Origin of the sequence: Nonomuraea jiangxiensis (assembly GCF_900099965.1) — a bacterium.
GTDB classification, from domain to species: domain Bacteria; phylum Actinomycetota; class Actinomycetes; order Streptosporangiales; family Streptosporangiaceae; genus Nonomuraea; species Nonomuraea jiangxiensis.
Map to the genome: position 1 here is coordinate 1 of NZ_FNDJ01000034.1, position 56,679 is coordinate 56,679.

Annotated in this window: 56 protein-coding genes and 1 pseudogene (1 of these 57 only partly in view); 36 read left to right on the forward strand and 21 right to left on the reverse strand. The window is 68.5% G+C overall.

Annotated features, from left to right (window positions below):
* Positions 1-251: ArsR/SmtB family transcription factor (locus BLS95_RS45705; protein ID WP_143044172.1), on the forward strand; the 251-nt coding region annotated here is incomplete at its 5' end.
* Entirely contained in the window at positions 248-637 is a 390-nt protein-coding gene (locus BLS95_RS45710) for a VOC family protein (protein WP_090945897.1), read from the forward strand. The genes BLS95_RS45705 and BLS95_RS45710, both read left to right, overlap by 4 nt.
* Before the next feature lie 257 nt (positions 638-894).
* On the opposite strand, the gene BLS95_RS45715 is transcribed toward BLS95_RS45710, so the two are convergent.
* Both BLS95_RS45715 and BLS95_RS45720 read right to left on the reverse strand, forming a co-directional pair.
* The gene (locus BLS95_RS45715; protein WP_218136301.1) at positions 895-2,382 is read right to left on the reverse strand and encodes an FAD-binding oxidoreductase; all 1,488 of its coding nucleotides are present in this window, start codon (positions 2,380-2,382) and stop codon (positions 895-897) included.
* Positions 2,383-2,834: 452 nt separating this feature from the next.
* Positions 2,835-3,449, reverse strand: coding sequence for a TetR/AcrR family transcriptional regulator (locus BLS95_RS45720; protein WP_218136302.1), 615 nt, complete (start codon positions 3,447-3,449; stop codon positions 2,835-2,837).
* 158 nt (positions 3,450-3,607) lie between these two features.
* Between BLS95_RS45720 and BLS95_RS45725 the strand changes: the two genes are divergently transcribed.
* Entirely contained in the window at positions 3,608-4,540 is a 933-nt protein-coding gene (locus tag BLS95_RS45725; RefSeq protein ID WP_090945899.1) for an NAD-dependent epimerase/dehydratase family protein, read from the forward strand.
* A 522-nt stretch (positions 4,541-5,062) separates the two neighbouring features.
* On the opposite strand, the gene BLS95_RS60050 is transcribed toward BLS95_RS45725, so the two are convergent.
* From BLS95_RS60050 to BLS95_RS45745, 3 genes are all read right to left on the reverse strand, one after another.
* Positions 5,063-5,245 (reverse strand): integrase core domain-containing protein, encoded by a 183-nt coding sequence (locus BLS95_RS60050; RefSeq protein ID WP_218136303.1) that lies wholly within the window; start codon positions 5,243-5,245, stop codon positions 5,063-5,065.
* A 62-nt stretch (positions 5,246-5,307) separates the two neighbouring features.
* Positions 5,308-6,435, reverse strand: coding sequence for an integrase core domain-containing protein (locus BLS95_RS45740; RefSeq protein WP_218136304.1), 1,128 nt, complete (start codon positions 6,433-6,435; stop codon positions 5,308-5,310).
* An 80-nt stretch (positions 6,436-6,515) separates the two neighbouring features.
* Positions 6,516-6,929, reverse strand: coding sequence for a hypothetical protein (locus BLS95_RS45745; RefSeq protein ID WP_176993739.1), 414 nt, complete (start codon positions 6,927-6,929; stop codon positions 6,516-6,518).
* Between the two features lie 966 nt (positions 6,930-7,895).
* Here BLS95_RS45745 and BLS95_RS45750 point away from each other — a divergent pair.
* The 11 genes from BLS95_RS45750 (at position 7,896) to alc (ending at position 21,415) form a co-directional block, all read left to right on the forward strand.
* Entirely contained in the window at positions 7,896-10,247 is a 2,352-nt protein-coding gene (locus BLS95_RS45750; protein ID WP_143044173.1) for an alpha/beta hydrolase, read from the forward strand.
* 273 nt (positions 10,248-10,520) lie between these two features.
* Positions 10,521-10,835 carry an FAD-dependent oxidoreductase gene (locus tag BLS95_RS58600; RefSeq protein ID WP_245765686.1) on the forward strand — a complete coding sequence of 105 codons (315 nt, stop codon included), beginning with the start codon at positions 10,521-10,523 and terminating at the stop codon, positions 10,833-10,835.
* A gap of 476 nt (positions 10,836-11,311) precedes the next feature.
* Positions 11,312-12,130 carry a GntR family transcriptional regulator gene (locus tag BLS95_RS45760; RefSeq protein WP_143044174.1) on the forward strand — a complete coding sequence of 273 codons (819 nt, stop codon included), beginning with the start codon at positions 11,312-11,314 and terminating at the stop codon, positions 12,128-12,130.
* A gap of 51 nt (positions 12,131-12,181) precedes the next feature.
* A complete protein-coding gene (locus BLS95_RS45765; RefSeq protein ID WP_090945902.1) occupies positions 12,182-13,867 on the forward strand; it encodes an APC family permease in 1,686 nt (561 codons plus the stop codon).
* Positions 13,868-13,896: 29 nt separating this feature from the next.
* Positions 13,897-15,921 (forward strand): PfkB family carbohydrate kinase, encoded by a 2,025-nt coding sequence (locus BLS95_RS45770; protein WP_090945903.1) that lies wholly within the window; start codon positions 13,897-13,899, stop codon positions 15,919-15,921.
* Complete coding sequence (locus tag BLS95_RS45775; protein WP_090945904.1) at positions 15,918-16,706, forward strand: nucleotidyltransferase family protein; 789 nt, start codon at positions 15,918-15,920, stop codon at positions 16,704-16,706. Before BLS95_RS45770 ends, BLS95_RS45775 begins: the two co-directional genes overlap by 4 nt.
* The gene (locus tag BLS95_RS45780) at positions 16,693-17,652 is read left to right on the forward strand and encodes a metallophosphoesterase family protein (protein ID WP_218136305.1); all 960 of its coding nucleotides are present in this window, start codon (positions 16,693-16,695) and stop codon (positions 17,650-17,652) included. The genes BLS95_RS45775 and BLS95_RS45780 overlap by 14 nt, the downstream gene beginning before the upstream one ends.
* A complete protein-coding gene (locus tag BLS95_RS45785; protein ID WP_090945906.1) occupies positions 17,627-18,196 on the forward strand; it encodes an LOG family protein in 570 nt (189 codons plus the stop codon). The genes BLS95_RS45780 and BLS95_RS45785 overlap by 26 nt, the downstream gene beginning before the upstream one ends.
* A 2-nt stretch (positions 18,197-18,198) precedes the next feature.
* A complete protein-coding gene (gene allB / locus BLS95_RS45790) occupies positions 18,199-19,539 on the forward strand; it encodes an allantoinase AllB (protein WP_090945907.1) in 1,341 nt (446 codons plus the stop codon).
* A complete protein-coding gene (locus BLS95_RS45795; protein WP_090945908.1) occupies positions 19,536-20,279 on the forward strand; it encodes an aspartate/glutamate racemase family protein in 744 nt (247 codons plus the stop codon). The genes allB and BLS95_RS45795 overlap by 4 nt, the downstream gene beginning before the upstream one ends.
* The gene (gene alc, locus BLS95_RS45800) at positions 20,276-21,415 is read left to right on the forward strand and encodes an allantoicase (RefSeq protein ID WP_090945909.1); all 1,140 of its coding nucleotides are present in this window, start codon (positions 20,276-20,278) and stop codon (positions 21,413-21,415) included. The genes BLS95_RS45795 and alc overlap by 4 nt, the downstream gene beginning before the upstream one ends.
* 18 nt (positions 21,416-21,433) lie before the next feature.
* On the opposite strand, the gene BLS95_RS57270 is transcribed toward alc, so the two are convergent.
* The 3 genes from BLS95_RS57270 to BLS95_RS45810 form a co-directional block, all read right to left on the reverse strand.
* Positions 21,434-21,616 carry a hypothetical protein gene (locus BLS95_RS57270; protein ID WP_218136306.1) on the reverse strand — a complete coding sequence of 61 codons (183 nt, stop codon included), beginning with the start codon at positions 21,614-21,616 and terminating at the stop codon, positions 21,434-21,436.
* A 96-nt stretch (positions 21,617-21,712) separates the two neighbouring features.
* The gene (locus tag BLS95_RS60055; RefSeq protein ID WP_218136307.1) at positions 21,713-22,063 is read right to left on the reverse strand and encodes an IS3 family transposase; all 351 of its coding nucleotides are present in this window, start codon (positions 22,061-22,063) and stop codon (positions 21,713-21,715) included.
* 76 nt (positions 22,064-22,139) lie between these two features.
* Positions 22,140-22,709, reverse strand: a complete 570-nt coding sequence (locus BLS95_RS45810) for an ArsR/SmtB family transcription factor (RefSeq protein WP_218136308.1) — start codon at positions 22,707-22,709, stop codon at positions 22,140-22,142.
* Positions 22,710-22,909: 200 nt separating this feature from the next.
* Here BLS95_RS45810 and BLS95_RS45815 point away from each other — a divergent pair, with 200 nt between their 5' ends.
* Entirely contained in the window at positions 22,910-25,141 is a 2,232-nt protein-coding gene (locus BLS95_RS45815; RefSeq protein ID WP_176993740.1) for a M20/M25/M40 family metallo-hydrolase, read from the forward strand.
* Between the two features lie 571 nt (positions 25,142-25,712).
* On the opposite strand, the gene BLS95_RS45825 is transcribed toward BLS95_RS45815, so the two are convergent.
* From BLS95_RS45825 to BLS95_RS45840, 4 genes and pseudogenes are all read right to left on the reverse strand, one after another.
* Complete coding sequence (locus BLS95_RS45825; protein ID WP_090945911.1) at positions 25,713-26,465, reverse strand: DUF429 domain-containing protein; 753 nt, start codon at positions 26,463-26,465, stop codon at positions 25,713-25,715.
* Between the two features lie 65 nt (positions 26,466-26,530).
* Entirely contained in the window at positions 26,531-28,162 is a 1,632-nt protein-coding gene (locus tag BLS95_RS45830) for an amidase (protein WP_090945912.1), read from the reverse strand.
* Complete coding sequence (locus BLS95_RS45835; protein ID WP_090945913.1) at positions 28,159-28,458, reverse strand: hypothetical protein; 300 nt, start codon at positions 28,456-28,458, stop codon at positions 28,159-28,161. The genes BLS95_RS45830 and BLS95_RS45835 overlap by 4 nt, the downstream gene beginning before the upstream one ends.
* 108 nt (positions 28,459-28,566) lie before the next feature.
* Positions 28,567-28,761: pseudogene (locus BLS95_RS45840) on the reverse strand (hypothetical protein); the annotation flags it as partial.
* Positions 28,762-29,918: 1,157 nt separating this feature from the next.
* Between BLS95_RS45840 and BLS95_RS45845 the strand changes: the two are divergent.
* Complete coding sequence (locus tag BLS95_RS45845; protein ID WP_090945914.1) at positions 29,919-30,260, forward strand: histone-like nucleoid-structuring protein Lsr2; 342 nt, start codon at positions 29,919-29,921, stop codon at positions 30,258-30,260.
* 170 nt (positions 30,261-30,430) lie between these two features.
* On the opposite strand, the gene BLS95_RS45850 is transcribed toward BLS95_RS45845, so the two are convergent.
* Positions 30,431-32,554: an alpha-L-fucosidase gene (locus tag BLS95_RS45850; RefSeq protein WP_090945915.1), complete on the reverse strand. Its 2,124-nt coding sequence runs from the start codon at positions 32,552-32,554 to the stop codon at positions 30,431-30,433.
* Between the two features lie 730 nt (positions 32,555-33,284).
* Between BLS95_RS45850 and BLS95_RS59380 the strand changes: the two genes are divergently transcribed.
* From BLS95_RS59380 to BLS95_RS45885, 7 genes are all read left to right on the forward strand, one after another.
* On the forward strand, positions 33,285-33,422 hold the full coding sequence (locus tag BLS95_RS59380) for a hypothetical protein (RefSeq protein WP_281250120.1): 138 nt from the start codon (positions 33,285-33,287) through the stop codon (positions 33,420-33,422).
* Entirely contained in the window at positions 33,398-33,958 is a 561-nt protein-coding gene (locus BLS95_RS45860) for a Tn3 family transposase (protein WP_143044175.1), read from the forward strand. The genes BLS95_RS59380 and BLS95_RS45860 overlap by 25 nt, the downstream gene beginning before the upstream one ends.
* 247 nt (positions 33,959-34,205) lie before the next feature.
* Positions 34,206-35,999: an acetolactate synthase large subunit gene (locus BLS95_RS45865; protein WP_090945918.1), complete on the forward strand. Its 1,794-nt coding sequence runs from the start codon at positions 34,206-34,208 to the stop codon at positions 35,997-35,999.
* Between the two features lie 358 nt (positions 36,000-36,357).
* The gene (locus BLS95_RS45870; protein WP_090945919.1) at positions 36,358-36,621 is read left to right on the forward strand and encodes a PAS domain S-box protein; all 264 of its coding nucleotides are present in this window, start codon (positions 36,358-36,360) and stop codon (positions 36,619-36,621) included.
* A gap of 298 nt (positions 36,622-36,919) precedes the next feature.
* A complete protein-coding gene (locus BLS95_RS45875) occupies positions 36,920-37,687 on the forward strand; it encodes a DUF899 domain-containing protein (protein ID WP_245765689.1) in 768 nt (255 codons plus the stop codon).
* Positions 37,688-37,779: 92 nt separating this feature from the next.
* Positions 37,780-37,956 carry a hypothetical protein gene (locus BLS95_RS56340; RefSeq protein WP_176993742.1) on the forward strand — a complete coding sequence of 59 codons (177 nt, stop codon included), beginning with the start codon at positions 37,780-37,782 and terminating at the stop codon, positions 37,954-37,956.
* A gap of 11 nt (positions 37,957-37,967) precedes the next feature.
* Entirely contained in the window at positions 37,968-38,984 is a 1,017-nt protein-coding gene (locus tag BLS95_RS45885) for a sigma-70 family RNA polymerase sigma factor (RefSeq protein ID WP_090945921.1), read from the forward strand.
* Positions 38,985-39,391: 407 nt separating this feature from the next.
* On the opposite strand, the gene BLS95_RS45890 is transcribed toward BLS95_RS45885, so the two are convergent.
* Positions 39,392-39,610 (reverse strand): putative antibiotic biosynthesis monooxygenase, encoded by a 219-nt coding sequence (locus tag BLS95_RS45890; RefSeq protein ID WP_090945922.1) that lies wholly within the window; start codon positions 39,608-39,610, stop codon positions 39,392-39,394.
* Between the two features lie 104 nt (positions 39,611-39,714).
* Here BLS95_RS45890 and BLS95_RS45895 point away from each other — a divergent pair, with 104 nt between their 5' ends.
* Positions 39,715-40,626, forward strand: a complete 912-nt coding sequence (locus BLS95_RS45895; protein ID WP_090945923.1) for a LysR family transcriptional regulator — start codon at positions 39,715-39,717, stop codon at positions 40,624-40,626.
* Between the two features lie 181 nt (positions 40,627-40,807).
* Here the strand turns inward: BLS95_RS45895 and BLS95_RS57280 are convergent, their stop codons facing one another.
* Both BLS95_RS57280 and BLS95_RS45905 read right to left on the reverse strand, forming a co-directional pair.
* Complete coding sequence (locus tag BLS95_RS57280) at positions 40,808-41,260, reverse strand: DDE-type integrase/transposase/recombinase (RefSeq protein WP_218136309.1); 453 nt, start codon at positions 41,258-41,260, stop codon at positions 40,808-40,810.
* 445 nt (positions 41,261-41,705) lie between these two features.
* Positions 41,706-43,127, reverse strand: a complete 1,422-nt coding sequence (locus BLS95_RS45905) for a phosphatidylinositol-specific phospholipase C domain-containing protein (RefSeq protein WP_090945924.1) — start codon at positions 43,125-43,127, stop codon at positions 41,706-41,708.
* Between the two features lie 188 nt (positions 43,128-43,315).
* On the opposite strand from BLS95_RS45905, the gene BLS95_RS45910 reads away from it, so the two are divergent.
* Positions 43,316-43,519: a hypothetical protein gene (locus tag BLS95_RS45910; RefSeq protein WP_090945925.1), complete on the forward strand. Its 204-nt coding sequence runs from the start codon at positions 43,316-43,318 to the stop codon at positions 43,517-43,519.
* A gap of 134 nt (positions 43,520-43,653) precedes the next feature.
* Here BLS95_RS45910 and BLS95_RS45915 read toward each other — a convergent pair whose 3' ends face one another.
* A complete protein-coding gene (locus tag BLS95_RS45915) occupies positions 43,654-44,112 on the reverse strand; it encodes an NAD(P)-binding protein (RefSeq protein WP_090945926.1) in 459 nt (152 codons plus the stop codon).
* The gene (locus BLS95_RS45920; RefSeq protein ID WP_218136310.1) at positions 44,064-44,378 is read right to left on the reverse strand and encodes a TetR/AcrR family transcriptional regulator; all 315 of its coding nucleotides are present in this window, start codon (positions 44,376-44,378) and stop codon (positions 44,064-44,066) included. Before BLS95_RS45920 ends, BLS95_RS45915 begins: the two co-directional genes overlap by 49 nt.
* A gap of 211 nt (positions 44,379-44,589) precedes the next feature.
* On the opposite strand from BLS95_RS45920, the gene BLS95_RS45925 reads away from it, so the two are divergent.
* The 6 genes from BLS95_RS45925 to BLS95_RS45950 all read left to right on the forward strand — a co-directional run bounded on the left by BLS95_RS45925 (position 44,590) and on the right by BLS95_RS45950 (position 48,083).
* Positions 44,590-45,414 carry an MBL fold metallo-hydrolase gene (locus BLS95_RS45925; RefSeq protein WP_245765690.1) on the forward strand — a complete coding sequence of 275 codons (825 nt, stop codon included), beginning with the start codon at positions 44,590-44,592 and terminating at the stop codon, positions 45,412-45,414.
* A gap of 127 nt (positions 45,415-45,541) precedes the next feature.
* Positions 45,542-45,769: a hypothetical protein gene (locus BLS95_RS45930; protein WP_090945928.1), complete on the forward strand. Its 228-nt coding sequence runs from the start codon at positions 45,542-45,544 to the stop codon at positions 45,767-45,769.
* Between the two features lie 245 nt (positions 45,770-46,014).
* A complete protein-coding gene (locus BLS95_RS45935) occupies positions 46,015-46,521 on the forward strand; it encodes a hypothetical protein (RefSeq protein WP_090945929.1) in 507 nt (168 codons plus the stop codon).
* Positions 46,518-46,910: a hypothetical protein gene (locus BLS95_RS45940; RefSeq protein WP_090945930.1), complete on the forward strand. Its 393-nt coding sequence runs from the start codon at positions 46,518-46,520 to the stop codon at positions 46,908-46,910. Before BLS95_RS45935 ends, BLS95_RS45940 begins: the two co-directional genes overlap by 4 nt.
* Before the next feature lie 408 nt (positions 46,911-47,318).
* The gene (locus BLS95_RS45945; RefSeq protein WP_143044176.1) at positions 47,319-47,540 is read left to right on the forward strand and encodes a hypothetical protein; all 222 of its coding nucleotides are present in this window, start codon (positions 47,319-47,321) and stop codon (positions 47,538-47,540) included.
* A gap of 24 nt (positions 47,541-47,564) precedes the next feature.
* On the forward strand, positions 47,565-48,083 hold the full coding sequence (locus BLS95_RS45950; protein ID WP_090945932.1) for a GNAT family N-acetyltransferase: 519 nt from the start codon (positions 47,565-47,567) through the stop codon (positions 48,081-48,083).
* Positions 48,084-48,339: 256 nt separating this feature from the next.
* On the opposite strand, the gene BLS95_RS45955 is transcribed toward BLS95_RS45950, so the two are convergent.
* The 3 genes from BLS95_RS45955 to BLS95_RS45965 form a co-directional block, all read right to left on the reverse strand.
* Positions 48,340-49,251 carry a hypothetical protein gene (locus BLS95_RS45955; RefSeq protein WP_143044177.1) on the reverse strand — a complete coding sequence of 304 codons (912 nt, stop codon included), beginning with the start codon at positions 49,249-49,251 and terminating at the stop codon, positions 48,340-48,342.
* Positions 49,252-49,421: 170 nt separating this feature from the next.
* Positions 49,422-49,715 (reverse strand): hypothetical protein, encoded by a 294-nt coding sequence (locus BLS95_RS57285; protein WP_218136311.1) that lies wholly within the window; start codon positions 49,713-49,715, stop codon positions 49,422-49,424.
* Positions 49,716-49,901: 186 nt separating this feature from the next.
* The gene (locus BLS95_RS45965) at positions 49,902-50,840 is read right to left on the reverse strand and encodes a quinone oxidoreductase family protein (RefSeq protein ID WP_090945934.1); all 939 of its coding nucleotides are present in this window, start codon (positions 50,838-50,840) and stop codon (positions 49,902-49,904) included.
* Between the two features lie 96 nt (positions 50,841-50,936).
* Between BLS95_RS45965 and BLS95_RS45970 the strand changes: the two genes are divergently transcribed.
* From BLS95_RS45970 to BLS95_RS45995, 5 genes are all read left to right on the forward strand, one after another.
* Complete coding sequence (locus BLS95_RS45970) at positions 50,937-51,827, forward strand: LysR family transcriptional regulator (protein WP_218136312.1); 891 nt, start codon at positions 50,937-50,939, stop codon at positions 51,825-51,827.
* 6 nt (positions 51,828-51,833) lie between these two features.
* On the forward strand, positions 51,834-52,010 hold the full coding sequence (locus BLS95_RS56345) for a hypothetical protein (RefSeq protein WP_176993743.1): 177 nt from the start codon (positions 51,834-51,836) through the stop codon (positions 52,008-52,010).
* 1,599 nt (positions 52,011-53,609) lie between these two features.
* Positions 53,610-54,452 (forward strand): ACT domain-containing protein, encoded by an 843-nt coding sequence (locus BLS95_RS45985; protein ID WP_143044178.1) that lies wholly within the window; start codon positions 53,610-53,612, stop codon positions 54,450-54,452.
* A 437-nt stretch (positions 54,453-54,889) separates the two neighbouring features.
* Positions 54,890-55,774, forward strand: a complete 885-nt coding sequence (locus BLS95_RS45990; RefSeq protein WP_090945939.1) for a Gfo/Idh/MocA family protein — start codon at positions 54,890-54,892, stop codon at positions 55,772-55,774.
* A gap of 109 nt (positions 55,775-55,883) precedes the next feature.
* Positions 55,884-56,679, forward strand: partial view of an NAD-dependent epimerase/dehydratase family protein gene (locus BLS95_RS45995; RefSeq protein ID WP_090945940.1) — the 5' portion only. Its footprint extends 212 nt past the window's final position; the window shows 796 of its 1,008 coding nt (coding positions 1-796); it begins with the start codon at positions 55,884-55,886; its stop codon lies beyond the right edge, outside the window.

Genomic DNA, 56,679 nt, shown 5'->3' on the forward strand with positions numbered 1-56,679 from the left:
CTGATCTGGCGCGACGGTTGCCCATCAGCCGCCAGGCGATCGCCAAGCACCTGGGCCAGCTCGCCGAAGCGGGCCTGATCAGCTCCGGCGAACCGGTCGGACGCCGCCATCCCTACCGGCTGGAACCAGCCGCCATTCGCCCAGCCCAGGTGTGGCTGGCCAGGCTCGCCAACAGGTGGGATGACCGGCTCGCCGCGCTGGAAGGTGCACTGGACGCCACCGACACGAACCAAGGAGTCACACAACAATGAGTAAGCCTGAATTCACGGCCGGCCTGAACATCGCCATGAAGATCCCCAAGGCACAGTACGAGGCCACCGTGGCCTTCTACCGCGACACTCTGGGCTTCGACGTCGAAGAAGACGACGTCTCCTACGCTCCGACCGTCTCGAGAACCCATTCGGTGCGGTTCGGACCCAATACGCTGTGGCTCGACTGTGTCGACAACTACAGCCAGCCCGACCTGTGGCTGCAACTCCACACCGACGACCTGGACGCGGCAGCGAGCAAACTGGCCGACATCGGTATCCACCCTTGTGACGAGGTCGAGCCCCTGGAGAACCTCGAATCCAGAACCCACTGGATCAAGAACCCAGCCGGTGTCATACATCTGCTCGCGGAGTCCGGCCGTTCCTGATCTCCCGGCGAGGTGATCAGCCATCCTCGGCGGTATCGCGGAACCGAACGCCCGGCCTCCCGAGTCGCTTCAAGCTTCGATGCCACGCGCTGCGACCAGGTCAAACTCGTACACCGCTCCCGTGGACGCTAACTGCCCGAGTCCGTTCAGTGCCCATCGGGATTGAACGGGTCATGACAGACAGCACACGGCGAGCACACCACATGTCGTCTGTGTGCTCGCCGCCATTGATATGAACGCTGTTGCGGAGCCTCAGTTCAGTCGGGCAGTCGTACCGACAGAGCGTGCCGGAAGTGGTTTTGTGGATCCCACTGCCGCTTCACCCGCTGGAGCCGTGCATAGTTCGCCCCGTAATAGAGGGCGTGCCAGGGCACAGACGAGGTGTTCTGCGCCGGGTCGGCCAGATCTGGGTCTGAATAGTTGATGTAGCAGCCGCCGTCGCGCGTGTCGTGGGACGGTACGCCGCCGGTCTCGGCATACACCTTCCGGTAGAGCTCGCGTACCCACCGCTGATGCGCAGCGTCGTCTTCGGCCGACGAACCGGACGCGGTGAAAACGGCCTTGAGCACGGAGTCGCGTTGCACCACGGCCGTGTCACCAGAACCGACGGCGTTGACCTGGCCACCGATGGAGACCAGCCACACCGCGCCCTGCGGACCGGCCTCGGGTTTGGCAGAAAGGGCCTGCCAGAGTGGGGCGATCTGCGCGTCGGTGAACCGGTCGCGCAGATAACCGGTCTTGACGAAGAACCGGGAGCCGAGGATCTCCTCGCTGTCGCCGGCCGACGTCTGGTTCTCAAGCCAGGGCCGGTACGTCTTCTCCAGATGATGTGGCGTGGTCATGCCTGCGGTGATGGCGGAAACGTAGCCGGCCAGCTTCCGCTCGGCCTCCGGACCAATCATCTGCCCCTTCACGATGACCGCGCCGAGCTTGGTACCGAACAGCAGCAGCGCGCTGTGCAGCGCGGTGCCGGGTGAACCCGGCGCGCTGTTCTCGGCATGCCATCGGCCATGCTGACGTACCAGCCGGGTGAGCGAATCGCGGTCGAGTGAGTCCCACCCCCACAACAGTTGAAAGTCCAGCACCTGCGCGGGCGGGCGTGGCAGTAGACGCCGTGGATCGTCACCGGTCGCGCCAGGAGTACGCAGCCAGTAGCGGGTCACCACGCCGAAGTTGCCGCCACCACCGCCCGTGTGCGCCCACCACAGGTCGCGGTTCGGATCGTCGGGTTCACAGGTGGCAACGGTGACCCGCACCGAGTCGGAGGCGTCGACGGTCACGACCTCCACGGCGTACAGGTGATCGACACCCAATCCGTGCAGCCGGGACATCGCGCCGTGTCCACCGCCCATGATGTGCCCGCCGGCGCCGACCTCCGGGCAACTGCCGAGCGGGACGGTCACCCCCCACCCCAGGAACAGCCGCCGGTACAGCTCCCCGAGCTGCAAGCCGGGCTCCACCGCGAACGCCCGGCGGGTGGAGTCGTACCAAAGACCGGTCATCCCGGCCAGGTCGATGATGACCTCAGTGTCCGGATTGTCGACGAAGTCGGCGAAACAGCCTCCGCCGCTGCGCACCGCGATGCGTTTTCCGGCTTTCACCGCGGCGGCCACCGCGGCGGCGACCTGGTCGGTGGACGAGGCCAGATGGACGTACTCCGGCGTACCGCGGAACCGTTGGTTGGCCCCCCTGGCGACCAGGTCCGGATATCGGGTGTCGCGGGGGCCGACCTTGGCCGCCGGCATCGGCGGCGGACAGATGGCGGGCGTCCCCGCGGCGGCCGGCCTGGCCCAGCCGCTGTCGCCGCTGGCCGTGGCCAGGCCGCCTACCGCGCCCATGGTCAGTCCGGCCAGTACAGCGCGACGATCCGGCGTGCTCACGAAGCTTCCTCCTGAACGTCCTCCGCAGAGGCCGGGGCACGCGCCACCCGAAGATCCTTCGCCACCGCCAGACCCAACTTCGGCCTCCCCGTTTTCACCCGGTCGGCAAGAAGCTCGGTCACGTAGACAGGGCTTCACAAGCGTGAAGCTACTTCAACTTAACGTGATCAGACTGGAGAAGGTAGAAAGTCCCAGGTCCGAGACCAACGGAGGCATTCGAAGCGGCCTGGGCGCCGACCAACCGGCCCGTCTGAGGCGATCGGTACGGCGGGACGGCAAGTGGGCTACGACCGACACAGGCGACGCCGCGTGGCTCGTCACCCCTCGTCCGACGGGCGGTTCAGAGCCTGCCGGGGGGCGCCGCCGGGATTGTAGGCGGACACGAAGCCCTCGAACGCCTGGCTCATCGCCTCCCTGTCACCGGTGGCGAGCAGGTCCATGAGCAGCCCGCGGGCGACCGCGATGGCGAGGCGCCCCTCCTGCGCGGCCCGCCCGGGGGACATCCCCATCTGCTCGAAGATGTCGGCCACAGGATCGATCCAGTCGCTCAGAAGGCCGTCGAGCATGGCGGTGGCGTGCGGGCGGCCCTGTACGGCCTGACCGTACAGCTCGAAGAACAGCCGCTGGTAGGGCGCGAAGGCAGGGTCGGTGAGGTGCTGCCACATCGTGCGCAGCCGTTCGACCGGCGTCCCCGTGCCTGCCGTGGCGACCTGCCGGAAGAACTCGCGCTGCCGGCGCTCGATGGCCCGCACGATCTCGACCAGGAGCGCCTCCTTTGAGCCGAAATGGAAGATCAGCATTCGGGGGCTGCTGCCGATGGCGGCGGCCAGGTCGCGCAGGCTCAGCTCGCCCATGCCGTGGGCCGCGACGTAGGCGACCGTGTCCGCCAGCAGCCGCTCACGGGCCCCGGTCTTCGGTCTGGCCATCGTCATCCTCCGTCTCCTCGCCCGCCACTGGTGCGGTTGTCCACCGGTATTCTCTCGTTACCGTAAGAGGTGTTACAGTAACCGCGTTGCCGCTTGTGAGCCGTTCCCGGCTCACAAGCGGTAACGGGCCGCACTGCCCCGTGCTTCACCGTTGAGGAGGAACGATGTCCCTGCACGTCGTCGTCGGAGCCGGGCCCGTCGGTAGCGCGACCGCACGCCTGCTGTCCGAGCGCGGAGACCGGGTCCGCGTCATCACCCGGCGCGGCGCCGGACCTCAGCACCCCGGGATCGAGCGCGTCGCCGTGGACGCCGCCGACACCGCCGCGTTCCGCCAGGCCGCCGCCGGCGCGACCGTGATCTACAACTGCGCCGCACCCCCTTACTGGCGCTGGACGACCGACTTCCCGCCGCTGTGGGCGTCGCTGCTGGACGCCGCCGAGGCCACCGGCGCCGTGCTCGCGAGCACCGGAAACCTGTACGGCTACGCCCCCGCAACCGACCCTCTCACCGAGGACCTGCCGCTCGAGCCGACCACGGTCAAGGGCAGGGTTCGCGCACGGATGTGGATGGAGGCGCTGAAACGCCACCGGGCCGGCCGGATCAGGGCGATCGAGGCGCGTGCGTCGGACTTCGTCGGCGCCGGCGCCCTGACCTGGCTGAGCGAGACCGTCATCAAACCGGTGGCCGCCGGTCGGCGGGCGAGCGTGCCCGCCGACCTCGACGCGCCGCACACCTGGACCTACGTCGGCGACGTGGCCCGCACCCTCGTCACTCTCGCCGAGGAACAGCGGGCCTGGGGCGCACCGTGGCACGTGCCCAGCGACGCCCCGGCGTCGGTGCGGGAGATCGCCGCACGGGTGAGCGCCCTGACCGGATCGCCCCCGCCCCGCCTGTCCGTGATGCCCGGCGCCGTGCTGCGGGCCGTCGGCCTCCTCGCCCCGATCGCGGGCCCCCCGGCGAAGCTGGTCCGCGAGCTCCGCGAGTTGACCCACCAGCGCGACCGCCCCTGGCTGGTCGACTCCTCCGCCGCCACCGCGGCCTTCGGCCTGAAGCCCACGCCGCTGGAAGAGGCTCTCCGCGAGACCGTCTCCGCCTGACGGAACCCTCCAGCCAGGCATTGTTCCTGGCCTCGCCCTCCTTCTCCTTGCGAAGGCCGACGCTGTTCGCGCTTCTTCGCAGGGATGGCCGAGCCCGGGTGGGAGTATCGTCCAGGAGAAGCCCTGGATGGCCAGACGTCGGTCTGCAAGCGCGGCGGCCGGTGCGCACCCGGCGACCTGCCGGCCGCGGCACCGCGGATGACCCTGACGGGCTGCGGAGATTCCGGACAGCGTCTATACGCCTGGTACGGACCTGGAAAGGCTGACTCTCGCGCAACTCATCGGCGCGCACGATACGAAACGCCGGGCGTGGGTCGAGCCCCGTTCACAGGCGGGTGAGAAAGTCCCGTACGGCCTCGGCGAAGCCTGCCGGATCATCGTCATGAACCCAGTGGCCGCAACCAGGGAGCTCCCGCAGCACGGTGTTCGGCCGTGACTCGGACATCCTGTAGGGCGTCAATACTCGCGTACGTGGTTGAGCTGGGCTTCTTCGACCGAGCTATGCGGCTCGGCGGTACTCGTTTATTGCTCCTCCGAGCACCTTTGGCGTTCGATCCGGCCTCCCATCGGCACCACCACATGCTCATCTTGATTGGGTGGCCGTTGTCCAGGAGCCTGATGCGGCCGATGGGCGTTGTAGTGATCGACATATTCGCTCAGGACCGAGCGCAGGTGACGCCATAGAGCAGCAGGCGATCGGTGCACTCGGCTCGCACCGTCCGGATCCTGTGCCGCTCGAATATTGAGTTACGTGGCTTGAGCTGCGGCTATGCGGCGTGGTGGTATTCGTTGATCATTCCTGTGACAACGGGTTTTCGGTGGATGGATCGTAGGTCGTCGAGGTCGGTCACGTCGCGGGAGGGCTGTGTGGCGATGTTCGGAGGCCGTTGGCGCCGGGACTGGTGCGGCCGGTGCGCGTTGTAGTGGATCAGGTACTCGCGGAGCACGTAGGTCAGGTGGCGTTCGTTGAGGATCAGGATCTGGTCCAGAAGCTCACGGCGCAGGGTGCCGATGACTCGCTCGCAGATGGCGTTCATCCTCGGTGTCCGCGGCAGCGTGGTGATGACCCGCAGTCCTTCAGCTGTGAAGACCGCGTTGAAGGCGGAGGTGAAGAGCGGGTCGCGATCGTGGATCAAGAACCGTAGCTCGGTTATGCGATCACCCAGGTTCATGACCAGGTTGCGGGCCTGCTGTACGGTCCATGCTCCGGTCGGGTGGGCGGTTACTCCGGCCAGGTGCAGCCGCCGGGTGCCGTGCTCGATGAAGACCAGCACATACAGCTGTTTGAGCAGGACCGTCTCGACCACCAGGAAGTCGCAGGCGATGATCGCGTGGGCCTGGGCGGTCGGGAACTGTCGCCAGGTCGGCCCGGCCCGGCGGGGTGCGGGATCGATACCGGCGGCGTGCAGGATCTCCCAGACCGTGGAGGCCGCTATCGAGTAGCCCAGGCGCGCCGGCTCACCCTGAATTCTCCGGTGTCCCCAGGTCGGGTTCTGCTGCGCCATCCGCACGATCAGTGCCTTGACCAGCCGGCGAGTGCAAGAGCGTCCCGGGCTTCTCTTGTCGGTGAAGGTCCACTTACGCGCTACCAGGTTGCGGTGCCACGCAGGATCACCGCTGCCGGTGACCGGGAACACCTCTGCCCACCGGCAGCGGCGGATCAGCCGGGACAACGCCGTAAGCCAGAGCCGGTCGACGTGACCCCAACGCGGCTGACCACCAAGCTGACGGCGGAGCACCTGGTTCTCCTGACGGAGTACCAGCAGTTCAACATCCTTGGACAGATCAGAGCGGATCAGAACGGTCAGCAGGCCGAACAAGCACCTCACCAACCGGTAGACAAGCGATGACAACACCTCGAGATGGTCGCAGTCGCCGTCCTGATAACGCAGCAAAACCCCAGCTCACAGCATGCAACCGTATTTCCGAACGGGACAGGATCGCCGCTGCCGGGTGTGGACTGCAGCGCGGTCGGTCAGAGGCCCTGGTCTGGGTCGCTCAGGCGTGTGGGGAGAGTGCTGGGCGTGCTGGTGTGGAGCATTCGGGCCTCGGCTCGGGCGTTGGCGATGACGGCCGAGACGGCCTCGGCGGAACGGCGGGCCGCCAGTTCCCGGATCTCTTGGGGCGGGTCGCGGTCATCGAGGAGGAACAGCGTTCCCTCATCGGTGGCGTGGGTGCGTACCTTCCAGCCGAGTTGGCGTCCCGCCGCCCGCGCGGCTCGTCGGATCTCGGCCACCTGGCCCAGTTCGGCGACCGGTTCGCGGGTGAGGACGAGGTGGCCGTAGAAGCCGCGGTACTCCGGCTTGAGGGCGGCGGTCATCATCGCCTTGATCTGGTCGACGAGCTTGGCGAAGCGGCGTTCAGCCAGCTCGTCCTTCTGGCTCGGCATGTGGATCGCCTCCCGCTCACACGTGTGGGTGTGTCCCCTTCCCCAGATTGGGTGGCGTCGTTCACTGACGGCCGGCTGTGGTGGAGCCGGTGACGAGCGTTGTCCGGAAAGTGTCCGAGACTGCTGTGACCTGCGAAAACAGGCTTCATGGTGTGTGGGAGGGAGGAGACGCGGGAGTGTGGATGCGGGCCCGATGGGGGTGGCGCGTCGGGTTGGCACACCCGTTTGTACGGGCCGGACCCCCCTCCAGGCATCCGACCCGCACGCCCCGCCATGATGAGCGTGGCCAGCTGGATACGGAGGGTGAATCGCGCAGGTGAGGCGCGGCCGTACGCGGTTCCAGGCGAGACGGCCGGCTTGTCCTTACCCCAAATCCGGGGCGTATGCCCTGATCGGGACTTATGTGATCTATCACTGCAGAGCGGATTGTGACTTTGGAGTCACAGCCTGTCGCCCTGCATGGCGGGGCCGCCCTTACGGGTGAAACGCAGCGTCCACTCGTCAGGGGTTTGGAGGGGCTTCGAGAGCCCGCGCCAGGCTGACAGTTTGTGCCGAACGCTCGCTTGTGCAGTGGGCCCTTTCACCCTCCCGCTGCGCCTCGAGGGCGGCGGGTGAGGCCTGTTCTGATCGGCCAGAAGTGCTCAGCGGCTGGCCATACATCTGCCCGAAGCCGTCCGGTACCTCCTCGACGGCGACCACGCCACACCCGGCGCTCTCACCGCCCGCACCCCTCACTGTCTCCGCCATGTATGCCTTCCTCGTGCCCCGGCCGACGGCGAGGTTCAAGGTCATTTACGAGCTTGCAAACCGGCCGTAACGCGCTCAGGCGGCCAACCGCGATCTTATTTCGGTCGTACGTTCACAAACCCCAATAATCGCCCCCACTCGGCGACATCTGGGGCATGTTCTAAGGGATACGACATGCGGTTACACGCGCGGCTTCTGACGCGGTCGATCATCGGTACCTTGACGGCCGCCCTACTCTCCACCCAGCTCCTCGCTGGGCCCGCGCACGCCGATCCCCCGGCCTCGGGCACCGGTGCGGACGGCGCCTGGTCGGTCGAGAGCGTGGAGGGCGGCTACCGGGTCATCCTCCGCCTCGACGCACCGCTGCCGGTCCGCGACGCCGTACCGGAGCTCGCCGTCAACGGCACGTCGCTCGGCCCGGCCGAGGAGTCGCCGGACGGCACCACGCTGACCGTCACCACCACCGACCCCGCTGCGGCGGCGGCCTCGTCCGTGGACGTGGCCTGGAACGGCGAGGTCCCCGCGCAGGCCGCGCAGCGGGCCACGCCGCAGCTCAGTCCCCCGCAGGTCACCAGGAAGAAGCCGGGCCACGACCTGCCGGTCGACCCGTCGGCCCGCGGGCGCTACACGGTGGTGCACGACGAGTACGACCTCGGCGACACCGCGATCACCCTGCAAGGGCTGGGCGGGCGGCCCGCGGAGATCCGGGCGAAGGTGTACCTGCCCAAGGAGGCCAGAGGCGAGCGCCCGCTCGTCGTCTTCCTGCACGGCCGCCACTCGGCCTGCTACAACCCCGTCACCAGGACGACGTCCAACTCGACCTGGCCGTGCCCGGCCGAGCAGCAGCCGATCGCCAGCTACACCGGGTACGACGGCCCTGCCGACGTGCTGGCCAGCCACGGGTACGCGGTCGTGTCGGTGAGCGCCAACGGCGTGAACGCCGCCGACAACCCCTTCAGCGAGGACCGGGGCGCGCTCGCCCGCGGCGAGGTCGTCATGCGCCACCTGGACCTGCTGGCCGCGGCCGAGAGGGGCCACGGCGACCCCGCGATGGTGCGGCTGTTCAAGGGCCGCCTGGACCTGGACGACATCGGGCTCATGGGCCACTCGCGCGGCGGCGAGGGCGTGGTCAAGGCGGCCCTGATGAACGCCGGGCGCCCCAAGCCCTACGGGATCAAGGCCGTCCTGCCGCTGGCGCCCACCGACTTCGCGCGGGCGACCCTGCCCGGCGTCCCGATGGCCGTGATCCTGCCCTACTGCGACGGGGACGTCTCCAACCAGCAGGGCCAGCACTTCTACGACGACTCTCTTTACGCCGTGGACGACGACCCGGCCTTCCGCTCCTCGCTGATGATGATGGGGGCCAACCACAACTTCTTCAACACCGAGTGGACCCCGGGCGTGGCCACCGCCCCGGCGTCCGACGACTGGCGAGCGCCCGATCCGGTGTGCGGGACGGGCGCGCCGGACCGGCTGAGCCCGGCCGAGCAGTACGCGGCCGGCACCGCGTACATCGCCGGCTTCTTCCGCCTCGTCCAGGGGGACGAGGAGCCACTGCTGTCGCTCTTCGACGGCAGCGGGGGCACCGCCGCCTCCGCCGGGCGGACCGTCGTGCACGCCGTCGCGCAGGCTCCGGCCAGGAACCGGCTCGACGTGGCGCCGTTCACCTCGGCGTCCGTGCCGTTCCGGGTGTCCGGATCGGCGACGGCCTCGGTCTGCGCGAGCATGCTGGACCGTTCGCCACAGAGCGGCCTGCCGGCCTGCGCGAGCAGGCTCACCACCTCGCAGGCGCCGTCCTGGACGCCGGCCACGTACGCGGGGAACGTCACCGCGACCCCCGTCCTGCGCTTTGCCTGGAGCGACACCACCGGCCAGGTGCGCGTCCCGGTGCCGAAACGCAAGCCGGCCGGCGACGACGTGCTGACCTTCCGGGCCGCGCTGGACGAGAACGCGACCGGCGCCGACCTCGCGGTCAGCCTGGTGGACGACCGCGGCAGGTCGGCCACGGTCAACGTCTCGGACGTGAGCGACGCGCTGACGCCCTTCCCCGGTACGGCCTCGCCGCTGCCGAAGACCTGGCTGCGTACCGTGCGCATCCCGTTGTCGTCGCTGCGCGGGATCGACCCGCGGGACGTACGCGAGATCAGGCTCAGGGGCGTGAGCCCGGCCGGTGGCGTCTACCTGAGCGACCTGGCGTTCTCCGACGTTGAGGTGGGCCGGTCCGAGCTGGACGAGCTGCCGCAGGTCGCGATCCATGGCGTCACCGTCCCCGAGGGCGACGGCCCCGGCACCGCCACGCTGCGGCTCACCCTGTCGGAGCGGACCACTGAGCCGGTGACGGTCCACATCCAGTCGATCAGCTCCGGCACGGCCCCGGTGGTCACGACGCTGGCGCAGCAGGTCGTCATCCCCGCCCGGAGCACCTCGGTCACCTTCACCGTGCCGGTGACGGGGAACACGACCCCGGCCGCCGCCGAGCAGTCCTACCAGGTCGTCGCGTCCGTGCCGGCGAACGCGGTGATCGGCAGCGGCTTCACCCGCCTGGTGGCCACCGACGACGACGCGCTCTGACCCGCGGGCCCACACCACGCGAGGGCGGCCGGCCGCGTTGCGCGGCCGGCCGCCGTGTCATCCTCACACGCCCCCAAAAATACGAAATTTCGCCCTTGTTGCGGCAAAGGGTGAACCATCGGAGAAGCTTGGCAAACGATCTACCGCAACAGATCGCGCTCACACTCACCTCCAGAGATCTTGGAGGTGCCATGGGCTACAGCAGGCGTAGTTTCTTGACAGCGGTGGGCACGACGGGCGGCGCAGGCACGCTCTTCGCCCAAGAAAGTGGTCGTGCTCGGCGCGGGCGTCGCGGGCCTCGCCACCGCCTACGAGCTGGGCAAGGCGGCTTACGACTGCACCATCCTGGAGGCGCTGGACCGGGTCGGCGGCCGTAACTGGACCATCAGGGGCGGCGACCGGCTCACCGAGCTCGACGGCTCCACCCAGACCGCCCGCTTCTTCGACGGGCCTATTTCAACGCCGGTACCGCCCGGCTCGCGCAGTGGATGGTCACCGTGGACTACGCCCGCGAGCTGGGCGTGCCCCTGGAGGTCTTCACCGACTCCAACGCGCAGGCCTACATCTACAACGCCTCCGCGGGGATGACCGCGCCGGTCCGCTGGCGTACCGCGAAGGCGGACGTCTTCGGGTACGTCTCCGAACTGCGGTTTGACACCCTGCTTTTCCCGGAAGTGGCTGTTGGCGGCTCGATGCACGTCACTCATATAGGCGGAGAAGACCCGGGCGGCGCTACCTCGGGTGTCGGGAAGAGAGGCCTGGACTTCTGGGTCCGCCCAGCAATGCACAGCCCAGGACGCGATCAGAGCCGACTTGTACCCGCGCGACGTCTCCGGTGGCCGGCCATGGTCACGGAACGTCATGGTCGCGGCCTCGATCGCCCGGCCAAGCTCCTCAGTGCCGCGGGGGCGCAAAGAACTCGCGAGGTTCTGGGCCAAAGGGGGCGTACTGGTACCGCACAGCCTCCACTCGCGGCTCGTTCCCCCAGGTCAGAACCGACATCACGACATAAATGCAACCTTGAAGTAATAAGTTAGAAACTTATAATCTTTACGGTGTTCGGCATGAGGCCGCCTGAGCAGAGTCCGTCGGAGCTCCCCGCGGGGATCGATCGGGGGTCGCCCGTGCCGTACCACGAGCAGATCTACCGGCTGTTGCTCGACATGATCCTGTCCGGGCGCCTCGCCCCGGGCCAGAAGCTCATGCAGGAGAAGGAGTACGCGCTGCGCCTCGGAGTGAGCCTCGCCCCCGTACGCCAGGCGATCCTGGCGCTCGTCAAGGACGGTTACCTGACCAGGACCCGCGGCCGGGGGACCTATGTCAAGGAGCCCAAGGTCGGCACTGAGATCCAGCTGCTGACCAGCTTCACCGACACGCTCAACGCGACCGGGCTGCCCACGGCGATGAGGGTGCTGGCCGTGGAGACGGTCCCGGCCGCCGAGCCGGTCAGCACCAAGCTCGGGGTGCCGGACGGCGCGGAGCTGTTGCGGCTGCGGCGGCTGGCGTACCTGGCCGGCGAGCCGGTGGTGCTGCTCACGGCGTGGTTACCCGCTTCGCCGTATCCCGGCCTGGCCGACACCGACCTGAGCGGCTCGCTCTACCACCTGCTGGAGGAGCGGTACGGCACGGTGATGACCTCCGCCCACAACATCATCGAGGTGGTCAGGGCGCTGCCCGAGCACGCCACCCACCTCCAGGTGCCCGTGGGCGAGGCGCTGCTGCGCGTGGAAGCCGTCACCCGTGACCAGCACGGGACTCCCGTGGAGTTCTCCCAGGTGCTCTACCAGGCCGACCGGTTCAGGTTCGAGATCGAAAGCCATCCGCAGCACGGGGCCGGCATCCAGCCGACCCCCCGGACATCCCCAGAGGGGACCATTCGATAGCTCGACGGCCGCACGAGTCATGCACGTCATGCGGCCAGACAGAGAGGGGCCATGACCATGGCCGTACCCAGCCAACTCCCCACCTCCTCCTCTGACCAGCAGGCCGGCGTCTTCGTCCGGAACGCCACCGGCCTCATTCGCGAGGTGTCGTTCTTCGACGCCTTCGTCATGAACACCTTCGGGATGAACGTCGCGGTCGGCGGCGTTTATCTCTTCCTCCAGGCGCAGACCGCCTTCTCCGGCGGCAACATGCTGCTGTCCGTGGTGATCGGCACCCTGCTGATGGCGTTCACGCTGCTCAGGGTGTACGCCGAGTTCGCCGCCGCGATGCCCCGCTCCGGGGGAGACTACGTCTTCGTCAGCCGCACACTCCATCCGATCCTCGGGTTCCTGCTCTCCTGGAGCCAGGGGCTGTGGATGATCTTCTTCTGGATCGGGTTCAACGCCTACTTCGCGCTCACCTTCGCGGTCCCGGCGGCACTGGCCACGCTGGGCACCGTCACCGGCCAGAAGGTGTGGCTGGACATGAGCAGTGGCCTGCTCGGCCAGCACACCCTGTTCGGCATCACCACCCAGTGGTGGGTGCTCGGCCTCGGCACGGTCATCACCGTCGGTTTCGGCGTGCTCCTCGCGCTGGGCGGCCAGCGTTACTGGCGGTGGCAGAAGTTGCTCTTCGCGATCGCCGGTCTCAGCCTGCTGATCTCCTTCGTCCTGCTCCTCTTCCAGGGCGGGAACATCACCGGCGGCTGGGACGACTTCGCGCACCGGAACGGCGGCCTGACCTTCGGCCAGATCATCCCGGCCGCGGAGCAGGCCGGCTACACCGGCGCCCACGCCTCGTTCAGCTTCCTCGACACGCTGCTGATGCTGCCGTGGGTGTTCTTCGTGGTCGGCTATGCGCAGGGCTCGGCCCAGATCGGCGGTGAGATCAAGCGTGCCTCGAAGACGCAGTACCGGGCGATGGTCGGCGGTGTGCTGGCCAGCGGCCTGGTGCTGGCCCTGCTCACGATCGTGGTCACGGCGCGCGTCAGCCCTCGGTGGCTGGGCAGCCTGGGCTACCTCGTGAACGCCGCTCCCGACAAGCTCGGCCTGCCCGCCGGGCTGCCGCCCGGCTTCAATTTCCTGGCCGCGCTGCTGACGCACAACGTCTTCCTGCTGCTCCTGATCGGCATCGGCTTCGTGATCTGGGCGGTGATGGGCACCCCGCTGTCGACCATGCAGGCCACCAGGTACATGCTCGCCTGGTCGCTGGACCGCACCGTGCCGCAGCAGTTGGGGGACGTGAGCGAGCGCTTCCACACACCCGTCAAGGCCATCGTGCTGTGCGTCGTCACCGGCGAGATCGCCCTGGTCGCGCTGGTCAACTGGGCCAACGCCAGTCTGCTCGGCGCTCTGCTGGCACAGATCCTGGCCTTCATCATCGTCGCGCTGGCAGGCGTGGCGTTCCCGTACCGGCTGCGTGCCGTCTGGGAGTCGGCCGGCGGCAAGCGCCTTCTCGGCATTCCCGTGGTGGCGCTGGCCGGGGCGGGCGGCGTGCTCGCGCTCGGCGCGCTGCTGATCGCCTTCATCGCCAACGACACGATCAACTCGACGTTCGGGGTGACCCGGGCGCTCTCGCTGTGGTTCATGTCCGGCGTGATCGTGACTGGAATCGTGTGGTACGTCGCCGTCCGCCTCATCAACCGCGGCCGGGGAGTGGACCTCGGCCTGGTCTATCGCGAGATCCCGCCGGAGTGACCGACCCAACTACCAGGAGGAGCTTTCCCATGGAGACCCGACGGGTGCTCATTGTCGGCAACCTCACCATCGACGACGTCGTACGCGCCGACGGCATCGTACGGATGGCCACCCCCGGAGGCAACGTCGTCTACGCGGCGCTGGCGGCGCGACTGTGGAACCCCGGGGTGGGGATCGTCACCAGGCGGGGTGACGATTTCCCCGGGGAGATCCTGGACACGCTCCAGCGCCTAGGGGTGGAAACCTCCGGCGTACGGACCATCGAGGGACCCACGGTCCGCAACTGGGTGGTCTACGAGCAGGACGGGCGGCGGCGCTGGCTGTACCGCACCCCTCCGGAACGTTCCCGCGAGGTCGCGGTCCAGCCGGACGACCTCCTCGGCGGCTGGCCGGCCGGTGACCCCCCGCCGGTGGTCCATGTCGCGGCCATGCCCTTGGGCGCGGCGGCGGCCATCGTCGAGCACATCAGGGCACACGCTCCCGGCGCGCTGATCACGCTGGACACGCATGAGGACTGGGCCGATCCCGAGGCCGTCGTCGACCTGGCCGTACGGACCGACGTATTCCTCCCGAGCAGGGAAGAACTCGCCGCGCTGGCCGGGTACGACGATCCGCCCAGGGCGGCGGCCGAGCTCAGGCGGCAGGGCGTGCGCTCCGTGGTGGTGAAGCTCGGGGCCGAGGGCGCTCTGATCGACGCCGACGGCCTGCCCGTGGAGCACGTTGCGGCCTACCCCGTGGACGCCGTGGACACGACCGGCGCCGGCGACACCTTCTGCGGAGCGCTGGCCGCCGCCCTGGCCTCCGGCCTGCCCCTGCCCGACGCGGTACGGAGGGGCGCGGCCAGCGCGGCCTGGGCGGTCGAGCGGTTCGGCTCACTCGCCCTGGCGGACCTGGACCCGGAGACCGCCCGCCGGCGCTTCGCGGACCTGTCCACCCCAGGCGTTGATCCTGCCGACACTTCTTATGACATCGATGTCATGCGCAGGGAGATCTCCATGATCCCCGAGGTGATCGCCAGGCATCTCGCCGACCCGGACGGCCACGTCCGCCGCGTCGCCGAGACCCTGGCCGAGCGCGGCATCGAGCATCTCTTCCTGACCGGCTGCGGCGACTCCCACTTCGCCGGGCTGGCCACCGCGCTGGCCTTCCAGCGGCACGCGGGAGTCTCCGCGCGGGCCGTGCACGCCCTCGACCTGGCCCGCTACCAGGTGCGCTATCTGCCGGAGCGGAGCGCGGTGGTGTGCGTGTCGTTCTCCGGCAAGGTGGGCCGCACCACTGAGGCGGCGGTGCAGGCGCGCAGGTTCGGGCACCTGACCATCGCGCTGACCAACGACCAGGACGGGGCGCTGGCCCGTGCGGCGGAGGTGGTGCTGCCGATCGAGGTGCCGACCCTGGGCTTCTCACCGGGCACGAGCACCTACCTCGGCATGGTCGCCACGCTGGACGACCTCGCGCTGCGTTGGGCGCGGGAAAGGGGAAGGGGAACCGAGGCCGCCCGCGCCGCGTTGGGCACCGTGCCCGAACTGGCCGAACGTACCCTGCTCGCGAACGCCGGCCCCGCGGACAAGGCGGCCAGGAGGCTGGCCGAGCACGCCTGGATCACCTTCCTCGGGGCAGGCCCGAACGAGTCCTCGGCGAAGTTCGGCGCGGCAAAGCTGTTCGAGGGCCCGCAGCTCGTCGGGGTGAGCACCAACATCGAGGAGTGGGCGCACGAGGAGTATTTCGTCAGCTCGGCCGGCACCCCTGTGGTGCTGGTGGCGCCCTCCGGCGCCTCCGCCGACCGGGCGGGAGAGATCCTCGACGAGCTGACCTTCATCGGGGCCGCCCCGATCGTCGTCAGCGACGCCACTCCTGAGGCGCCCGCGCTGCACTTGCCGCTGGCCGGGAGCGTTCCCGAGGAGTTCTCGCCCCTGCTCGCCGCGCTTCCGCTGAGCCTGATCGGCTTCCACCTCGCCGAGGTGCTGGGCAAGCAGAGCTACAACTTCCCCAGCCAGGCGGCGAAGACCGAGCACTACGACACGATCCACCGTGTCGTGATCGGAGAGCCCGCATGAACGAGTCCGTTCCCCTGGCCGACATCGAGGCCGAGGCGACCCGGCTCGTCTCCGCGTTCACCGAGCGCGGCCTCACCGTACGGCTCATAGGCGGCCTGGCCATCGCCAGGCATCGGCACCGCGAGATACCGGACGCGCTGCGCCGCGAGTACGGCGACATCGACCTGGTGATCCACCCCAAGGAGGGCAAGCCGTTCAGGGCGGCCATGACAGAGCTGGGCTACCAGCCCAACGTCCGGTTCAACAATATGCGCGGCGACCGGCGGATGCTCTTCACCGACGAGCCCAACGAGCGCAAGCTGGACGTCTTCGTGGGCGGATTCCAGATGTGCCACAGCATGGATCTCGCCGACCGGCTCTCCCTGCACCCCGAGACGCTCTCGCCGGCAGACCTGCTGCTCACCAAGCTCCAGGTGGTGGAGGTCAACCGCAAGGACCTGACCGACGCGCTGACCATCCTGCTCACCCATGAGGTCGCGCCGCGAGACACGCCCGGCGCGGGCGGCGACCACGTCAGCTCCGACCGGCTGGTCCGGATCACCGGCGCCGACTGGGGCTGGTACACCACGTTCACCGACAACCTCGCCCGGCTGCCCGGCCTGGCCGCGGAACTGCTCGCCTCAGCGGACGCGGAGGCGGTCACCGGACGGGCGCGGCTGATCGGCGAACTGCTCACCGCCGCTCCGAAGTCGCTGAAGTGGCGCGTTCGCGACCGGGTGGGCCGCCGGATGGCCTGGTACGACCTGCCCGATGAGATTGGAGGGCCCATCGATGCGCACTCGTGAGATCAAGGTGTTCTTCGCCACCGACATCCACGGATCCGACCGCTGTTTCCGCAAGTTCGTCAACGCCGGGAAGTTCTACGGGGCCGACGTACTGATCATGGGCGGGGACATCACCGGCAAGATGCTGGTGCCGATCGTGGAGAGCGCCGGCGGGCGATACCGCTCGCACGTGTTCGGCCGGGACAGGGAGGTCGGCGAGGAGGAGCTGCCAGCGCTGCGGAAGCTGATCGCGGACGCCGGCTTCTACGCCTACGACACCACCCCCGACGAGATCGCCGAGTTCCGCGAGCGCCCGCAACTCGTCGAGGACACCTTCCGCAAGCACATGCACGAGACGCTGTCGGCCTGGATGTCCCTCGCCGAGGAACGGCTGGCGGGTACGGGGATCATGTGCCTGCTCGCGCCCGGCAACGACGACCCGCTCTTCGTGGACGACGTTCTCGGTGCCTCCGACATGCTGATCAACCCGGAGGGGCGGCTCGTGGAGCTGCCCGCCGGCTTCACGATGATCTCGGTCGGCTACTCCAACCCGACCCCGTGGGACTCGCCCCGCGAGCTGCCCGAGGAGCAGCTCTCCGAACGCATCGACCGCGAGGCGGCCAAGGTTCCCGACATGTCGAAGGCGATCTTCAACCTGCACGTCCCACCCAAGGACACCCCGATCGACCAGGCCATGCTCCTTGACGAGGAGTTCCGCCCGGTGATGAAGTCCGGTAGCCCGATGATCGCGGGAGTCGGGTCGCGGGCCGTACGCGCGGCGATCAGCACCTATCAGCCGCTGCTGGCCCTGCACGGGCACATCCACGAGTCCCGCGGCGAGGCGAAGATCGGCGGCTCCCGCTCGATCAACCCCGGTAGCGAGTATTCCGAAGGCGTGCTGCGCGGCGCGTTGCTCACCCTCTCCGTCAGGAAGGGGCTGCGTGGTTACCAACTCGTCGCCGGGTGAGGCGCCCACTGTCGCGATCATCGGGTCGGCGCGGCTCGAGCCGCCCGATCCTGCCTGGCGGCAGGCTTACGTGCTGGGCTGTACGCTCGGCGCCCGCGGCTGGCGGGTGATGACCGGCGGGTACGGCGGGCTGATGGGCGCCGCCGCGCAGGGCGCCCGCGAGAGCGGCGCGGCGGTGGTCGGGCTGCCGATGCGCGGATGGCCGGGGCTCACACCGAGTCCGTGGTGCACCGAGCTGCGCTGGGCCGAGGACTATCCCGAGCGGCTGCGTCACCTGCTCGCCGCCAACGTGGTGGTGGCGCTGGCCGGGGGAGTGGGCACGCTCGGCGAGGCGGCCGTCGTCTGGTCCGCGCTGCAGACCGAGCCCGGGGCGGCCAGGCTGGTGCTGCTCGGCGCGCGCTGGCGGCGGCTGCGGGAGGCGTTCGCGGCTGAGCTGGTCATCGGTCCGGGCGATCTCGGGCTGGCGCCTGTCGCCGAGGACGTCGACGACGTCCTGCCGCTGCTGGAACAGGCCGTGACCACCAGACCAGGGCCGCGGGGCTGAGGATGGACCTGGTCATCCGAGCCCGGCGGGCTGTTATCGGCGGGTGCGAGGTTCCCGCCACCGTGTCGGTGCGGGACGGCAGGATCGTCGCCGTCCGGCCGTACGACGAGGACCTGCACCCGGGCGGGGCCGAGATCACCGAGCTGGACGACGACGTGGTGCTGCTGCCCGGGATGGTGGACTCGCACGTGCACATCAACGAACCCGGCCACGCCGAGTGGGAGGGGTTCGCCGGCGCGACCAGGGCCGCCGCCGCGGGCGGCATCACCACATTGGTGGACATGCCGGTGGACAGCGTCCCGGCCACAGTGAGCGTGGAGGCGCTGACGGCCAAGAGGACCGTAGCCGCGGGCCGGTGCCATGTCGACGTCGGCTTCTGGGGCGGCCTGATCCCCGGCGGAATCGAGGTGGCTGCGGCGCTCCACCGAGCCGGGGTGCTGGGCTTCAAGTGCTTCCTGGCCGACTCGGGCGCCCCCGACTTCCCGCCGCTGTCGCCGGACGGGCTCACCGAGGCGATGCGGGCGCTGCGCGAGCTCGGCGCCGTCCTGCTCGTCCATGCCGAGAGCGACGCGGAGATCGCCAAGCACCCGGCGGCTCGGGGGCCGAGTTATGCGGGTTTCCTGCGCTCCCGGCCACCACAGGTCGAGGAGGCGGCGGTGGCCGCGGTGATCGACGCCGCCCGCGTCACCGGGGCGCGGGCCCACATTGTGCACCTGTCCAGCGCCACCGCGCTGCCGCTGATCGCCGCCGCCCGGCGCGACGGCGTCCGCGTCACCGCCGAGACCTGCCCGCACTACCTCTCACTGGCCGCAGAGCAGATCCCTGACGGCGCGACGGAGTACGCCTGCTGCCCGCCGATCCGGGAGGCCGCCAACCGTGAGCGGTTGTGGTCGGGGCTGGCGGCGGGGACGCTCGACCTGGTGGTGTCCGACCACTCGCCCTGCGCGGCCGAGCTCAAGCACCGCGACACCGGTGACTTCGGTACGGCCTGGGGCGGCATCTCCTCGCTCCAGCTCGCCCTGCCGATCGTCTGGACCGAGGCACGCCGGCGCGGGATCCCTTTGACGGAGGTCGCCCGGTGGATGAGCGAGCGTCCCGCACGCCTGGCCGGGCTGCCCGCCAAGGGCCGCATCGCACCCGGGTACGACGCCGACCTCTGCGTCTTCTCACCCGGCGAGACTTTCACCGTGCGCGTGGAGGACCTGCACCACCGCCAGCCGATCACCCCGTACGCCGGTCGGCGCCTGCACGGAGTGATCCAGCGCACCTGGCTGCGCGGCCGCGACATCGACCCCGCCCATCCCGCCGGACGCCTGCTGACCCGCCTGGAGGACCCGTCATGAAGATCCTCGTCGTCAACCCCAACACCTCCGCGTCGATGACGAACGCCATCGCCGAGACCGCGCGGCGAGCCGCATCGCCGGGCACCGAGATCCTCGCCGTCCAGCCGGACTACGGCCCGGAGGCCATCGACTGCGCGATGGAGAGCTACCTGTCGGCCGTGGCGGTGATGGACCGCATCCTGACGCTCGGCGAGCCGTACGACGCGGTCGTGCTGGCCGGGTTCGGCGAGCACGGGCGCGAGGGTGTCCAGGAGATCGTGGACGTCCCCGTCCTGGACATCGCGGAGTGCTCGGCCTGCGTCGCGCAGTTGATCGGCCGCAACTACTCGGTGGTGACGACCCTCCAGCGTTCGGTCGGCGCGATCGAGGACCGGCTGCGGCTGGCGGGGCTGGCCGACCGGTGCGCGTCGGTCCGCTCCTGCGGCCTGTCCACCCTGGACGTCGATCGCGATCCCGCCGCCGCGATGGAGGCGATCGTCGCCGAGGCGGAACGCGCCGTGCGCGCCGACCACGCCGAAGTGATCTGCCTCGGCTGCGGCGGCATGGCCGGCCTGGACGAGGCGATCACCGCCCGCGTGGGCGTCCCCGTCGTGGACGGCGTCTCCGCGGGTGTCCGGCTCGCCGAGGCGGTGGCCGGTCTCGGTCTGGGGACCAGCAAGGTCTGTACGTACGCGCCCCCGGACCCGAAGGCCATCACCGCCTGGCCGCTCTCCCGTCACATCGCCGCGGCGGACCGATGAAGCTCGACCTGGCATCGCGATGGCTGGGCGGCAGCGTGCTCGCCGCCAGCGACGAGTCCTTCGGCTTCAAGGAGACCCTGCTGGTCCCGGCCGCCCCGGACTTCACCCCCGGCCGGTACGACCACCGCGGCGAGATCGTCGACGGCTGGGAGACCAGGCGTCGGCGCGGCGAACCCGGCCACGACTGGGCGATCGTGCGGCTGGGCGCACCAGGGGTGATCGACGAGATCGACGTGGACACCCGGTTCTTCACCGGCAACTACCCGCCCGCCTGCCGGATCGAGGCGTGCGGGATGGAGGGCTACCCTCGCGTGGCCGAGCTCACCGGGCCGGAGGCGGAATGGGCGGAGATCGTGCCGCTGAGCCCGCTGCGCGGGGACGGCCACAACCTGTTCGCGGTGGCGGACCGTCGCAGGTTCACCCACATCCGGCTGTCCATCCACCCGGACGGCGGAATCGCCCGGCTCCGGGTTCGCGGCGAGGTAGTGCCTGATCCCCGGCACTGGGACGGTCTCACCGTGGACCTGGCCTGCCAGGAGCAGGGCGGGCTGGTGGTGGACTCCAGCGATTCCTTCTACTCCTCGGCCGAGCTGCTCAACCGCCCGGACAGAGCACGCACCATGGGGGAGGGCTGGGAGACCAGCCGTCGCCGCGACCCGGGCCACGACTTTGCGGTGATCCGGCTCGCGGCGACGGGCCGGCTGCGGCAGATCGAGATCGACACGAGCCACTTCAAGTACAACGCCTCCGCCGAGGTCGAGCTGTCCGGCGCCGCCTCCACCGAGCCCCGGGACCTCGACTGGTTCCCCGTGTTGCCGCGCACGCCGGTCACGCCGGACACCAGGCATCTCTTCACGCTGCCCACGACGAGCGCCCCGCTGACGACCGTACGAATCGACGCCTTCCCCGACGGGGGCATCTCGCGGGTCCGGCTCGTCGGCACGCCCGAGCCGGCCGCCCGGTTGCGCGCGGGGTTGCACTGGTTCAACGCTCTTCCGGCGAGCCAGGCCGCGCACTGCCTGGCCGTGGCGGGCGTGCCCGAGCCGGACCTCGCCCGGGTCCTGGCCGCTCGCCCGCTCACCTCCCTGGAAGCCGTTCCGGAGATCCTCACCACCTGGCTCACCGGCCGCCTATGAGGGGTTTCTCCGGCCGAGCTATGCGGCTCGGCGATACTCGTTGATCACCCTCCCGAGTATCGCGTGGCGTTCGATCCGGCCTTCCATCGGCACCGCCACATGCTCATCGTGATCAGGTGGTCGCTGCCCACGGCCCTGATGCGGCCGATCGAGATACTCGTTCAGAACCACGCGCAGGTGACGTTCGCCGTAGATCAGCATTCGGTCGGTGCACTCGCCGCGTTACCGTTCGGATCCACCGCTCGGCGTAGCAGTTCGCCCTTGGCGTTCGCGGCGGTGTCTTTAGCACTGTGATACCTACGGCGGCGAACACCTCATCGAAGACCGCAGTGAACTTAGCGTCCCGATCGCCGATAGGAAGCGAAACGACCTGCTCGCTCGCCGAGGTCGATCACCGAAACGGTGCGAGCGCATGATGCGCCGCACGGTCGCCTCGCTGACCTGGAACCCAAGCCGCTCCAACTCCCCGTGCACCCGTCGATGGCCCCACCCGGGGTTCTCCCGCGCCAAGCGCACGATCAGGTCCCGAAGCTCCGGAGTCGTTCCTGTACGCCCGGGCCGATGCGGGTAGGCCCAGGCCCGTCGCAATAGGCGACGATGCCACGCCAGCAACGTCGCCGGGGTGACCAGACGATGAGCGCGCAGCACCGCCGGTAACCACCGGGCCAGCGCCGCGAGAACGGCCCGATCGGCCGTTCACCATAGATGATCAAGAGACCGGGCGTCAGGATGGCGGGTCCTCGGAGGCGGGCATCGTGAAGAACCTGAGGAAAATCGGCCGCGCGCTGGGCGACGCGTCTTCCGGCGTGCGGCGGAATCTAGACAGCAGTTCCATGTACGCCTCGAAGAACTCGTCGAGTTCTTCCCTGGTCAGGTGAGTGAGCCCGCGAGACGCCTTGGCCCACTCGCCGTACCGCCGATGATCTGTGAAGAAGCGCCGGGCGAGCTCCAGCTCCTGGTCGACCTTGAACTCGGTGATCTCGTCGAGGAGCTTCTGCGACTCCTCGTCCATCTCGCCCGCCGGCGGCCACCTCAGGTCGGCGCTGATCTGCCGCCACCAGCGCTCCCTTCCGGTTGACTGCTCGGGGATCTCTTCGATGAACCCGTTGTGCTCGAGCTGGCGCAGGTGATAGCTGAGCGTCCCAGTGTTCTCGCCGAGTGCCCGGGCGAGCGTGGTGGACGTGGCCGGGCCGTTGATGCCGAGATGCCGCAGGATCCGCTGCCGCAGCGGATGGCCGAGTGCCTTGTGCGCACCTGGATCACTGAGCTGCCGGATCGTCGGTCTGTTCGCCACACTGCGAGCTTACAACCTCCCGTCACATTGCAGAATTTCTTCTGCAGCATTTTTTCTGCAATACTCCGTCGCGGCGCTCCCTGACGCCACCACAGGGGAACATCGGGACACGAACACGGGAGTGAACGAGGATGTCATCAGCCGCAGACGGTCACCCATCGGGACGGCGCTCACGCGCCATCGGACTTATGGCCCTGTGCGTGCTCCTGCTGATCGCCATCGGCGCGATCAGGGACACCACCCCCACCGCGGTGAGCCCGGCCGACGCTCCTGACCGGGCGTTCAGCGCGCAGCGAGCCTTCACCCAGGTCGAGCGCTTCGCCGTCGCGCCCCACCCCGTCGGCACGGCCGAGCACGCCCGGGTCCGCGACTACCTGATCGGCGAGTTGCGACGGCTGGGCCTGCGACCTGAGGTGCACGAGTCGGTGGGCGTCGCACCGCGCGGCGAGCAGGGCGAACCCGTCACCGCCGGGCGTGTCTTCAACATCGTCGCCGTGATCCCCGGGACCGCTCCCACCGGCCGCATCTTCGTCACCGCTCACTACGACTCCGTCCCCGAGGGACCGGGCGCCAACGACGACGGAGCCGGTACGGCGAGCGCGATCGAGACGGCCAGGGCGCTGCTCGCGGACGGCACCCGGTTGCGCAACGACGTCGTGTTCCTCATCACCGACGCCGAGGAGACAGGGCTCCTGGGGTCGGAGGCGTTCGTGAGGAACCACCCGCTCGCACAGGGGCGGAACGTGGTGCTCAACAACGAGGCGCGCGGGTCCAAGGGGCCGGTGCTGATGTTCCGGAGCACGGAGCCGAACGCCAGCCTGATCTCCACGTTCGGATCGGCGGCGCCCATGCCCGTGGCCGACTCCGTGTACGCCGAGCTCATGAAACTGCTCAACAATGACACCGACTTCACCGCCTTCCAACCCGGCGGGATGGCCGTGCTCGACTCCGCCTACGCCAACGCGGGCACCCTCTACCACAGCGTTCTCGACGACCCCGCGCACGTCGATCTCGCGGCACTGCAGCAGATGGGCGACAACACGCTGGCGCTCGTACGCGCGTTCGGCGGCGCCGACCTGGCGCGGCTGACCACCGGGAACGACCTGGTCTACTTCAACCTCCCGCCCGGACTGCTGGTCCGCTACCCGGCCTGGGCGGTCACCCCGCTGGGCGCCGTCGCCCTGCTGGCGGCACTGGCGCTGATCTTCCTGGCCCGTCGCCGGGGCGTGGTTACGTTGCGGCGCACGCTCCTCGGCGCCGCGCTCGCCCTGATCCCGATCGGACTCGGGGTAGGCGCCGGAGTCTACTTCTGGGACCTGCTCAAGATGATCCGGCCCGAACTCGGCGGAACCGCCACCACGACCCCGTACCAGCCTGAGCTGTTGTGGCTCGCCGTCTTGATGCTCGCGGGCACGATCCTGGTCGCGTGGTACGCGCTGCTGCGCCGCCGCGTCGGCACCGCCGAACTGGCACTGGGCATGCTGGCCTGGGTGGCCCTGATCGCTCTCGGACTCGGCATCGTGTCGCCCGGAGCGTCACACCTCGCCGCCTGGCCCGCCCTGGGGGCGGCGCTGGGCGGGCTGGCCGCGCTCCGCCGCCCGCCGCGGTGGCGCGTCCTCATCCTCGCCGCGGGTCTCGTCCCGGGCGCCCTGATCCTGCTGCCCAGCGCGTGGAACACGCTGCCGACGGGCCTGCAGTACGTGGGCTACGCCCCCATGCCCCTGGTGATCCTGTTCGGCGGTCTCCTGCTGCCGCTGATCGAGACCGTGTGGACTCGCAGACGTTCCCCGCTGATCCCGCTGACCGCGCTGGTCGTCTCGATCGCTCTGATAGCGGCGGGCCTGCTGGTCGAGCCGATCGACAAGGAGCACCCGCGGCGAACCAGCCTGGCCTACGGCCTTGACGCGGACACCGGCAAGGCCTTCTGGCTGACTTCGAAGGCGCCCGACCAGTGGGCCCGGCGCTACGGTGGCGCCGACATGACCGGCCAGCCGCCGGCGGAGCTGTGGGGCGGGGGGTCCAAACTCCTCAGCCCGGCGAAGGCCGCCGCGCTGCCGGCGCCCTCGCTGCGGGTGCTCGCGGACACGACCTCGCAGGACGAGCGAACCCTGCGCGTCCGTATCCACTCAGAACGCGGAGCGAACATGGTCGGCCTGCGGGTGGACGGAGACACTGCGACAGTGCGTTCGCTGGCCGTCGAGGGCCGCTCCATTACTGCCGATCCAGCGGGATTCGTTTTCCACGCCCCGGGACCGGGGGGTGCCGAGGCGTCGCTGACCGTAGGGGTTACCGGCGACAAGATCCGGCTGCGGGTCACCGACGTGAGCCCGAACCCCAGCGAGATGTCCGCACTTCCCGGCTTCATCCCCCCACCGGATTGGCTGTTCCTCGGCGACACCAAGATCTCCGTCACCAAGGCTTATGACATTTGACGACCCCCGGACTACCGAGCCTGCGAGCTCCCGTCCCTCGGCGGTGGCCGTCCCCCCGCCCGCGAGGGCCGGGAGCTGTCCTGGATAGCGGTATCCTGCGACACCGCCTACCGTCTGCTGCCAGCCTGACGTGTAGGGCATCAATACTCACCACCTTGTGGCGTTCGATCCGGCCTTCCATCGACACCACCACATGCTCATCTTGATTGAGTGGCCGTTGCCCACGGGCCTGATGCGCCGATGGGCGTTGTAGTGATCGACATATTCGCTCAGGACCTAGCGCAGGTGACGTTCGCCATGGAGCAACAGGCGATCGGTGCACTCGGCTCGCACGGTCCAGATCCAGCGCTCGGCGAAGCAGTTCGCCCGTGGCGTCCGCGGCGGCGTCTTCAGCACCGTGATACCCACGGCGGCGAATACGGGGCTTCCCCCCAAGGCCAGGTAGTTTAAGGTCTTTGAGCTGGTCGGCGACAGGCTCGGGCGACACCAGCCCCGTGGCGGCCTGGGCGGTGGCGGCGGGGAGCTCATCGTCGCCGTGGGTTACCACTCTGCCGCCGTTACGCTCCAGGCCTCAGGCGTCTGTGACGAGGCGGTCCAGGGAGGTGGTGGGCAGGACGATCCAGCCCTCCGTGGCCGCCGTACCCTCTTGCTCCGCCGTCGGCGCGCCGACCAGGCCGAGGGCCGACGCGCGTGCGGCGAGTGCCGACACAACGGCGTCGGTGGCGTCGTCCGAGGCCCGGCAGAGTGGCTCGTACTCGCCCGGGTCCAGCCACGGCGCCGCCTCCAGCAGCCGGTCCACGAGCAGGCCCAGCTCGGTGAGGTTGGCGGCGCGCTTGTATCCCCGGTACGGCAGCCCCCACCGCTTCAGGCAGGCCGCCGGATAGACCTCCACAACTGCCCCTCTGCCGCGCCGATCGACTGGCCGGCCACGGCGGGCGAGCTCGGCCAGCAGGGCGGCGCAGCGCATGGTGGCATGCCCGATGCGGTCGGCGGACACACTCAGCGGCGTCAACCCGGTCTGTTCGTGTACCACCTGGTCGGTGACTCGCAGCGCCAGGTCCCGCCGCCAGGCCCGGCCGACCAACCCCTCCGGCACCCGTACGTCCCCGGCGCGATGGGCACAAACGAAGTCGACGAACTTGTCGGGCCAGCCGAGCGGACAGTCGACCCCCGCCTTGTCCGCGCCCAGCATCGCCTCGACGATCAGGTCGTCGTCCGCTCCGGCCACCAACCTGATGATCCGCGCCCGGCCGGCCGACCAGTCGACCCAGGCCACAGCGGTTCGCGCCGCCTCCGCGGCGAGATCGATACCGACCGTCAACATCCCCTCACGATAGGGCCATCCCGGGGGAAGGCGGATACGGCGCGGAGACCGTTGGTGGCGGGTTTCTACTGGGACTGCTCGGCGGCCTCCTCCGCCGTGACGCGGCCACGTTCGGGGGCCGCCGCACGGGCCTGGGCGGGCGCGGGGTCCGGCGGGCGGCGCCAGTGCCAGTCCGAGACCGCTTGATAGGCCGCGACGACCGACAACAGCCGGTCCTCCGCGTACGGCAGGCCGCCGAGGATCGTGCCGATGGGCTCGCCCGTGGCGGTGAAACCGATGGGGAACCCGATCTCGGGCAGCCCGATGGAGTCGAATGGCGTCGGCGAGGTCTGCACCACCACGTCACAACTGCCGAATATCTGATCCAGCACACGTTCGAGCAGCAGCAGCTTGGCCCGCTGCCCGGTGATGTACTCGTTCGAGCCCATCGTCGCGCCCTGCAGCCAGCCGATCACCGACACGCCGAACCCGCGCAGGTCGCTCCGCAGGTACGGCATGAACGGCTCGCTGCGCTCCGGCAGGCGTACGTTGTTGAAGTCGTTGCCGGTGAGCAGGCTCCAGTCGGCCGGGAACGGCACGTCCACCAGCGTGGCCCCGCGAATCCCTGCCATCGCGGCCAGGAACGCGCGGCGAGCCAGCGCGGTCGCGGACGTGCCGTCGGCGTAGCCCGGGAGCACGCCGATGCGGGTGTTCCAGCGGAGTTTCACCCGGTTTCCCGAGTACACCGGGGTGGCCGCGTTGATGAGGTCGGGAACCTTCGGCAGGCCCTGCGTACGCGGGTCGTTCTGGTCCTCGCCCGCCATCGCGGTGAGCATGATCGCCGCGTCCTTGGCGTCCCGCGCGAGCGGGCCCGGGTGGTCGCGGGTGTAGCTGAGCGGGATGATCCCGTGCAGCGAGACCCGGCCCATGGTGGGCTTGAGGCCGGTGAGGTTCTGCGCGTTGGAGGGCGCGGTGATGGAGCCGCCGGTCTGGGTTCCGGTTCCGGAGGCGGCCATGCGCCCGGCCACCGAGGTCGCGGTGCCGGTGGACGAGCCGCCGGGATCGACGTTCGGCCGGTCCGGGGTCCACGCGTTCACCGTGGTGATCACGCCGGCCGGGGTCGTCGCCCTGGTGGTGGCCAGCGGGCCCATCTGGGTCTTGCCGAGCACGATTGCCCCGGCCGCCTTGAGGTTCGCCACCGGGGTGGCGTCGAACGTGGGCACGAAGTCCTGGAACAGGAAGGAGTTCGCGGTGGTGCGCACCCCCGCGGTGTAGTAGTTGTCCTTGATCGCGAGCGGGATGCCGTGCAGCGCGCCCCGGTTGGGCCGCTTGGCCGCCGCCCTGGCCGCCTCGCGGGCGGCGTCGGCGAGTACGGTGTTGAACGCCTGGTAGGTCGCGTCGTACGCGGCGATTCTGGCCAGATACGCCTCGGTCAGCTCCAGCGGGGAGATCTTGCGGTTGCGGATCATCCACGCGGCCTCGGCCAGCGTCAGCTCGGTCGGGTCGGCTATGGCCTCGGGCCGCGGCTTGACGTAGGCGTTGCCGTCGTCCAGGCCGGGCCGGTCCCGGTCTTTGTCCGATGCCCAGGCGGCCGACGGTAGCGCGGATAGGGCCGCCGTCCCGACGGCGCTCACGGCCGCGGCCCTGGCCAGGAACGCACGCCGGTCGAAGGTGCGGTCGAGGGGCTGGTCGCCGGAGGGCTCGTCGGTTGTGGTCATTTGCGCCACTCCGTCGCAATGGAGGGGTAGAGCATGGGGGCGCGCTGCTGGGAGAGCGCGGGTTCGGACGCCGGGCTGGTTCCGTCCGGCGCGGGCAGCTGGTACGCGGCCAGCGCCGCGACCGAGCCGCGCATGAACGAGCGGAGCGAGGCCATGACCGTGTCGCGGCCCGGCGCGCCGGTCTCGGGATCGGCTGTGGTGCCTGGTGGGAGTTGGTCGAGATCGATACCGAGTATGGCGAGCCTGGCCTTGATCGCGGTGTCGAGCTCTGCGTCGGTTGGTGCGGGAAGTGCCACGAATGTTCTCCAAGGGAGACTTAGTCCGGTTTGAGAGCACTTCACATCGCGCTTATGTCCGACAAATCACGATCTTGTGAAACTCAAGTGACTAGTGTTACTGCTGGTTCATGGGGCACCTCCGTCCAGGGCTTCGCAGACGGTGAGCGCGTCACCGATGGCGGCGACGTCGTGAGTGCGGATGAAGTCCACGCCCTGGCGCGCGGCGTACAGTTCCGCCGCCAGGGTGGCAGGACCAATATCCGCCAGATCGCGCCCGGTGAGCATACGAAGGAACGATTTGCGGGACGGAGAGGACAGGACCGCGACGGTGAGGACTGACGGCCCTTCGGCGGCCATCGATCAGTGCCTCGGCAGCCGAATGAACGTCCTCCCGTGAAGGCAGTAGCGGCACCTCCGCCGGCCGGTCGGGCAGGTGATACAGCCACCGGACCGCCGAGCCGGCTACCCGAGCGCCTCGAAGCCCTCGATCAGGTAGGCGGATTTGGAGTTGTGGTCGGCCCGCTGTGGGGAGCCGAATCGACTGCGGCCGTCTTCAGAATCGCCCGTACGGTACTGGGGGAGACCTTGTGACCCAGAGTGGCGATCTCTGCGGCGGCGCGTCGGGGGTCGACCCGGCTCGCGCTTGGAATGAGTCCACCGTCGCTTCACCCACGCGGCGTGCCATCGCTGGAGCGTCAACGGGGTGATGGACAGGTAGTGACGGCGGCGTCGGGGCGGTAGCCGCCAGCGCGGAAAAGATCGCTCGGTCGGCCCACGATGGCCGGGGAACAGTGACCTGGCCGCGAAGGACCGCGAGCGGGTGGCGCTGTACGAGGATCTCGATGTCTTTCGACGTCTGTGATCGATCAGGCAGCGATCCAGTTAATCAGCGACAGAGTATTAACTGGACACCCCTCCGCTCGGGTTCCTTGGAAACTGTCTGCTCTAGCGCGCCTGGTCGCGGTCGCGACACAGGGTTGAGATCTTGAATAAAAATTCAATATAGCGGCTTCATCGCTATTGGCCAGAGAATGGTAGCTGCGCGACCGCAAGGTCGAGGGACTGGGGGACCGGCGGGGTGGTGGGTGACCTGGTACGGCAGATTTCACGCTCGCCAGGTACGTGATGGGCTGGAGTTGGATTGGTGTCCTGCGCGGGGCGCATGTGTCCGTCCAGGGCGTTGTCGTCGACCGCTCCAGGCTTGTGGCTGGTGAGATGAAAGGAGTAGATCTTCTTCCGGCATCGAAGCGTGCCCAGTCCAGCTTCGGCCCTGGGGTATTGTCCGCGGACCATGAGCTGAGATACTGCCTATTAACGCCGGGTTCGAGAACCATGAGCGCTGGGCTACCTGGGCGAAAAGGGGTTGCGCGCCGGCTTCGGCACGCTGGTTCCTTTGCGTAGGTGTGGCGACCCTGGGGATGCATGATTTGCTGAAGGGGTCTATAGTACTTACTATCAGACGTAATTGGAGCATCCCTATGGCGAAGCGTATTGTTGAGTCCTTTGTCGATGACATCGATGGCAGCGATGCGGAGGGCACCACGAGGTTCGCTGTCGACGGCACGAGCTACGAGATCGACCTGTCGGGCTCGAACAGGGAGAAGTTGGAGAAGGCGCTCGCTCCCTTTATCACCAAGGCTCGCGCGGTCCGTGTCGTCAGGGGTGTCCGCGGACGACGTGGCGGCGTCGGTTCTGCTCGGGCGGTCAGCCGTGAGAAGTCCGCGGAGATCAGGCAGTGGGCCAAGGCTCAGGGCCTGCCGGTGAGTGAGCGGGGTCGCATCGCCGCCACCGTCGTGGAGCAGTACGAGGCAGCCCACTGAGGGAGCACCTTGGTTCCCAGCAAAGCTTTGCTCGCGAGCGTGACGATTTCGCTTGCTTCAGCTCACGACAGCAGCCTGCACGCCGGCCAGCCGGGACGGCGCGGCCTAGATGTCGGCAGCGACCACTCGCGCGTCGCCAGAGCCGGCGATGCGCCGCCTGGCCTGGCGGTCTAGGTGAAGATGTCGAACGCGTCGACGAGCATGTACTGGCCTGATCGTTTGACGCCGCGTAGCGTGTGCGTTCCCTGCGGGAGCCCGCGGACGCCCCAGATGACCTGTGCGGCCAGCCGGGTGGGGTTGGTCGTGTCGACGGTGGCTCTGAGGGCGCCGTCGAGGTAGATGTCGACGAGGCCCTGGTCGGAGTACTTCTCCGACAGGAAGTCGATTCCGGTGCCGGTGAAGGTGTAGGCGAACGAGGCGCCGTTGGTGGTGGTGTACTGCACGTCGTTGTTGACGTCGCCGTAGCCGCGGCCGCTGCTGGTGGACCAGCCGGTGCTGTAGGTGGCCGCGTCGCCGTTGACCCGGTGGATGGTGGCGTCCGTGGGGTAGAGCTGTGTCGCCGGCACGATCTGGGCCGGTGTGTTGGGGCTGGCCCAGGCGAGTTTCATGAATGCCTCGCTGGTCCGGTCGGTGTAGTCGATGCGGATCTCGTGGCGGCGGCCGGCGACGAGGGTCACGCTGCCCTGGTCGACGGCGGCTGTGTGCGGGGTGTTGTTGTTGATGACCAGTTGACCGTCGATCCACAACTGCACGGTGTCATCGGACCCCGTGGTGAAGGTGTAGCGCTCGGAGTAGCGCGGCTCGATCGTGCCGGTCCAGCGGGCGGAGAAGTTGTCGGTGTTGATCGCCGGCGCCGGGGAGCCGCTGAAGCGCCAGGCGTAGTTGACGGTCGGATCGGTCCGGGTGACCACCGGGGAGCCGGTGAACGTGGTGTTGTTCCAGTACGCCGCCTTGAGCCCGGTGCCGGTGCCGACGGCCCGGGGTGCGGTCGGGACGATGTCGGCCTCGATGACGGTGGCGATGGCGTTGGTGGCGGCGCCGCTGGGCAGGAAGTCGTAGCCGTCGCCGGCCGTCCGGTAGGTCACGGGTGAGCTGCTGCCGATCACCCGTGCACCGGTGACGGTGAACGGTGCGCGCTGGCTGAGGTGCAGAGTGCCGGCCCAGTTGTTGACGATCAGGTAGAGCTTGTTGCCCTTACGCGTGACACGGCCCCAGCCCGGCTGATTGACCAGGCCGGTGTGGCCCGCGCCATGGATCGCCGCCGCATTGGTGGCCATCCACGTGCCGATGCCGCGCAGGCCGTCGGACTGCCCGGTGGTGACCGCGCCGGTGTCGGTCGGGCCGATGTTGAGCAGCAGGTTGGCGCCGTTGCTGGTCAGGGTCGCGAGGTCACGGACCATCGTGGTCGGGGACTTGAAGTTGGTGTCCCAGGCCGCGTAGCCCCAGGTGTTGTTGATGGTGATGCAGGATTCGTTGAGCTGGATCGACGGCGGGGAACCGGCCAGCGCCTGCTCGGGGGTGCCGAAGTCGCCGTCGATGGCCCGGCGTTTGCCGACCCGGTTGTTGATGACGGCCTGGGGGGCGATGCTGCGGACGTACCGTTCGAGATCTTCGCCGTTCTGGGCCGACCATGGGTTGACCGGGTTGCTCTCGGCCCATTCACCGTCGAACCACAGCACGGCGGGGTCGTAGGCGGTCACCAACTCCTGGAGCTGGGCCTTCATCTTGGTGATGTAGGCCGGGAAGTCGCCGGTGAAGTCGGGGTCGTGCCAGTCCCAGATGGAGTAGTAGAAGCCGAGCTTGATGCCGTTGGCGGTCGCGGCCGTCTTGAGCTCGCGCAGGATGTCGCGGCTGAAGCCGGAGTGGTCGCGGATGTTCCACCGGTTGACCGCCGTGGGCCACATCGCAAAGCCGTCGTGGTGCTTGGAGGTAATGACGATGTACTTCTGGCCGGCCTGCTTGGCCATCCGCACAATGGCGTTCGCGTCGAACGCGGTGGGCTTGAACGCGGCGGCCTGCGCCTCGTAGTCACTCCACGGGATGTTGCACTGCCGCTTGATCCACTCGACCTCCCGGCAGTTGTTGTACTGGCCCTTGTACATGGCGTATGGGCCGAAATGGATGAACATGCCGAAGCGCGCCTCGTCGAACCAGCGGGTTCGCGACGAGGTCAGCGCGTCATCGACGACGTAGTTGTCGCCGGGTGCGGCGGCAGCCGGCGCCGATGGCATGGAGACCAGTGCCGTCAGCGCGACGAGTAAGGACAGTGCTGTCCGGGCGACTTTTGACCGCATGGAGTCCTCTCCTGTGACTGGGGATGGCGATCAGTTCGCCGCTGCGTGCACGCCGCTACAGCGGCAGCGAACCAAGAGGTACGTGCCATATTGATCCCCTGAAACATCCGATCTGTCAAGCAAGAAATTGGGGCGTTAGAGAAGATTCTCGGCGCTCGAATCCGGTCGGGCAGGCCATGTTTCGAAACCACAGGCTAATCGCCATGCCAATACATTGGATGTATGAAGGAGAACGTTATCTTTTGTGAAGAGCCAGGCAGGTACGGTCCAGATAGACCAGGTATCGCCACCCCACTGCCGCCGACTGGCCGCCCTCCGGGTTCGGGGCCCGGTGGTCTCCCACGCCCGCGGAGGGCCTACGTTGCCGCGCAGCCCTCCCTGGACCGGGTGGAGATCAGCGACCGCAAGGCGGGAGCGATCAAGCTGACACCGATCGAGGCTGCCCCCGAGCCGCGCAACCTGCGCCGGATCAAGAACGAGGTGGCCCGCCGGTGGAGCGCCGTCCCGCTGATCGACATCCTCAAGGAGGCGATCCTGCGCACCGGCTGCCTGGCCAAGGTGACCGCGACAACCGGCACCGGCCACATGAGCCCCGAAGTTCTCGCCGAACGGCTGATACTGGTCATCTACGCCTACGGCACCAACTGCGGCATCCGGCAGATGATCTCCGGCGCGCGCCCACAGCGAGGAGGACCTGCGCTACGTGCGTCGTCGCTACCTGACCCCGGAGGTGGCCCGCACCATCGCGGTCGAGATCGCCAACGCCACCTTCACCGCCCGCGACACCAGGCTGTGGGGGCAGGGCTCAACCGCGGTCGCCTCTGACTCCACCCACTTCCGCGCGTGGGGATCAGAATCTGTTCACTGAGTGGGACGCTGAAGGCGTCGGCCTCCGAGGTGGCCGCCATGGTGGAGGGTGCCACCCGGCATGGCACCACCATGAAGGTCGAGGGCGACTACGTGGACTCGCATGGGGAGTCGGAGCCTGGCCTCCGAGCCACCGGGTTGCTGAACGTGGATCTGCTGCCGCGCATCAAGCAGATCAACCAGGTCAAGCTGTATCAGGCCGACTACGGAGACCTGGCCCGGTATACCGGGCGATGCTGGAGATCGGCGCGCACCACGTTCGTCGCCCGCTACTTGTATGACCGCGACCTGCAGCGGGAGATCGAGGAAGGGCTGAACGTGGTCGAGGCGTGGAACCACGCCAACTCGGTGATTTGCTACGGCCGCGGGGGCGAGATTTCCACCAATCGGCGCGATGAGGTGGAGATGACGGCTCTGTGCCTGAGGATCTTGCAGGCCTCGCTCGTCATGGTGAATGTTCGGTGCTCTCGGCTCTCTTGGCGGCACATGACGAGCAACTTGTTGATCATGTTGAGAGTCACTGATCTCCCCATGTGATTCGCGTGCGCGCCTCGGGGGTGGTTGCCGATCAGTTGGCGGGGGCGCCTATAGTGGGCGGACGGAACCTGCGGAGACACCGGGCAGGCCCTGAAATCACGGGGTCGCGGGCGGGTTCCGTCGTTACTGCTTCGAGTAGATCCTCGTGCGGTTGTCTGCTCCGGCTCTCCATCGCGTCGCTCGATCCGTACGCGATCCGCTCTTCGCGGAATGGTGAGAGCCGTCCGAATTCAGCAACACGCGACGTCTGCGAGCCCATCGGGATGATGCACACGCGCGCTCACATGAGGAAGACGCTGTGACAGAGACGATGACGGGTGCCCAGATTCTGGTCCAGGCCCTGGAAGAAGCGGGCGTGGAGCTCATTTTCGGGATGCCGGGCGGGACGATCCTGCCCGCCTACGACCCGCTGATGGACTCCACTCGGCTGCGCCACATTCTGGTGCGGCACGAGCAGGACGCCGGTCACGCAGCGGCGGGTTATGCCACCGCGACCGGCCGGCCCGGGGTGTGCATGGCGACCTCCGGGCCCGGCGCGACGAACCTGGTGACGCCGCTGTGCGATGCCGCGATGGATTCGGTGCCCGTGGTTGCGGTGACCGGCCAGGTCATTCGCCCCCTGCTGGGCACCGACGCCTTCCAGGAGGCCGACATCTGCGGCATCACCCAGGGCATCACCAAGCACAATTGGCTGGTGCGCTCAGCCGTGGACATCCCGCGTGCGATCGCGGAAGCCTTCCACGTCGCCACCACCGGCCGCCCCGGCCCGGTCCTGGTCGACATTCCCAAGGATGTCCTGCAGGAACATGCGCCGTACGTGCGCCCGGAGCGGATCGACCTGCCAGGAGTGCCCCAGACGCCGCGCCCGCACCCGCGCAGTCTCACGCAGGCGGCGGCCGCCCTGCGCGCGGCGAAGCGGCCGGTCCTGTACGCCGGCGGCGGGATCATCAAAGCCGATGCGGCCGGCGAGCTGATGACCTTCGCCGAGCTCACGGGCATCCCCGTGGTCACCACGCTGATGGCCCGCGGCGCGTTTCCGCGCAGCCACCAGCAGAACCTGGGCATGCCGGGGATGCACGGTACGGTGCCCGCAGTCACCGCGTTGCAGCAAGCCGACCTCGTCCTCGCGCTGGGAGCCCGCTTCGACGACCGCGTCACGGGCGACCCGAAGACCTTCGCCCGGCACGCGAGGATTGTGCACGCCGACATCGACCCGGCGGAGATCGGTAAGAACCGTGCGGTGGACATCCCCATCGTCGGCGACGCCCGCGACGTCCTGACCGGCCTGATAGAAGCGGTTCGCCAGATCGGCGGCCCCACCCCCTGGCCGGCTTCCGGACCATGGTGGGACGCCATCGAAGCGTTGCGCGCCGCCCACCCGATGACCTACGACCGGCCCGCCGACGGCTCGCTGGCGCCACAGCAGGTCATCGAGCGGATCGGGCAGCTCGCCGGCCCCGACGCCACCTACGTCTCCGGGGTCGGGCAGCACCAGATGTGGGCCAGCCACTATCTTCCGCTGGAACGGCCCCGCTCGTTCCTGAACTCCGGCGGCGCGGGCACCATGGGATACGCGCTGCCCGCCGCGATGGGCGCCAAGCTGGCCCATCCCGACACCATCGTGTGGGCCATCGACGGCGACGGCTGCTTCCAGATGACCTGCCGCACCCTGGCCACCTGCACCGTCGAGGGCATCGCGATCAAGGTCGCGGTCATCAACAATTCCGGCCTGGGCATGGTGCGCCAGCTCCAGTCCCTGTTCTTCGACGACCGTCACTTCGGCGTCGACTGCAGCACCCCGCAGCTGCCGGACTTCGCCGCTCTGGGCGAAGCGTATGGCGGTGTCGGTCTGCGCTGCGATCACGCCGAGGACCTCGACGCGACCATCCGCAAGGCCATGGAGATCAACGACGTCCCCGTCGTTATTGACTTCCGCGTGAACCAGCAGGAGATGGTCTGGCCGATGATCGCGGCCGGAGCCTCCAACGACGATATCCGCATCGCCCGCGACACCGCTCCGACCTGGGACGCCGACTACTGAGCCAACTGCGGCTCCCGGCGACATCGTCGGCCATGCACTTCCTCGGCACTATGACGATCGACAGGGAATTGCGGCGGAAACTCCGGATCTGTCCTCTCTGGCCGGGCCTTGCTCTTACGGCCCGAACGTCCGCGCCGCGACCGCGCACTTGGCGACACGCATCACAACGGTTACCCCGTTACCGATGTCCGGTTTGCCTCTGCCGAGCAACGGCTGTCCGTCAGGCAACCAGGGCGTGCCGTCGGGGTGATCCGCGAGTGAGCCGCCGCGACGTCACGGTCTCAGGAAGCGTCATCGCAGGTCAGCGCGACTATGCTAGCGAAATCGGGATCATTTGCTACACGGACGGGTAGAGGACATGGCCGCAACGGACGCCATCCTGGGCGCGGCGACGAGGAGATCCCCAGCGGTCGTCGTGATCGACGTAGAGGGCACCGTGATCGGGTGGACGCGATCCGCGGAGGAGCTCACCGGCTACGCCGCCGCCGACATCGTGGGCCGGTCGGGGCCGGCGCTCCTCCTGCCCGGCGACACCCGCCTGTGGACGGGCCGGCTCGGTGACCAGGAGCGCTGGCACGGCCTGGCGGAGCTGCGGCACCGTGACGGGAGCCGGCCTGCTTAAGGGTCTCCCACACCGTGGACGGTGCGACCTTGATGTCCCGATCCCCCATGGGCGGTAACCGCAGTGTGGCGAACGTGTTCGTGACGGTGAGGTAGGCCAGGCGAAGCCCTCATATGGTCATGACCTGAGCGGGTGTGATTATCGGCAGGCGCTATGCCCGTGGCGTCCTCTCTGTGGGGAGCGTCACACCCGAGCCGGGTCCGATAAGTTTCCGCGGCCTGTCGCCTCTGTACCGGTATATCGCGTATGGCGCCGATCGGATGTCGGTGGCATGTGCTCCGCCTGAGCTAAGGAGAAGATGATGGCTCTTCCACAGACAGTGTCGCGTCAGGAGTGGCTGGCGGCCCGGCTTGAGCTGCTGGAGCGGGAGAAGGAGGTCATGCGTGCGCAGGACGCGGTCACCGCGCGGCGCCGGGAGTTGCCGATGGTCAGACTGGAGGAGGACTACGTCTTCGAGGGCCCGGACGGCAAGGCACGCCTCGTCGACCTGTTCGAGGGCCGCAACCAGCTCATCGTCTACCACTTCATGTGGAACAACTCGGCCGCCCGGGCCCGTGGCACCCAGGCGCCGGACGAGGGGTGCGCGAGCTGCTCGTTCACCATCGACGGCGTGGGCCGCCTGGACCACCTGCACGCCAGCGACACCACCTTGGCGCTCGTCTCCCGCGCGCCACTGGAGGCCATCCAGAATTTCCGGGCGCGGATGGGCTGGACGATCCCGTGGTACTCCTCGGCCGGGAGCACCTTCAACTTTGACTTCCACGCCACCAACGACGAGTCCGTCGCGCCCGTCGAGTTCAACTACAAGGACAAGGCGGCCCTGCAGCTCAGCCCCAAGACCGCGTTCACGGTGAACGGCGACGGGCAGGCCATAAGCGTCTTCGTCCGCGACGGGGACACCGTCTTCCACACCTACAGCACGTACGGGCGAGGCACCGAATTCATGATGGGCACCTACCAGTTCCTCGACCTGACCCCCATGCCCCGCCCGCGCTACGTCAACCAGTGGCCCTACCACGACACCTACGGCAGCCCAGCGGGCCCTTCCCACTGCGCCCACCACTGAACCATCGGCGGCCGGTTCGGCGGCGCCCGCGAACCGTGGCGTCGCCGGTCTGTCCGAAGCACGGGAGTCATCGAATGATAATGATCGAGTCCATGCCGCTGAGGTGGATGCTCGTCCTTGTGTTCGCGGGTGCCGGCGGATGGTTCCTGTTCCGCGGCCTGCGACCCGGCTCCGATGGCCCGCCCTTGGGCGTCACCGACCGGATCTCCCATGTGGCTCACGCGCTCATGGCCGCGGCGATGGTCATCATGATGTGGCCGATGGGATGAGTGGAGAAACGATGACGCGTACCGCACAGCGGCGGACGGACCCGCCCGCCACCAGGCCGGATGAGGAGTTCGCCCGGCTGAGCGAGCCTCACCGGCGGGAACTGCTGGCCTACTGCTACCGGATGCTCGGCTCGATCCACGACGCGGAGGACCTGGTTCAGGAGATCTACCTGCAGGCCTGGCGCGGCTACGGCGCTTTCGAGCAGCGTTCCTCGCTGCGTACCTGGCTGTATCGGATCGCGACCCGGGCGTGCCTGAAGGCGCTGGAGGGCAGCCGACGCCGGCCGTTGCCCTCCGGGCTGGGCGGCCCGAACGACGACCCGGGCGAGTCGCCGGGCCCCCGCCTGCCGGAATTGTCGTGGCTGCAACCCGCTCCCGACGCGCTGTTCGGCGGCGACCCGGCCGCCGTGGTCGAGGCACGGCAGACCATGCGGCTGGCCTTCATCGCCGCGTTGCAGCACCTACCCGCCCGCCAGCGCGCCGTGCTCATCCTGCGCGACGTGCTGGCCTGGCGCGCGGTCGAAGTTGCCGATCTGCTCGAAACCACGACCGCCGCCGTCAACAGCGCCCTGCAGCGTGCACGGACGCACCTCAGCCAGAACGCGCCCAACCAGGACGAGATCACCGAACCGGCCGACGCGGACCTGCGGGCGCTGCTCGAGCGATACGCCGCCGCCTTCGCCAACGCCGACCTCGCCGCCCTGATGACGGTGCTGACCGATGACGCGGTGTGGGAGATGCCGCCGATCCCGGGATGGTACGCGGGCCGGGAGGCGGTCGGACGCTTCCTCGCCGCCAGAGTCGTCACTGCCGGCGGGTACCGGTTGATCCCGGCGAGGGTCAACGGGCAGCCCGCGTTCGGGTCGTACGCGCGCGACCACGACGGCATCTACCGGCCGCACGCGCTTCAGGTCCTGACCGTCACCACCACCGGCATCGCACGGATCGTCGCCTTCCTCGACACCGGACTGTTCCCCCTGTGCGGGCTCCCGCCCACGGCCGACGCCACCGATGATGACGCGGCGTGAGACCAGGTGCCGGCTGAACCGCCACGAACCCACAACCGCGTGCAGGGTTCCGGCCTGGCCATCCTTGGAAACGTCGGGGACGCGTCGCTCGCCTCCTCATGACGGACGATCTCCTCACCCCTCTGGGGCTGCGTGATCCGGTGGGAAAGCAGCCGCAGCGTCGGCGCAGGGCATGGCCCCTCAAGCATCCTGTCTTGGCTCACGTTTCAAGATCACGACTAGGCGTGGAGTGCTGACCTGGAGGTTTACTCGAAAGGCACCACCCTGCAAGATGATCAGAGAGGACGCAGAACTGCGGCCTTCCGGTTCTGGTCCTTCCAGACGAGGTCGGCAACACCCAGGTCTACCGTGGGGCCCCTCCCAGGACTCCCCGGAGTTGCCCGTTGCGAGCGGGGGGCGTACCGGGTTCACTCGCCGATCTCCCGCCCCCTGATCAGCCGCGCGCGCGCCCGCTGCAGCCGCGGCAGCAGCCCGTAGACGACGATCGGCACCACCAGCGTGGCGACGATCGGCGGCCGCAGGTACGGCGGGACCGGCTCCAGCAGGCCGCCGAGCGCGAGCTGCAGGACGGTGAGGGTGGGCAGGACGGCGATCCAAACCATGAGTGCCTGGTGGTGACGGGACATGAGTTGTCTTCCTTTCGGGAGGCCGGGCTTGCGCTTCATAGCCTGCCGCTACGCGATCTAGAAGTCCAAGATATGATTCTTGGGCATCTTGATAAGGAGAGCTTATGGAGCTTCGCCAGATGCGGTACGTCGTTGCCGTGGCGGAAGAGGGCAGCTTCACCCGGGCCGCGGCCCGGGTCCACATCGCCCAGCCCGCCATCAGTCAGCAGATCGCCCAGCTCGAACGCGAACTCGGCGAGCAGCTCTTCGACCGGACCGAGCGCCGGATCCGGCTCACCGCCGCCGGGCAGGCCTTCCTGCCTTACGCCCGTGCCGCCCTCCAGGCGGCCGCCACCGGTCGTGACACGGTAACCGCGCTGCGGGGCGTCCTGGCGGGACACCTGATCGTGGGCACCGTCCCGGCGCCCCCGGCGACGCTGCTTGGCCAACTCGCGCGGTTCCAGCGCCGCCACCCCCGGGTGCGCTTCACCCTGCGCACCGGCGACCCGGAGCAACTCGTCCAGCAGGTGGTCGCCGGCGACCTCGACACCGCCCTCATCGGCACCGCGGGCCCTCGCCTGCCCGCCGGCCCTGCCGGGCAGCGACTGCCGGCCACGCTGGCCGCCCGCGAGTTCGACCATGAGCCTCTTGTGATCGCCGCCCCTGTCGGACACCCGCTCGCCGCCAACGCCGATGCCGCCCTCGCCGACCTGCACGAACAGCCGCTCGTCACGCTCACTCCCGGTACCGGACTGCGTGCCGCGCTGGACCATGCCTGCGCAGAAGCGGGCGTGGACCCCGACATACGCGCCGAGACCGACGACCTGGCCCTGCTGGCTGAACTGGTCGAGCACGGCTTCGGCATCGCCCTCATACCGGGCTCGGCCGCCCGGCGCCTGGGCCCACGGCTGGTCACGCTCCCCCTGCGCCACCTTGCCTTGGACCGCCCACTGACGCTGATCTGGCGCCGCGACCACATCACCTCACAAGCTCGGGCGTTCCTCGAAATGGACCCTCCGGCCACACCTGCACCCTGACGGCTTCGCGACAGCGCCGACTAGGTGCCGACACGCCGGCCGGGCTCCGGGTACCGGGCAGCACCCTGGAGCTCCTCGTCTCTGCGGCTCGCCCGACCTTCGTGCTGTCATTGGCTGGTGCAGTACTCGTTGATCAGTCCTGTGACGGTCCATCGGCGGTGGATCCGGGAGGTCATGTCGATCACCTGGCTGGGGTCGTGCAAAGGAGGGCCGAGGGAACGGCCCTGATGCGGGCGATGATGGTTGAAATGCGTTCGTACTCGGTCAAGACCTTGCGCAGGTGCCGATCTCCATGGATGAGCAGGTGATCGAGGCACTCACGGCGTAGCGTTCCCACGAACCGCTCCGCGAACGCGCTTGCCCGCGGCGACCGGACGGGCGTCTTGATGACCCGCACACCGCTGGTGGCGAACACCTCATCGAACGAACGGCAGAGCTTGCTGTCACGGTCCCGGATGAGAAACCTGAACGTGCCGGCGCGTTCTCCCAGGTTCATCAGCAGGTTCCGGGCTTGCTGGGTGGTCCAGGCGCCGGTCGGGTCGGAGGTGATGCCTAGCATGTGCACGCGGCGTGTTTCGATCTCCATGACGAACAAGACGTACAGGCGTTTGAGGAACACGGTGTCGACGTGCATGAAGTCGCATGCCAAGATGCCGGAGGCTTGCGAAGTAAGGAATTGTCGCCAGGTTGGTGAGGCCTGACGTGGCGCTGGGCCGCGGCCCGCTGCGGGGCGGATGGTGCCTTCCCCGATTCGATGGCCGAGGCCGAGCAATTCCCCTCGGATCCGCCGGTGCCCCCATCGGGGATTCTCTCTGGCCAGCCGGATCACCAGCTCACGCAGCTCGTCCGGGATCGGTGGACGCCCGGCCGCGTTCGGGTACGTCCAGCGTTGGCTCACCAGTCGTCTCGCGTGAGGAGAGTCAACCAGCCGAACAACCGGACCATCAGCAGATACAGCGGGCGTAGGAACACGAGTGCCGAGGATAGAAGGCCAGGTCAGATGCCGTGGACGAGTTATGGCACCGCACACGGTACGAGGGAGCGAACGATTTTCCGGTCGCCGCCCCCTCGCGGGTTCGTTACTGGATGGCGCCGGATCGGGTGAGGAGGTCCTGGTACCAGGTGTCGTACGGGCGGTTGGTCGCCGGTTGGTTGGCCAGTGGGCTGGTCGCGTCGCCCGCCGAGTCGAAGTCCCAGCCGCGGACGAGCCGTCCCGCCTGCCGGGCCGCGGTGATGAACGCCGACTGGGTGGCGGGCGCAGCGTAGAACAGCGCGCCCTGCTGGAGCTCCGCGCTGTCGCCCTGCTGGAACTCGTCGAAGGCGACCTGCTGGTAGCGGATGCGGTCGCCGGCGTACCTGTCGGTGTCGATGCGCAGGGTCTGGGACGGGGTCGGGCCGTCGGCGCCGGTCCACACGCGCACGCGCGAGGTGCCGCTGGTCGAGGTGGTCTTGTCGTGGCGGGCGTCGGAGGTCTTGGCGTTGCCGCTCCACGAGACCGCCATCGCGCCGGCGTCGAGCACGCCGTCCCAGCTCCAGTTCTGGCTGTTGCTCTGGCTGCGATGGATCTCGCGCAACCGGGTGCCGGCCGCGTCGGTGAACCTTATCGTGGGCAGGACGCCGTCATCGTACTTGCGGCTGGCTGACCAGGTGATCTCGCCGTCGGCGCCGAGGCGGCCCACGCGGTACCACAGCGTGGTCGCGTTCTGGGATTGGTGGACCTCGACCAGGTCGCCGTTGTCGTTCAGCGCGATGGCCGGCGTGACGCCGTTGTCGTACTTTCCGTGGCGTAGCCAGGTCACCCGGCCGTCGGCGCCGTACGTGCCGGACCAGTACCAGAGCGCGCCCGAACCCGAGTCGTGCACCTCCACGACCTGGCCGCGGCCGTTGATCGCGACGGCGGGGTTGTAGCCGATGTCTCGCTTGTACTGGGTGCGGGTCTTGCCGTCGCCGGAGATCAGGGGGAGCACCCGGCCGCGCAGCGCGTCCACGGTCGGCGGGCTCGCCGGGTAGTCCTCGGCCCGGAACAGCCGCGCGCCGAAGACGGAGACGAACTCCTGGTTGAGCGCGGCCAGGTCGCCCGCGGCGTAGGAGGTGTTGTCGGTGAGGTCGTCCTTGATGTCGAGCGCGACGACAATCGGTGCGGCGGTGGGATGCTGCGCGGACCAGGTGTTGATCACGTTGAGCCAGTCGCGCAGGAGGTTCGACGCGGGGTTGCCCGCGTGGTCGACCTGGTTGCCCGGGGAGTCGTGGCCGATGGAGTAGTCGCGCGAGGTGGCGTAGTCGTTGTCGTGAATGTCGAGTTCGATGAAGCGGATGCCGTGGTCGAGTTGGTAGGCGATCGAGTTCCTGGCGCCGGAGATGTTTCCCGAGTAGCTGTTGTGCGTGGCGCGGAAGATCGCCGAGGGTAACGGCTGATCCGCCAGCGCCTCGGCGGGCCCGCCGATCAGCAGCGTGGCCGCGGCGACGGCGAGCACGGACAGGACGGTTCTTGAACGGAGCATCCTCTGATCCTCACGTCGGGGATCTTCCCAGCGAATACGATCACGCGCGTCCGGCCAACCCGGTCGGTGCTTTGTTCAGCCCGTCGTCACGGTCTCGTTGGAGGGCGTCGGGGGTAGGACCGGCCCTACCCCGTACACGCCCGCGCGCAGGGTCGAGGGGGTATGGGCCCGGCTCGTAGCGTTTCCCCATGAGAACCCTCCAGCGCCGCCTCACCACCGACACCCGCTACACCCTGTTCGGCCTCCCGCTGTCCGTCGCCTCCTTCGCCACCACCGTCATCGGCTTCTCGGCGGGTCTGGGCTCCGCCGTCGCCTTCGTCGGCGCCGGTGCTGAGCGCGACCGCCGCCAGTGCCAAGCACCTGGCCGACCTCGAACGCGTCGCGCTCCCTGACGTGCTCGGGGCCCGGGCGGCGGTCCGGGCCGGATCACGCGTCGGAGCAGAACCTCTTGAAGACGGGTTGATGCCGGGGTCCGCAGGTATGTACGGGTTCATCTCCCACGGGTTGCCGGCGCGCTCATTGAGGTTCAGGGATCTGCACGGTCCGTAGGCGGTGTCCGACCCTGTCTCGGTAACCTGCGTGAACATGAGCCGGTTTCCCCAGGAGAGCGGGCGCGTTGGACCCGGTACACGCGCCGTCCCTGCCGATGGCCACCCCCGGTGATAGAGGTACTGGTTCGGCATCCAGTTCGCCGCAGCACCGGCGTGTACGGGTCCACCCTGCGCACGGTGGCGTCCTTGCAGGCCAGGAAGTGCGGTTCCTGCCAGATGGGCGTTGAAGAACATCCCCTGGAGATCCTTGATGAGCTTCTTGACCCCGGCAGGGATCCGCGAATCGCCGTGTCCAGGCCCAGCGTCGACATCAGGCCACCCGGTCGGCACCCGGCTTCGAGCACGGTCACCTCGATCCCGGCTCCGGCGAGCCTGTGGGCGGCCGTCAACCCGGCAATGCCGGCGCCGTCTCGTCCCTGCATGCGGTGGCGCATGCCTGCAACCACAGGCCGGTGATGACTCCGTCGGCGAGCATCTCGCGGTAGCCGGCGCGCATCGCGGACAACGGATCGTCCGGAGACGTCGCCGCGGCCTGCCGGATGAGCTCAAGTATCTGACGTTCCATCTCGTCGAGGCAGGCCAGGAAGAACGCATGCTTGCTGCCGAAGAGCCGGAAGACGTACGGCTGCGACACTCCGATCTCGTCCGCGACCTGCTGGATCGATGCCGTCATGAGCCCATGGCCGGCGAAGACCTGCATACCGGCCACGATGGCCTCCGCGCGTCGTTGTTTCGCGGTGCTGCGCCTTACATCCATGGTCACATTTAGCACAGTAACTACTTACTAACAAGTCCGTACGGCGGTGGGTGTTAGATCTATGTCACTCGGTAAGATATTGTTAGTTAGTGCTTAGTTCCTTCATGATACCCGCATGGGAGCCATGCGGGTACACCACCTCAACTGCGGCACGATGCATCCCGCGAGCCAACGTCTGATCAATGGGACGGGTGGCCTGTTCGCGGCGGCGACGCTGGTCTGCCACTGCCTGCTCGTGGAGACCGAGCAGAGCCTGATTCTGATCGACACCGGATTCGGAACGCGGGACGCCGAAGAGCCGGTCAGGTCACTGGGCGAGAACTTCCTCCGGTTGATCCGCCCCTTACTCGACCCCCGGGAGAGCGCGTTGAGTCAGGTGATCCGGCTCGGTTATCAGCCGACCGACGTTCGGCACATCGTGCTCACTCACCTTGACCCCGATCACACCGGTGGGATCAGCGACTTTCCGTGGGCGACGGTGCATCTGCACGCCCGCGAGCACGAGGCGGGCATGCTCCGTCCGACCCGTGGCGAACGCCGCCGCTACCGGCCGAACCAGTGGGCGCATGGGCCCGTCTGGTCGACCTACGACGAGAATGACGGTGACGACTGGTTCGGCTTCGCGGCAGTACACCAGCTCAAAGGTCTGCCTCCGGAGATCCTGTTGATTCCGCTCGCCGGGCACAGTCGTGGCCACACCGGCGTGGCCGTGGACACGGGCGCACGCTGGCTGCTGCACGCCGGCGACGCCTACTTCTTCCGTGGCGAGATCGATCCGGCACGCCCACATTGCCCGCCGGGGCTACGCATGTCCCAGAACATGGTGCAGTTCAACGGCCCCGCCCGGCACGCCAACCTGACCCGGCTGCGCGAGCTCCGCGCCTCGCATCACGACCAGGTCGACGTGTTCTGCGCCCACGACCCGGTAGAGCTGGCACGCTACGACCACAACCCCACGGAGGATCTGTCGTGCCAATGATCGAACTCACGACCACCCAAGGGCGCTTTGGACGATGCCGCCAAGCAGCAGCTTGCCGGCGAACTGTCGACGATCGTGCTCGAGATCGAGGCCGCGCCTCTCGCCCGCTTTTCGGGACTACGCGCATATGCAGGGGCTGGCCTGGTGCTTCGTCAACGAGCAGGACGTGTTGGTCGGCGGCCGGCGCCATGCGAAACCGATCGGCCCCTTGGTGGAGCGAGGCCGCGACAAGCTGGTCAAGCGCGTCACCGCGGCGGTTCTGGCCGCGGAGGGCACCGAGAACACCATGGTCGAGGCACCGCGTCTGGGTCCAGTTACGCCAGGTTTCCAACGGCCACCGGGCAGCGTTCTGTGAGATCGTCACCCTGTCCGAGCTCGCGGCCTACAGGTTGATCACCGATGAGCCGGGGAGCAAGACCGAATGCGTGCGCCGCGCACGATGACCGGACGGCCCCCCGGCGGGTCCAGGGCGTGGGCACCGGCATCCTCGGCGAGAGGATCGTCCAGGCCCTAAGAGGAGGTCGCATGTCTGGACCGGCGATTACCCCCATGTTGACATCGCTCGCGGCAAGGGCGGGTCTGCCGGAGAATGCTTCACTCGTGGAGGTCGTGGAGGCGGTGCGCTCGATGCCGTACGGGCGCCCCAGGGAGCGGAGCGCTCGGGGAGCGCTCGCCGAGTGGCGTGGGACGTGTTCGACGAAGCATGCGCTGCTGGCGGCGATCCTGGCGGAACACTGGCCAGACACCAGACCGCGGCTGGTCCACCGCGTCTACCGGTGCACGCCCGAAGACGCCTCCCGCAGTTTCGGCCCGGCCGCGGCCGCCGCGGTGCCTGAGGAAGGCTTGTGGGACGTGCACCGATATCTGATCATCGACCTGAACGGGAACCGCGTGGTCATCGACGTCACCTTCCCATCCGGCGCAGGCTGGGACGGAGCCACCTCGATGCCGCTCGCGTGCGGGCAGGGAACCGACCATCCGGCCGGTCCCGACCCTGACGCGGACAAGCGGGCGTTGGAGGAGGCTTACTGCGACCCCGCTGTCCGCGAGCCCTTCATCGCCGCCCTGAGCGAACCGGCGACACCGCTACGAGGAGGACCCGTATGACCGGTGAGCGCGATCCCTCCGAGGACGGGCGGGCACCCATCGGGTCCAGGAAGGTACGGCATGCGGGGCGACGGTTCGACGCCGTCACCGTGCCCGCGGCGTTGGCGGTTGTGATCACCGCGACGATGTTCGTCTTGTACCTGGGGTTGACAGCACAGGAGGATGGTCGTCCGGTGTCCTGGTTCACCGGAGGGCTCGTCGGGTGCGCTTTGCTGATGGCGTACGGCATGGCGCGCAAGGCCCCCGGACGGGGGACCGTGCTGGCGATCGCCGGTGTGGTCCTGATCGTCTTCGGGTTCCTTGCGCTTCTGACGATCGGTCTGCCTCTCCTCGTGGCGGGGGTGCTGGCGGTGATAGCCGCAGGTCTGACCACCCGCAGACGGGCATGATCACGCGTTCATGACCGCACGTCATCGGTCCTTGAAGCGTGACAGTTCGATCCGGCCTTATCGGCGTCACCGACTGTTCGTCACGTTCGGGTAGTTGTTTCCCGCGTACCTGCTGTGGCCGACCAGTTGTCATGATAAGTCCGATTGACCGTCGTGCTCGTACTCCCGTCACATGCCGTCAGTACGCGGCCCTGCCTCGCCATGAGCAGGCGAATGCGGGGCCGGACGTTTGATCCGACTGTTCAGCTTCTCAGCGAGATGAGTTTGCCCGGTTCGGTCTGGTCTTCCTCACCGAAGAGCAGGGTGGCGGAGCCTGATGTCCGGCGGGCGGCCGGTGAAACCGGCGTGTAACCGGATCTTCCTAGGTCGGCTGGGCCGGGACGGATGGGCTGGTCAGGGGTGGACAGGATGCTCCGAGTGGTGGTCATGGTCGTTGCGTTGATCGTGGGGCTCGTCGTGGGCCTTCCGGCGGCGGGGGAGATCAGCGGGGAAGGCCAGGGGGTGGCCGGGGGCGCGGCGCCGCCCGACGATGAATCCTCGGCGATACAACGGGCCAGAGAGCTCGGGGAGCCGGTGGAGATCAGGTCGAGGCGGACGTTCGTACGCGTGCTCGTCGGACTGGATAAGTGACAAACACCAATAAAGTGTTCAACCATGGACTTTTCTCTCCGCCCGGCCCAGCCCGCGGACTTCGCCGCGATCGCTGAGCTCACCATGGACGTCTACCGGGACCTCCTCCCTTCGATCCCGGGGGCCCAGGAGTACCTGGAGAAGATGCGGGACGTCCAGGGCCGGGCCGAGCAGAGCGAACTCCTGGCGGCGGTGGACAACGTCACCGGCCAGGTGCTCGGCGCGGTCTCGTTCGTGCTGCCCGGCACCCCTTACGCCAACCTCGCCGTCCCCGGCGAGGGCGAGTTCCGGCTCCTCGCCGTGGCCTCGGCCGCGCAGGGACGCGGAGTCGGCGAAGCGCTGGTGCGGGCCTGCCTCGACCGTGCGCTGAGCCTCGGCCTGCACCGGGTGGTGCTGCACACCCAGTCCAACATGCTGGCGGCCCAGCGGCTCTACGGCCGGCTGGGGTTCGTCCGGGTGCCGGAGCGCGACCGGGCGGTGACGCCGGACTTCGCGTTGTGGGCGTACAGCGTCGACCTGAAGGAGGCGGTGGCCGCGGATTGAGGCATTGCCGGATCCGCCATCACTCGTCGTGGGGCATGAGCCTTTGAAGCGGAACAATCCGTTCGCCTCGCGCGACCGCAGCACCGCGACCTCATGCCGCAACTTTGTGGGCCGCCTCGGGCAGCACCGAGGCGTAGGTGTCGGCGGTCAGTACGATGCCGGCGTGCCAAGTCGCCGACCGATTTCTACGTCTGCCGATAGGGCATCGGCCCTGGTCATGACCTGTGAGGACTTCGCGTGGCGTGCGCGAGTTTCGCTACAGGGCGGCTTTGATCATTTCGACCATGTTGTCGAACGCGGGCAGGCCCCCGGCGGGAGCGCGGACGACGCCGACCTGAGCCGGCTTGGGCCGTGCGATGGTCGTGGCAGGACCCCAGGACACGACCTTGATCGTAGCGCCGCCGCCGTCGGCGTTCTTCTGTCTGTCCTTGACGCTCCAGCCTGACCCGAACTGGAAGGGCAGGCCATTCGCGTCGAAAATGATGCGCCAGATGACGACCCTGTGCGTGAAACTCGCGTCAGGTCGTTTCCCGGCCACTGCACGGAAGGTGGGCGACAATTTGTAGAGCTCGCCGAAGGTGATGGAGCCCGCATACCATCCAGTTTTCCTCATGGCGGGGGTTTTGCCAGCCGGGTTCGGCAGGCCGAACTTCCGCTCGTCGGCGTTGGCGATCAGCGTTTTGAGCGTTCTGATCTCGAAGATGTTGATGACCTGGTCGCGGAAGGCCGTCACCGCGGGGGTGCCCTTTGCGCGCCGCGCCCAGGTCTTTCCCCCGGGCAGGCCGGCGGTCCACAAACGCGCCGTATCGTAGAACCAGCCGTTCGTGTTGACCCAGCGGTGCGGCCTGGTCTGAGTGACCAGGCTTTTCGCGACCAGATCGCCTTCGGCGGCGTGTTCCTTGGCGAGCGGGAGGTTCTCCCTGTCGAAGGCCACCCGGCGGGTCAGGCCTACCGCGGCGATTCCGTTCCGGCCCAGTTGCAGTGTGCCGTCCTGGATCGGGTTGAAGCGGAACACCCGGGCCATGTGGTTGGCGGATCTGTTCCTGCCATTGAGGGTGACGGTCCCGTACTGGGTGAACTTCATACTCGCGCCTTTGACAAGCTGCTGTTGTACGGCGCGCACCACATCGGGAATGGCGGCTTCGGCCGGAACCGGGACGGCGAGCATCGCTCCGGGCCCGATTAGCGTGGCGGATAAGAGAATTGGTAAACGGCGCATCGACGTATGCCTTCTGCTACGGACCAGAAATCGGTGTTAACGAAAGGAATTCCCGGGAGCGTACCAGTTTGTGAGCGAGCACCTCGGCGCCCGGCAGCCCACATCGTCCAGATCCATCACTAGGTTCTTGATCGCTTGGATGCCAAGTTTGCACTCGGGTGCGCGGTGGTGCCGAGCACGCGGACGCGCGTGGTGGCGTGCTCGATGACGGCCAGGACATGCTGGCGCTGCCCGCTGAGAGTGACGGTTTCGATGAAGTCGCAGGCCAGCAGGGCATCTGCTTGGGAGCGCAGGAAGTCGGCCCACGTGGTGGACGCCCGCTTGGGCGCTGGATCAAGACCTGTCTGCTTGAGGATCTCCCGGACCGTGGACGGCGCGACCTTGATGCCGAGTGTGGCGAGCTCACCATGCACCCGCTGATGACCCCAGCCAGGGTTCTCCCGAACCAGGCGCAAGACGAGAGCGCGGATGGAGCGGACCGTGGGCGGGCGGCCAGGCCGCTTCGGCCGGCAGCCGCCGGCCACAGACGGTCAGCTGGTCAGCTGGTCAGTCCCATAACGTCATAGAACTGACTCTGAGACCGCTTGGGGCGAACCCGCTCAGTTTCGCAGGATGATCTTCCCGACGGTGCGGCGGGCAGCCAGGTCCGCGAGGGCCAGGCCGGCCTGCCCGAGTTCGTACTCCCCGCCGGTCATGGGGCGCAACTGCCCGGAAGTGGTGAGCTCGATCAGCTCGGTCAGCGCGGCGGCGGCGGTGCTGCCGGGCAGGCGCAGGTGGGCGCCGAGCCAGTATCCGCCCACCGCGATATTGCGCTCGCTGAGCAGACCGGGATCGAGTGGCGCCGGGTTGGTGCCACCCGAGGTTCCGTATGTGATCAGGCGGCCGAATGGAGCGAGCGCGTAGAGCGCTGCGTCGAACACTGGCCCACCCACCGCGTCCAACACCACGTCAACTGGGGCGCCACCATTCGCCTCGATCACCCGTTCGGCGTAATCGTCCGCGGCGCCGTCGATCGCGGCGTGAGCGCCGAGGCCCAGCACCAGGTCGCGCTTCTCCGCAGTGGACGCTGTGCCGATCACGCGCCCGGCCCCGAACTCCTTCGCCAGCTGAACCGCCAAATGGCCCACCCCGCCCGCGGCCGCGTTGACCACAACGCTTTCGCCAGGTGCGATCCGCGCAGCCGTACGAACGAGATGCCACGCGGTCAGGCCCTGCACCAGCAGCGCCAGCGCGGCGCCCGCAGGAAGCTCCTCGGGGATCTCCACCGCGTCCTTCACCAGCGCCTTCGTCGCGTAAGCGCGGGCGGCGAAGGCGAGCACCCGGCGACCGTCGACGGTGCGGCCCACAATCTCGCTGCCCGGTATGAACGGAAGCTCGGGCGGCAGGTACGAACCCTTGAGCCGCTCGATATCGGCGAAATTAAGCCCGGCGGCCTCGACGTCCACCAGGGTCTCACCGGGGCCTGGCACCGGGTCGGGCACCTCGGCCAAGGTCAGCATCTCGGGGCCGCCAAGCTGTTCAGCGCGCATCACTTTCATGCGGCAGACGCTAGAGCAGGCGCCTAAGACCAGCCAGCGGATGCTGTTTCTGCATTACGCGGAATGTATGAAGATCCTTCATACGTTCCCGTAGCCGTGGATGACCTGAGCGTGGCAGAACTGCGCGTCCTCGTCGCCGTGGACGGCGAAGGAAGCGTGTCGGAGGCGGGGGCACGGCTGGGGCTGACCCAGTCGGCGGTCTCACACGCCCTGCGTGCCGCCGAGCGAAAGTTGGGCACTGTGCTGTTCGACCGAGGGCGCAGCGGGGCCCAGGCCACTGCGGCGGGACAGGCTGCGGTCGGCCACGCGCGGCACATTCTGCGGCTCATGGAGGTCATGCGGACCGACACGCACAACGCCGCCCGCGGCGAGGCCACCGGGACCATCCGGCTTGCCGCATTCCGCAGCGCTGCCTTCCACCTGCTGCCGCGCGTGCTGGTACGGTTCGGGCAACGTCACCCCAAGGTCACCGTGGACGTGCGCATCGTGCCGGACCTGGGCAGGGGCATCGCCGGCGAGGTGGCCGACGGGCGGGCCGACGTGGGCGTCGTCTCGCTGCCGGTGTACGTGGAGGGGCTGGTCTGCAAGGAGCTGTACCACGAGCCGTACGTGCTGGCCTATCCGGCGGGGCATCCGGATCCGCGCTCGCTGCCCATGATCGACTGGCACGAGAACTGCTCGGGCGAGACTCAGCGCTGGCTGTCCGCCCAGGAGTGGATCCCACCCGGCGACATCACGGTTGAGGACGACGGGGTGGTCATGTCGATGGTCGGCCACGGGCTTGGCGCGGCGGTCGTGCCGCGGCTGTCGACCGTGGACGCGCCGTCCAAGGTCGCCACGACCGAACTCGGCGACGGCGCCCCGCTACGCCGGGTCGGATATGTGACAACCCGGGAGCTGACCGGGTCGGCGCTGATCCGCGATCTGCTCGGCGAACTATGCACCCTCCGGGCACCCGCCGGCACGAGGCCCTCGACACCCGGGTAGTCGCTCATGTTCCAGGTCTTGGCCGCCCTGGCGGAGTTCATCCGCGAACTGCATGAGGGCCTGGTCCGCCGCCCGGGCGCGCGGCGAACGGCTGAGCCGCCCGCCGGCGATGCCCTTGAGCGGATCGAGCACACCCGCGTTCTGCTCACCCGACTGGAGAACTCGAAACAGGGCGCCTGGTGACATGTCGGTTGGCGTCACCAGGTTCGGTGAAAGCAAGGAGGAAGACGGCCGGGCACGCCATGCTGAACGGTCACGTTCCCCCCGTCAGCCGGCGGAGAGAACGTGCCTCTGCGCCCCTGCCGTGGGGGGCAGCATCTGGACGACGAAGGCAACGAGCACGTCGAACATGATCGGGAGGGCCGGTGCCGTCGCGAACGCCTGCCGCCCTTTGCCTCCTGCGCGCGTGCGCGTAGGCCGGTCCGGAAAGCCCCCGAATAGCGCGGCACCCGAGTCGCTGTAGGTGGAGCAGGCTGCCGGCCGGCCATGGCCGAGCCGCCGGCCCCGGGTCACTTTGTGTGATCCGGGGCCTTGCTGGTGAATGACTTGACGAGTTGTTTGGGTTCATTGCGGTGCGGGAGATCGTCTTCGTGGGCATATCTGATGCTGTCCGGATGCCTATCCAGATAAGGCGCTGGATTTTCGCGTCGATTCACTCATGAATGGAACCGAAACCTCGTGAATACTGAAGTTCGGCAATCGCGGACGCCGCGCCCAAGGCGTATCGCGACGCTAGCTCTGGCCACTGCGGCCGCCGGTGTCATGTTCGTCCTAGGGGGCCAGGGAGTGGCCAGCGCGAGCGCGGCCTCCGCCTCCCACCCGGCCAACGCCGGGTACATCGCAACGGACCCCTTCGACCACGACTGGTTCCACCCGCACCACCACGGGTACTGGCCCTACCATACGATGCACCGCCATAACCACGGGTACTGGCCGTCCCACACGCTCCACCACCACCCCCACGGGTTCTGGCCCTCTCACCTGCTCGGCCACCTTGGTCTGTAGCCCGTGGCGCACGGGTGACGGACGAGAGGACCCGCCCGAGGGTGGGCTCGGTGACGACACCCCGCACCGGCGGGCGAGTGCATCTCTACAACACTGAGATCGGCGATTGAGTCGACATCGTTCTCGCTGCTCGAATAAAGGGTGGACGACAAATGCCGTGTCGGATTACTTCGCCACGGCATTTGTCGGTTCGGCGTCATTCGGGCCGCCGGGCTGACTTTGGCGGCGATCACCTACAACCTGCAACGACGAGGTCGTCCAGGTCCTTGGCGGTGCGGCATAACTCGTGCCGCACCGCCTCCCTACACCGAGGTGCTGACCGCCATCACCGGCCCGCACCATCCGGTTGCCGCGCTGACCTTCGAGCAGTACGCCGCGATCATGGACCGGTGGAACACCGCAGCGGTCACGGCTTGCCAGCCACTCCAGCGGCACTCGCTTCCAGTCCCGGCCGATCTCCTCGGCGCCGCTGGCCAGCCGTCGTTCCTGCCATACGCTGCCGGGCTGGTCTTCAAGCCAGTCCAGTGCTGCGGAAGCCGCCGGTTGACGCGGTGCCGGTGTAGGAACGCCTATCCGCGGCCGACTTCGCGCAGCGCTGTCCTTGGGGAGCTGAGACTGCCGGGGCCTGCGCTGCGGCCCACGTCGGCGCTGCTCATGGAGGTTGAGCGGGTCCGGCGCAAAGCCAGGCCATCTGCGAGTCATGCGGTGAACGCGGTTTAATGCCGCCGCAACCTCGCTGTCAGCGATCAGGTAACAACCCGTGGACACACTGAGGTCATGAGCAATGCACCCAAGGTGATTCACCCACGTTCCGGACACGGCAATCGGCAGGCGCACTCGTGGCGGCGAGAGCTCGTCGAACTCGCCGCACTGTTCCTCGCGGTCGGCCTGGCGCACCTGCTCGCGACACTGCTCGGGCACGCGGATCCGGGCCCCGTCGTACTGGTCGGGCTGGGGGTGGCGTTGATCGTCGGAAGCGCGATCCACAAGCGGATGGGCCGCCGTCCGGCCAGGAGGGCGGCGACCGCGCTCCCGGTCGACGGCGGCGCGGGATCACCCATGGCGTTGTGGCGCATCCGCATGCGGGTGGTGGAACGGCCCGGACAGCTCGCCGCGGTGGCGGGCGCATTCGGCCGCCTGGGATGCAACATACTGACCCTGCACATCGCCCCGACCGGCAGCAGCGCCATCACACCCGCCGGATGCGACGCGCTCGACGAGTTCATCATCGAGGCGCCGCGCGATCTGACGCTCGACACGCTGGCCGGGGCGCTGACCGAGGCGGGCGGGCACGGCGTCGTCATCGTGCCCGCACAGGTCAAGGACCTCACCGACCCAGGCGTCCAGGCGTTCGTGCTGGCGCAACGGGTGGGTGCCGACCCCGACCGGCTGCCCAAGGCGATGGCGGAACTGCTGCGGGCACCGCAGGTCGAGTGGCGGCGACCCGGCGACACCGTGGACGAGGGCGCCGAGCTCAACACCACCATGGTGATCTCCGTGAACCCCGACCGCGCCCTGCTGATCAGACGGCCCGAGCTGCCTTTCACACCGACCGAGGCGGCCAGGGCGGCGGCACTGACCGCCGCGGCCCGCCAGGCCCGCTACACCAGCCCGGCGTGAGACCGCCCGGCACGGATCCGCGTGATCCCTCCCGGTAGCCCTTGGGTGCTCGTCTCGGTGGTGGTCGCGGGCTGTCCATGGTGGCTGCGGCGCTGATCGGGTCGGGGGGTGGGCGCGGGGTTCCGCTCCACTCCCGGGAGCCTGGTCGCGCTGGTCATGATCTTCCTGGCGCTCCCGGTCGTTGCTCAGTGCCCCACTATCTGCTGCGTTATCGAGCCTTCTCCCGGTCCTCGTCCACCCGATCACCCTGAACCGCTGAGCGGGCTTCTTCGCCCGGTCCTTCGCGTCAGCTCTGCGCCTGGTGAGCGGTCGCATGCTGGAGGCGCAGGGTGTCCACTTCCCACGCGGCCTTTCCCGAGACAACGTCGTCAAGGAATGGCCCTGCCATGATGGCGGAGTTTGTCGTAGTCGTTTGCTGAAGACACGGAGGACAGACCGTGCGCATCGCACTCGCGGGCCTCGCCACCAGCCATCCCTATACTGACGCCCGCACCTTGTCCCGCCATGCCGAGCTGATCGTGTGGGAGCAGGATCCCGAGAGGCTGCGGCGGTTCACCGAGGAACATCCGGGGGTGAAGGTGGCGGGCAGCCTGGAGGAGGTGCTGGCGGGCGGCCCCGACGGAGTGGTCCTGACCGTGCCCAACCCGCAGGTCCCGCAGGCGCTGGCCAGGGTGCTGGAGACGGGGGTCGCCTGTTTCGTGAACAAGCCCGCCGCCGCCAGCCGGGCCCAGCTGGAGCGGCTCGACCGGCTGCCGATCCACGATCGGGTGCTGTCGGGGTCGGTGCTGCGGTTCGCGCCGGCCTTCGCGGGCGTGCGGGTGGATCGTGGTGATGTGCTGGCCGTGCGGGCGACCGTACGGCATGACGTGGGGCTCTGGGCGACCGGCTACAACGCCTGGCAGGACACGCCGGGGGAGGGCGGCGGGACGATGGTCACCATGGGCATCCATGGCGTGGAGCTGCTGGTCGCGCTGCTGGGCCCGGACGTGCGGCTGGTGGGCGCCGCAGGGGCGCGGCGGCACTATGCGACGCTGCGATCGGAGGACACCGGGGTGATGGCGCTGCGCTGGGACGACGGGATCACGGGCACGGTCGAGATCCTCGGGGTGTCGGAGTCGGAGTCGTACGCCGTCACGCTGCACAAACGCGACGGCACCGAGACGATCGTGATCGAGAGCGGGGACGACCCGGTCAAGGGGCTCGGGTACGAGGGCACGATCGAGGCGTTCCTCGCGATGGTGGGCGGAGCGCTCAGCCCCGTGCCGTGGCAGGAGACGAGGGCCGTGCTCGACGTGCTGGTCTCCGCGCGCGACAGCTGCTGAGCAAGGGTTTCAGGGGGCCGGCGTCGTTCGCGCCGGCCCCTTCCCCGTTGACAGGCGAAGCTTCGCCCAGTTACGGTCTGGACCGTAAATAACGGACGGAGGAGACCGCGTGCGGACGACAGCGGAACTCGAAGAGCGGCTGGCGCGGCCGAGCGCCGGGCTCGTCGACGATCTGGGCAAGCTCGACGGCGACATCGTGATCCTGGGCGCCGGCGGCAAGCTCGGCCCGAGCCTGGCCCGCCTGGCACGCAACGCCACCGACGACGGCCGGCGGATCATCGCGGTGTCCCGTTTCTCCGAGCCGGACGTGGCCCAGGCGCTCCGGGACGACGGTGTCACGGTGGTCGCCGCCGACCTCTCCGACGAGCGGGCGCTGCGCGACCTGCCGGACGCGCCCAACGTGGTGTTCCTGGTCGGAGCCAAGTTCGGCACGCAGGGCCGCGAGCACGCCACCTGGTTCACCAACACGTACCTGCCCGGCCGCGTCGCCGACCGGTTCGCCGGGAGCAGGATCGCCGCGCTGTCCACCGGGAACGTCTATCCGCTCGTCCCCGTCGCCTCCGGCGGCAGCACCGAGGACTCGCCCACCGGGCCCGTGGGCGACTACGCGATGAGCTGCCTGGGCAGGGAGCGCGTGCTGTCCCACTTCGCGGACAAGAACGGCACGCCCATGTCGCTGATCCGCCTCAACTACGCGGTCGAGATGCGTTACGGCGTGCTCGTGGACCTCGCCCAGAAGGTGCTCGCGGAGGAGCCCATCGACCTGGCGACGGGTCAGGTGAACGTGGTCTGGCAGGGCTACGCCAACGAGGTCACCCTGCGCTCACTGCTGCTCGCCGGCGCGCCGCCGTACGTGCTCAACGTCACGGGCCCCGAGCTGATCTCGGTGCGGCAGGCGGCGCGGG

Coding starts and splice junctions, on each gene's coding strand:
- BLS95_RS45710 (WP_090945897.1), top strand. CDS start 248: ATGAGTAAGCCTGAATTCACGGCCGGCCTGAACATCGCCATGAAGATC.
- BLS95_RS45715 (WP_218136301.1), bottom strand. CDS start 2,382: ATGCCGGCGGCCAAGGTCGGCCCCCGCGACACCCGATATCCGGACCTG.
- BLS95_RS45720 (WP_218136302.1), bottom strand. CDS start 3,449: ATGACGATGGCCAGACCGAAGACCGGGGCCCGTGAGCGGCTGCTGGCG.
- BLS95_RS45725 (WP_090945899.1), top strand. CDS start 3,608: ATGTCCCTGCACGTCGTCGTCGGAGCCGGGCCCGTCGGTAGCGCGACC.
- BLS95_RS45745 (WP_176993739.1), bottom strand. CDS start 6,929: ATGCCGAGCCAGAAGGACGAGCTGGCTGAACGCCGCTTCGCCAAGCTC.
- BLS95_RS45760 (WP_143044174.1), top strand. CDS start 11,312: ATGAGGCCGCCTGAGCAGAGTCCGTCGGAGCTCCCCGCGGGGATCGAT.
- BLS95_RS45765 (WP_090945902.1), top strand. CDS start 12,182: ATGACCATGGCCGTACCCAGCCAACTCCCCACCTCCTCCTCTGACCAG.
- BLS95_RS45770 (WP_090945903.1), top strand. CDS start 13,897: ATGGAGACCCGACGGGTGCTCATTGTCGGCAACCTCACCATCGACGAC.
- BLS95_RS45775 (WP_090945904.1), top strand. CDS start 15,918: ATGAACGAGTCCGTTCCCCTGGCCGACATCGAGGCCGAGGCGACCCGG.
- BLS95_RS45780 (WP_218136305.1), top strand. CDS start 16,693: ATGCGCACTCGTGAGATCAAGGTGTTCTTCGCCACCGACATCCACGGA.
- allB (WP_090945907.1), top strand. CDS start 18,199: ATGGACCTGGTCATCCGAGCCCGGCGGGCTGTTATCGGCGGGTGCGAG.
- BLS95_RS45795 (WP_090945908.1), top strand. CDS start 19,536: ATGAAGATCCTCGTCGTCAACCCCAACACCTCCGCGTCGATGACGAAC.
- alc (WP_090945909.1), top strand. CDS start 20,276: ATGAAGCTCGACCTGGCATCGCGATGGCTGGGCGGCAGCGTGCTCGCC.
- BLS95_RS57270 (WP_218136306.1), bottom strand. CDS start 21,616: ATGCTGATCTACGGCGAACGTCACCTGCGCGTGGTTCTGAACGAGTAT.
- BLS95_RS45825 (WP_090945911.1), bottom strand. CDS start 26,465: ATGTTGACGGTCGGTATCGATCTCGCCGCGGAGGCGGCGCGAACCGCT.
- BLS95_RS45830 (WP_090945912.1), bottom strand. CDS start 28,162: ATGACCACAACCGACGAGCCCTCCGGCGACCAGCCCCTCGACCGCACC.
- BLS95_RS45845 (WP_090945914.1), top strand. CDS start 29,919: ATGGCGAAGCGTATTGTTGAGTCCTTTGTCGATGACATCGATGGCAGC.
- BLS95_RS45850 (WP_090945915.1), bottom strand. CDS start 32,554: ATGCGGTCAAAAGTCGCCCGGACAGCACTGTCCTTACTCGTCGCGCTG.
- BLS95_RS45870 (WP_090945919.1), top strand. CDS start 36,358: ATGGCCGCAACGGACGCCATCCTGGGCGCGGCGACGAGGAGATCCCCA.
- BLS95_RS45875 (WP_245765689.1), top strand. CDS start 36,920: ATGATGGCTCTTCCACAGACAGTGTCGCGTCAGGAGTGGCTGGCGGCC.
- BLS95_RS56340 (WP_176993742.1), top strand. CDS start 37,780: ATGCCGCTGAGGTGGATGCTCGTCCTTGTGTTCGCGGGTGCCGGCGGA.
- BLS95_RS45885 (WP_090945921.1), top strand. CDS start 37,968: ATGACGCGTACCGCACAGCGGCGGACGGACCCGCCCGCCACCAGGCCG.
- BLS95_RS45890 (WP_090945922.1), bottom strand. CDS start 39,610: ATGTCCCGTCACCACCAGGCACTCATGGTTTGGATCGCCGTCCTGCCC.
- BLS95_RS45895 (WP_090945923.1), top strand. CDS start 39,715: ATGGAGCTTCGCCAGATGCGGTACGTCGTTGCCGTGGCGGAAGAGGGC.
- BLS95_RS57280 (WP_218136309.1), bottom strand. CDS start 41,260: ATGCACGTCGACACCGTGTTCCTCAAACGCCTGTACGTCTTGTTCGTC.
- BLS95_RS45905 (WP_090945924.1), bottom strand. CDS start 43,127: ATGCTCCGTTCAAGAACCGTCCTGTCCGTGCTCGCCGTCGCCGCGGCC.
- BLS95_RS45910 (WP_090945925.1), top strand. CDS start 43,316: ATGAGAACCCTCCAGCGCCGCCTCACCACCGACACCCGCTACACCCTG.
- BLS95_RS45915 (WP_090945926.1), bottom strand. CDS start 44,112: ATGCGCCACCGCATGCAGGGACGAGACGGCGCCGGCATTGCCGGGTTG.
- BLS95_RS45920 (WP_218136310.1), bottom strand. CDS start 44,378: ATGCAGGTCTTCGCCGGCCATGGGCTCATGACGGCATCGATCCAGCAG.
- BLS95_RS45925 (WP_245765690.1), top strand. CDS start 44,590: ATGCATCCCGCGAGCCAACGTCTGATCAATGGGACGGGTGGCCTGTTC.
- BLS95_RS45930 (WP_090945928.1), top strand. CDS start 45,542: ATGCAGGGGCTGGCCTGGTGCTTCGTCAACGAGCAGGACGTGTTGGTC.
- BLS95_RS45940 (WP_090945930.1), top strand. CDS start 46,518: ATGACCGGTGAGCGCGATCCCTCCGAGGACGGGCGGGCACCCATCGGG.
- BLS95_RS45945 (WP_143044176.1), top strand. CDS start 47,319: ATGCTCCGAGTGGTGGTCATGGTCGTTGCGTTGATCGTGGGGCTCGTC.
- BLS95_RS45950 (WP_090945932.1), top strand. CDS start 47,565: ATGGACTTTTCTCTCCGCCCGGCCCAGCCCGCGGACTTCGCCGCGATC.
- BLS95_RS45955 (WP_143044177.1), bottom strand. CDS start 49,251: ATGCTCGCCGTCCCGGTTCCGGCCGAAGCCGCCATTCCCGATGTGGTG.
- BLS95_RS45965 (WP_090945934.1), bottom strand. CDS start 50,840: ATGAAAGTGATGCGCGCTGAACAGCTTGGCGGCCCCGAGATGCTGACC.
- BLS95_RS56345 (WP_176993743.1), top strand. CDS start 51,834: ATGTTCCAGGTCTTGGCCGCCCTGGCGGAGTTCATCCGCGAACTGCAT.
- BLS95_RS45985 (WP_143044178.1), top strand. CDS start 53,610: ATGAGCAATGCACCCAAGGTGATTCACCCACGTTCCGGACACGGCAAT.